42 protein-coding genes (1 of these 42 cut by a window edge) are annotated in these 57,671 nt (G+C 69.6%); 12 read left to right on the top strand and 30 right to left on the bottom strand.

Going from position 1 to position 57,671, the window contains the following annotated elements:
* From BLU09_RS13115 to BLU09_RS13085, 7 genes are all read right to left on the bottom strand, one after another.
* Positions 1-1,727, bottom strand: partial view of a methylmalonyl-CoA mutase family protein gene (locus BLU09_RS13115; RefSeq protein WP_090489786.1) — the 5' end (the start) only. It extends 1,741 nt beyond the left edge of the window; only the first 1,727 of its 3,468 coding nucleotides appear in the window; it begins with the start codon at positions 1,725-1,727; the stop codon falls past the left edge of the window.
* 76 nt (positions 1,728-1,803) lie between these two features.
* Positions 1,804-2,787, bottom strand: coding sequence for a methylmalonyl Co-A mutase-associated GTPase MeaB (gene meaB / locus BLU09_RS13110; protein ID WP_090489784.1), 984 nt, complete (start codon positions 2,785-2,787; stop codon positions 1,804-1,806).
* Entirely contained in the window at positions 2,784-4,976 is a 2,193-nt protein-coding gene (gene scpA / locus BLU09_RS13105) for a methylmalonyl-CoA mutase (RefSeq protein WP_090489782.1), read from the bottom strand. Before scpA ends, meaB begins: the two co-directional genes overlap by 4 nt.
* On the bottom strand, positions 4,976-6,865 hold the full coding sequence (locus tag BLU09_RS13100; protein WP_090489780.1) for a methylmalonyl-CoA mutase family protein: 1,890 nt from the start codon (positions 6,863-6,865) through the stop codon (positions 4,976-4,978). Before BLU09_RS13100 ends, scpA begins: the two co-directional genes overlap by 1 nt.
* A gap of 80 nt (positions 6,866-6,945) precedes the next feature.
* Positions 6,946-7,713, bottom strand: coding sequence for an RNase H family protein (locus BLU09_RS13095; RefSeq protein WP_090489778.1), 768 nt, complete (start codon positions 7,711-7,713; stop codon positions 6,946-6,948).
* A 55-nt stretch (positions 7,714-7,768) separates the two neighbouring features.
* Complete coding sequence (locus tag BLU09_RS13090; protein ID WP_090489776.1) at positions 7,769-8,410, bottom strand: DsbA family oxidoreductase; 642 nt, start codon at positions 8,408-8,410, stop codon at positions 7,769-7,771.
* Positions 8,411-8,569: 159 nt separating this feature from the next.
* A complete protein-coding gene (locus BLU09_RS13085) occupies positions 8,570-9,643 on the bottom strand; it encodes an NAD(P)H-dependent flavin oxidoreductase (protein ID WP_090489774.1) in 1,074 nt (357 codons plus the stop codon).
* Between the two features lie 193 nt (positions 9,644-9,836).
* Here BLU09_RS13085 and BLU09_RS13080 point away from each other — a divergent pair, with 193 nt between their 5' ends.
* Together BLU09_RS13080 and BLU09_RS13075 are read left to right on the top strand one after the other, a co-directional pair.
* The gene (locus BLU09_RS13080) at positions 9,837-12,272 is read left to right on the top strand and encodes an ABC transporter permease (protein WP_244171674.1); all 2,436 of its coding nucleotides are present in this window, start codon (positions 9,837-9,839) and stop codon (positions 12,270-12,272) included.
* 186 nt (positions 12,273-12,458) lie between these two features.
* Complete coding sequence (locus BLU09_RS13075; RefSeq protein WP_090489770.1) at positions 12,459-12,893, top strand: hypothetical protein; 435 nt, start codon at positions 12,459-12,461, stop codon at positions 12,891-12,893.
* A 202-nt stretch (positions 12,894-13,095) separates the two neighbouring features.
* Here the strand turns inward: BLU09_RS13075 and BLU09_RS13070 are convergent, their stop codons facing one another.
* The 3 genes from BLU09_RS13070 to BLU09_RS13060 all read right to left on the bottom strand — a co-directional run bounded on the left by BLU09_RS13070 (position 13,096) and on the right by BLU09_RS13060 (position 16,876).
* Positions 13,096-13,476, bottom strand: a complete 381-nt coding sequence (locus tag BLU09_RS13070; RefSeq protein WP_090489768.1) for a DUF488 domain-containing protein — start codon at positions 13,474-13,476, stop codon at positions 13,096-13,098.
* Positions 13,477-14,045: 569 nt separating this feature from the next.
* Entirely contained in the window at positions 14,046-16,349 is a 2,304-nt protein-coding gene (locus BLU09_RS13065) for a hypothetical protein (protein WP_186817848.1), read from the bottom strand.
* Positions 16,350-16,405: 56 nt separating this feature from the next.
* Complete coding sequence (locus BLU09_RS13060) at positions 16,406-16,876, bottom strand: FBP domain-containing protein (protein ID WP_090489764.1); 471 nt, start codon at positions 16,874-16,876, stop codon at positions 16,406-16,408.
* A 405-nt stretch (positions 16,877-17,281) separates the two neighbouring features.
* Between BLU09_RS13060 and rsgA the strand changes: the two genes are divergently transcribed.
* Positions 17,282-18,367, top strand: a complete 1,086-nt coding sequence (gene rsgA, locus BLU09_RS13050; protein ID WP_090489760.1) for a ribosome small subunit-dependent GTPase A — start codon at positions 17,282-17,284, stop codon at positions 18,365-18,367.
* Between the two features lie 113 nt (positions 18,368-18,480).
* Positions 18,481-19,848 carry a TAXI family TRAP transporter solute-binding subunit gene (locus BLU09_RS13045; protein ID WP_090489758.1) on the top strand — a complete coding sequence of 456 codons (1,368 nt, stop codon included), beginning with the start codon at positions 18,481-18,483 and terminating at the stop codon, positions 19,846-19,848.
* A 57-nt stretch (positions 19,849-19,905) separates the two neighbouring features.
* On the opposite strand, the gene BLU09_RS13040 is transcribed toward BLU09_RS13045, so the two are convergent.
* The 8 genes from BLU09_RS13040 to BLU09_RS13010 all read right to left on the bottom strand — a co-directional run bounded on the left by BLU09_RS13040 (position 19,906) and on the right by BLU09_RS13010 (position 30,364).
* Entirely contained in the window at positions 19,906-22,005 is a 2,100-nt protein-coding gene (locus tag BLU09_RS13040) for a spermidine synthase (protein WP_090489756.1), read from the bottom strand.
* 381 nt (positions 22,006-22,386) lie between these two features.
* Positions 22,387-22,887 carry a hypothetical protein gene (locus BLU09_RS13035; protein WP_090489754.1) on the bottom strand — a complete coding sequence of 167 codons (501 nt, stop codon included), beginning with the start codon at positions 22,885-22,887 and terminating at the stop codon, positions 22,387-22,389.
* A gap of 13 nt (positions 22,888-22,900) precedes the next feature.
* Positions 22,901-24,514: a hypothetical protein gene (locus BLU09_RS13030; RefSeq protein ID WP_244171673.1), complete on the bottom strand. Its 1,614-nt coding sequence runs from the start codon at positions 24,512-24,514 to the stop codon at positions 22,901-22,903.
* 115 nt (positions 24,515-24,629) lie between these two features.
* The gene (gene thrA, locus BLU09_RS13025; RefSeq protein ID WP_090489750.1) at positions 24,630-27,089 is read right to left on the bottom strand and encodes a bifunctional aspartate kinase/homoserine dehydrogenase I; all 2,460 of its coding nucleotides are present in this window, start codon (positions 27,087-27,089) and stop codon (positions 24,630-24,632) included.
* 159 nt (positions 27,090-27,248) lie between these two features.
* Positions 27,249-27,377: a hypothetical protein gene (locus BLU09_RS39880; protein ID WP_261770716.1), complete on the bottom strand. Its 129-nt coding sequence runs from the start codon at positions 27,375-27,377 to the stop codon at positions 27,249-27,251.
* 108 nt (positions 27,378-27,485) lie between these two features.
* Positions 27,486-28,511 carry an inorganic phosphate transporter gene (locus tag BLU09_RS13020; protein ID WP_090489748.1) on the bottom strand — a complete coding sequence of 342 codons (1,026 nt, stop codon included), beginning with the start codon at positions 28,509-28,511 and terminating at the stop codon, positions 27,486-27,488.
* A complete protein-coding gene (locus tag BLU09_RS13015) occupies positions 28,512-29,138 on the bottom strand; it encodes a DUF47 domain-containing protein (protein ID WP_090489746.1) in 627 nt (208 codons plus the stop codon).
* Between the two features lie 215 nt (positions 29,139-29,353).
* Positions 29,354-30,364 (bottom strand): zinc-dependent alcohol dehydrogenase family protein, encoded by a 1,011-nt coding sequence (locus BLU09_RS13010; RefSeq protein WP_090489744.1) that lies wholly within the window; start codon positions 30,362-30,364, stop codon positions 29,354-29,356.
* A 230-nt stretch (positions 30,365-30,594) separates the two neighbouring features.
* On the opposite strand from BLU09_RS13010, the gene dusA reads away from it, so the two are divergent.
* A complete protein-coding gene (dusA, locus tag BLU09_RS13005) occupies positions 30,595-31,593 on the top strand; it encodes a tRNA dihydrouridine(20/20a) synthase DusA (protein ID WP_090489743.1) in 999 nt (332 codons plus the stop codon).
* 317 nt (positions 31,594-31,910) lie between these two features.
* On the opposite strand, the gene BLU09_RS13000 is transcribed toward dusA, so the two are convergent.
* Together BLU09_RS13000 and BLU09_RS12995 are read right to left on the bottom strand one after the other, a co-directional pair.
* The gene (locus BLU09_RS13000; protein ID WP_090489741.1) at positions 31,911-32,627 is read right to left on the bottom strand and encodes a tetratricopeptide repeat protein; all 717 of its coding nucleotides are present in this window, start codon (positions 32,625-32,627) and stop codon (positions 31,911-31,913) included.
* Positions 32,628-32,637: 10 nt separating this feature from the next.
* The gene (locus BLU09_RS12995) at positions 32,638-34,167 is read right to left on the bottom strand and encodes an acetyl-CoA hydrolase/transferase C-terminal domain-containing protein (RefSeq protein WP_090489739.1); all 1,530 of its coding nucleotides are present in this window, start codon (positions 34,165-34,167) and stop codon (positions 32,638-32,640) included.
* A 195-nt stretch (positions 34,168-34,362) separates the two neighbouring features.
* Here BLU09_RS12995 and BLU09_RS12990 point away from each other — a divergent pair, with 195 nt between their 5' ends.
* Positions 34,363-36,576, top strand: a complete 2,214-nt coding sequence (locus tag BLU09_RS12990) for a M3 family metallopeptidase (protein WP_090489737.1) — start codon at positions 34,363-34,365, stop codon at positions 36,574-36,576.
* A 21-nt stretch (positions 36,577-36,597) separates the two neighbouring features.
* Here the strand turns inward: BLU09_RS12990 and thiD are convergent, their stop codons facing one another.
* On the bottom strand, positions 36,598-37,416 hold the full coding sequence (gene thiD, locus BLU09_RS12985; protein ID WP_090489735.1) for a bifunctional hydroxymethylpyrimidine kinase/phosphomethylpyrimidine kinase: 819 nt from the start codon (positions 37,414-37,416) through the stop codon (positions 36,598-36,600).
* 40 nt (positions 37,417-37,456) lie between these two features.
* Positions 37,457-37,798 carry a hypothetical protein gene (locus tag BLU09_RS39355; protein WP_244171672.1) on the bottom strand — a complete coding sequence of 114 codons (342 nt, stop codon included), beginning with the start codon at positions 37,796-37,798 and terminating at the stop codon, positions 37,457-37,459.
* Between the two features lie 161 nt (positions 37,799-37,959).
* On the opposite strand from BLU09_RS39355, the gene BLU09_RS12975 reads away from it, so the two are divergent.
* From BLU09_RS12975 to BLU09_RS12965, 3 genes are all read left to right on the top strand, one after another.
* The gene (locus BLU09_RS12975; protein WP_186817849.1) at positions 37,960-39,420 is read left to right on the top strand and encodes a M20 family peptidase; all 1,461 of its coding nucleotides are present in this window, start codon (positions 37,960-37,962) and stop codon (positions 39,418-39,420) included.
* 244 nt (positions 39,421-39,664) lie between these two features.
* On the top strand, positions 39,665-41,416 hold the full coding sequence (locus BLU09_RS12970; protein WP_090489731.1) for a DUF4215 domain-containing protein: 1,752 nt from the start codon (positions 39,665-39,667) through the stop codon (positions 41,414-41,416).
* A 146-nt stretch (positions 41,417-41,562) separates the two neighbouring features.
* Entirely contained in the window at positions 41,563-43,017 is a 1,455-nt protein-coding gene (locus BLU09_RS12965) for a tetratricopeptide repeat protein (RefSeq protein WP_244171671.1), read from the top strand.
* 55 nt (positions 43,018-43,072) lie between these two features.
* On the opposite strand, the gene BLU09_RS12960 is transcribed toward BLU09_RS12965, so the two are convergent.
* Positions 43,073-43,747 (bottom strand): hypothetical protein, encoded by a 675-nt coding sequence (locus BLU09_RS12960; protein ID WP_244171670.1) that lies wholly within the window; start codon positions 43,745-43,747, stop codon positions 43,073-43,075.
* Between the two features lie 193 nt (positions 43,748-43,940).
* On the bottom strand, positions 43,941-44,750 hold the full coding sequence (locus BLU09_RS12955; protein WP_090489725.1) for an SAM-dependent methyltransferase: 810 nt from the start codon (positions 44,748-44,750) through the stop codon (positions 43,941-43,943).
* Between the two features lie 195 nt (positions 44,751-44,945).
* On the opposite strand from BLU09_RS12955, the gene BLU09_RS12950 reads away from it, so the two are divergent.
* On the top strand, positions 44,946-47,171 hold the full coding sequence (locus BLU09_RS12950) for a fused MFS/spermidine synthase (protein WP_186817850.1): 2,226 nt from the start codon (positions 44,946-44,948) through the stop codon (positions 47,169-47,171).
* A gap of 1 nt (position 47,172) precedes the next feature.
* Here BLU09_RS12950 and BLU09_RS12945 read toward each other — a convergent pair whose 3' ends face one another.
* Together BLU09_RS12945 and BLU09_RS12940 are read right to left on the bottom strand one after the other, a co-directional pair.
* Complete coding sequence (locus BLU09_RS12945) at positions 47,173-48,198, bottom strand: methyltransferase (protein WP_090489723.1); 1,026 nt, start codon at positions 48,196-48,198, stop codon at positions 47,173-47,175.
* Positions 48,199-48,319: 121 nt separating this feature from the next.
* The gene (locus tag BLU09_RS12940) at positions 48,320-49,348 is read right to left on the bottom strand and encodes a coiled-coil domain-containing protein (protein WP_090489721.1); all 1,029 of its coding nucleotides are present in this window, start codon (positions 49,346-49,348) and stop codon (positions 48,320-48,322) included.
* 283 nt (positions 49,349-49,631) lie between these two features.
* Between BLU09_RS12940 and asnS the strand changes: the two genes are divergently transcribed.
* On the top strand, positions 49,632-51,032 hold the full coding sequence (gene asnS, locus BLU09_RS12935) for an asparagine--tRNA ligase (protein WP_090489719.1): 1,401 nt from the start codon (positions 49,632-49,634) through the stop codon (positions 51,030-51,032).
* Between the two features lie 48 nt (positions 51,033-51,080).
* Here asnS and BLU09_RS12930 read toward each other — a convergent pair whose 3' ends face one another.
* Both BLU09_RS12930 and BLU09_RS12925 read right to left on the bottom strand, forming a co-directional pair.
* Positions 51,081-52,820, bottom strand: coding sequence for a CotH kinase family protein (locus tag BLU09_RS12930; RefSeq protein WP_090489717.1), 1,740 nt, complete (start codon positions 52,818-52,820; stop codon positions 51,081-51,083).
* Between the two features lie 191 nt (positions 52,821-53,011).
* Positions 53,012-53,683, bottom strand: a complete 672-nt coding sequence (locus BLU09_RS12925) for an abortive infection system antitoxin AbiGi family protein (RefSeq protein ID WP_228558405.1) — start codon at positions 53,681-53,683, stop codon at positions 53,012-53,014.
* 726 nt (positions 53,684-54,409) lie between these two features.
* Here BLU09_RS12925 and BLU09_RS12920 point away from each other — a divergent pair.
* Positions 54,410-55,003, top strand: coding sequence for a hypothetical protein (locus BLU09_RS12920; RefSeq protein ID WP_244171669.1), 594 nt, complete (start codon positions 54,410-54,412; stop codon positions 55,001-55,003).
* Positions 55,004-55,189: 186 nt separating this feature from the next.
* Here BLU09_RS12920 and BLU09_RS12915 read toward each other — a convergent pair whose 3' ends face one another.
* Positions 55,190-56,101 (bottom strand): hypothetical protein, encoded by a 912-nt coding sequence (locus tag BLU09_RS12915; protein ID WP_090489711.1) that lies wholly within the window; start codon positions 56,099-56,101, stop codon positions 55,190-55,192.
* Between the two features lie 140 nt (positions 56,102-56,241).
* Positions 56,242-57,618: a cytochrome P450 gene (locus tag BLU09_RS12910; protein WP_090489707.1), complete on the bottom strand. Its 1,377-nt coding sequence runs from the start codon at positions 57,616-57,618 to the stop codon at positions 56,242-56,244.
* Positions 57,619-57,671 lie beyond the last annotated feature (53 nt).

The following is a 57,671-nucleotide window of genomic DNA, read 5'->3' as shown; positions in this document are numbered from 1 at the left end:
CGGGGGAGGGCAATCTTGGGGATGCGCAGGTGGGAGAGCGTCTCCGCGTACAGGTCCAGCTCGATGACCTTGTCGCGGACCTGGAACTGGTACTTGGACGCGGCGTAGCGGCGCTTCGTCGCGGGCCACTCGGCCAGCAGCCGGCGGCAGTCGGCGTGGAGCCGCGACTCCAAATCCTTGTACAGCTCCACCAGCTCGCTCAGGTAGGCGGGCTCGCCCTCGACGCGCTCGGTGACCTGCACCGTGTCCGAGGGGTCCTTGGGCTCGACGATTTCCAGGCGCTTCCTGCCCACGTTGGTGCGCAGCGCCTCGATGGTGCCGTGGAGCTGGTACATGCGCCGGGCGATGGCGGCCTGGGCCTTCACGAAGCCGTCATAGGACTCACAGGCCTCGACGATTTCCGCCAGGTAGCGCGTGCGCTCGGGCGGGATGATCCACTTCTTCTCGCTCATCCCCGGCGTGAGCTCGAAGCCGGACTTCAGCGGCGCGCCCGTCTTCGTGGAGATGGTGTCCATGAGCGCCCGGTAGAGCTGGTTCATCCCCGGGTCGTTGAACTGCGAGGCGATGGTGCCGTACACGGGCACCGCGTCATCGGCGGTGGTGAAGGCGTTGTGGTTGCGCTTCCACTGCTTGCGCACGTCGCGCAGCGCGTCCAGCGAACCGCGCTTGTCGAACTTGTTGATGGCGATGACGTCCGCGAAGTCGAGCATGTCGATCTTCTCGAGCTGCGTCGCCGCGCCGTACTCCGCCGTCATCACGTAGAGCGCCACGTCGGAGTGCTCGGTGATTTCAGTGTCGGACTGGCCGATGCCGGAGGTCTCCACCACGATGAGGTCGAAGCCGGCGGCCTTGCAGATTTCGATGGAGTCGCCCACGTGCTTGGACAGGGCGAGGTTGCTCTGGCGGGTGGCCATCGAGCGCATGTACACGCGCGGATTGTCGATGGCGTTCATCCGGATGCGGTCGCCCAGGAGCGCGCCGCCGGACTTGCGCTTGGACGGGTCCACGGACAGCACGGCGAGCGTCTTGTCCGGGAAGTCGGCGAGGAAGCGGCGCACCAGCTCATCCACGAGGCTGGACTTGCCCGCTCCGCCGGTGCCGGTGATGCCCAGGATGGGCACGCGCGGGCCCTTGGCCTGGATATGCGACATGGCCTCGCGCAGGGCCGCGCCCTGGGACGCGAAGTTCTCCGCGATGGTGATGAGCGGGGCAATCCGGGACGGCTCGCGCATCGAGGGCGCGTCGAGCAGGGGCGCGAAGTCCGCCGGCCGCTTCTCGAAGTCACACTGGGAGATGAGGTCGTCAATCATCCCCTGAAGGCCCATGGCCCGTCCGTCGTCCGGCGAGTAGATGCGCGTGACGCCGTAGCGGTGGAGCTCTTCAATCTCCGACGGGAGGATGGTGCCGCCACCGCCGCCGAAGACCTTGATGTTGGCCTTCCGCTCGCGCAGCAGGTCAATCATGTACTTGAAGAACTCGACGTGACCGCCCTGGTAGGACGTGATGGCGATGCCCTGCACGTCCTCCTGGATGGCGCAGTCGACAATCTCAGCCACCGAGCGGTTGTGCCCCAGGTGGATGATTTCCGCGCCCGAGGACTGCATGAGGCGGCGCATCACGTTGATGGCGGCGTCATGCCCGTCGAACAGGGAGGCGGCCGTCACGATGCGGACGTGGAAACGAGGCTTGTAGGGCTGGGGAACGGGTGTCTGCTGGACGTTTCGCACGGCGCGTACAGTAAGAGCGCCGTTTGTGTCGAGGCAAGGGATTGGAGCGTGACTGACCGCTCCTCGACGCGGGCTGTCAGGCCCTCGTTTCAGGGAGGAACGCGCCCAGCACCCGCAGTGCGGCCGACGTCGGTGTCGCACGCCCTTCGCGCACGTCCGCCTCCAGCGTGGGCACCAGTGTGGACACCTCGGGGTGCGCACGGAGGGCCGCTCGGAGGCCGTCCTGCACCATGGACCACATCCACTGCACCTGCTGCGCCTTGCGGCGGCGCTCCGTCGCACCCGAGGCCGCGCTCCGCCCGAGCTGCGTCTCGACGGATGTCCACAGCTTCTCGATGCCGGTGCCCTCCAGGGCACTGCAGGTGGTGATTTCCGGCTCGGCGCCCGGCCGCATCAGGTGCAACGCGGCGCGTAGCTCGGAGCGGGCCCTTTCGGCGCGCGGCTTGTTGTCGCCGTCCGCCTTGTTGATGGCGAGCATGTCCGCCACCTCGAGGATGCCGCGCTTGATGCCCTGCAGCTCGTCCCCGGCGCCCGCCAGCATGAGCACCAGATAGAAGTCCACCAGGTCGGCCACCACCGTCTCCGACTGGCCCACGCCCACCGTCTCCACCAGCACCACGTCGAAGCCCGCCGCCTCGCACAGGAGCAGCGTCTCGCGCGTCTTGCGCGCCACGCCGCCCAGGGTGCCGCTGGAGGGGCTGGGGCGGATGTACGCGGCCTCCTCGCGCGACAGCCGCGCCATGCGCGTCTTGTCACCCAGGATGCTGCCGCCGGACACGGTGCTGGATGGGTCGATGGCCAGCACCGCCACGCGCTTGCCGGCCTTCACCAGGTGCATGCCCAGCGCGTCGATGAAGGTGCTCTTGCCCACGCCGGGCACGCCGCTGATGCCCACGCGCCGGCTGCCGCCCGTGGCGGGGAGCAGCCGCGTGAGGACTTCCTGGGCGAGCACGGCGTGGCGCGGCAGCTCGCTCTCCACCAGGGTGATGGTGCGCGCGAGCATGGCGCGGTCGCCCGCGCGCACGCCGTCCACATACGCGTCCGCGGACAGCAGCTTCACGCCTCTTCCTCCAGCGACGCGGCCAGCTTGTCGAGCAGCTCGATGGCCGCCTTGGAGATGACCGTGCCGGGGCCGAAGATGGCCGCGGCGCCCGCGGCGCGAAGCGCGTCGTAGTCCTGCGCGGGGATGACGCCGCCCACGACGACCATGATGTCCTCGCGGCCCAGCGCCTTGAGGGCCTGCTTGAGCTGCGGCACCAGCGTCAGGTGGCCGGCGGCGAGCGAGCTGGCGCCCACGACGTGCACGTCGTTCTCCACCGCCTGCCGCGCGGACTCCTCGGGCGTCTGGAACAGGGGACCGATGTCCACGTCGAAGCCCAGGTCCGCGAACGCGGTGGCGATGACCTTCTGGCCGCGGTCATGCCCGTCCTGCCCCATCTTCGCGATGAGGATGCGCGGCCGGCGGCCGAAGCGCGCGAGGAACGCGTCCGCCTTCTCGCGCGCGTCGATGATTCCCTGGGCGTCCTTGCCCGCTTCGCTGGAATACACACCCGTCACGCTGCGCACCGTGGCCTCGTAGCGCCCGAACACCTTCTCGAGCGCGTCGCTGATTTCGCCCACCGTCGCCTTGGCGCGGGCCGCGTCGATGGCCAGCGCCAGCAGGTTGCCCTCGCCGCGCCGTCCCGCCTCGGTGAGCGCGTCCAGCTTGCGGCGGACGTCCTCCGCGTTGCGCTCGGCGCGCAGCTCGCGCAGCCGGGCAATCTGCGCCTCGCGCACCGCCGAGTTGTCCACCTTGAGAATCTCGATGGAGTCCTCGCGCTCGGGCGGGTACTTGTTCACGCCGATGATGGCCTGGCGGCCGGAGTCGATGCGCGCCTGGGTGCGCGCCGCCGCCTCCTCGATGCGCAGCTTGGGCAGGCCGGCCTCGATGGCCTTCGTCATGCCGCCCAGCGCCTCGACCTCCTGGATGTGGGCCCACGCCTTGTGCGCCAGTTCGTGCGTGAGGCGCTCCACGTAGTAGCTGCCACCCCAGGGGTCGATGACGCGCGTGGTGCCGCTCTCCAACTGGAGATAGAGCTGGGTGTTGCGGGCGATGCGCGCGCTGAAGTCGGTGGGCAGCGCGATGGCCTCGTCCAGTGAGTTGGTGTGCAGGCTCTGCGTGTGGCCCTGGGTGGCGGCCATGGCCTCCACGCAGGTGCGCACGACGTTGTTGAAGACGTCCTGCGCGGTGAGGCTCCAGCCAGACGTCTGGCTGTGGGTGCGCAGCGCCAGGCTCTTGTCCGTCTTCGGGGAGAAGCCCTTGATGAGCTTCGCCCAGAGCAGGCGGGCGGCGCGCATCTTGGCCACTTCCATGAAGAAGTTCATGCCAATGGCCCAGAAGAAGGACAGGCGCGGCGCGAAGGCGTCCACGCTCAGCCCCGCCGCGAGTCCGGCGCGCACGTACTCCACGCCATCCGCCAGCGTGTAGCCCAGCTCCAGGTTCTGCGTCGCCCCGGCTTCCTGCATGTGGTAGCCGCTGATGCTGATGCTGTTGAAGCGCGGCATCTTCTCCGCCGTGAAGCGGAAGATGTCGCCGATGATGCGCATCGACGGAGCCGGCGGGTAGATGTACGTGTTGCGGACCATGAACTCCTTGAGGATGTCGTTCTGGATGGTCCCGCTGAGCTGCTCGGGGCGCACGCCCTGCTCCTCGGCGGCGACCACGTAGAGCGCCAGCACCGGGAGCACGGCCCCGTTCATCGTCATGGACACGCTCATCTGGTCGAGCGGAATCCGGTCGAACAGGATGCGCATGTCCTTGATGGAGTCGATGGCCACGCCCGCCATGCCCACGTCACCCGCCACGCGGGGATGGTCGCTGTCGTAGCCCCGGTGCGTCGCGAGGTCGAAGGCGATGGACAGGCCCTTCTGCCCCGCCGCGAGGTTGCGGCGGTAGAAGGCGTTGGAGGCCTCGGCCGTGGAGAAGCCGGCGTACTGCCGCACCGTCCACGGCTGCTGCACGTACATGGTGGAGTAGGGGCCGCGCACGAAGGGCGGCAGGCCCGGCAGCGAGCCCAGGTGCTCCACGCCCTCCATGTCCTCGCGCGTGTACACCGGCTTGACGGGGATGCCCTCGGGCGTGTCCCAGCGCTCGGCGTTGCGCGTGGCGTCGCCGGCCTGACGCAGTTGCTGGTCGCGCGTGGGCGCGGCGGAGTGCGTTTCGGGGGCGTCGAAGTCGATGCCCGAGAAGTCCGGTACGTGGGGGCGCATCAGGCCACTCCGAGCTGCTGGTGCAGTGAGGACAGGAGCGCGAACAGGTCCGCTCCCGCGTAGAAGAAGACGTCCACGCCGGCCGCGCGGAAGGCGGCCTCATGGTCACCGGGCCGGCCTGCCACGGCCACCGCGCGCGCGCCCTTCGACTTCAGCGCCGCCGTCAACGCGGGCACCCATTCTGGATACAGCGCGTCTGGCCCGGAGATGACGGCGAGCGGCGCGCCTGATGCCTGGAAGCGGGCCACCGCGTCCGCGATGTCCGCGAAGCCATGCTGGTCCGCCGGCTCGATACCGCCCGCGGCCAGGACGTTGGCCGTCCACGTGGAGCGGGTGGTGTGCTCGGCCACGGTGCCCAGGCTGGCGAGGAAGGCCTTGGGGCGCGCACCGTGCGCGGCGAGGTAGCGGTCGCTCGCGTCGCGCAGCGCCTCGAAGGGTTCGGCCACTCGCGCCGGGCGCAGCGGCAGGGGGCCCGATGTCGCGGGCGCCGGGGACGCCTCGGCGCGGGGCTCCCGCTGAACGGGCGTTTCGCCCAGGTGGGGGAACTCACTCACGCCGACAATGGGCAGGCGGCGGGTGCGCACGGCCTTGTCGCGCGCCGCGCGCGTCTCCGCGAGCACGCGGGCCACGTCGCCGCTCGTGAGCGCTTGCTCCATGCCGCCCAGCGCCTCGATGCGCCGCAGCTCGGTCCACGCCGCGCGGGCGATGTCCTGCGTGAGCTGCTCCAGGTAGTAGCTGCCGCCCGCGGGGTCGGCGACGCGGTTGAGGCTCGACTCGTCGCGCAGGATGAGCTGCGTATTGCGCGCCAGCCGGCGGGCGGACGCGTCGGGCGTGCCCAGGGCTTCGTCGAACGGCGAGGTGCTGACGCTGTCCGCGCCACCGACGACGGCGGCGAAGGACTCCGCGGTGGCGCGGAGGATGTTCACCCACGGGTCCCGCTGCGTCTTCGTGGTGCTCGCGGTGCGCGCGTGCAGCACCATGGCCTGGGCCTCCGGCGAGCCGCCACAGGCCGCCACGGCCTTGGACCACAAGAGCCTCGCCGCGCGCAGGCGGGCAATCTCTGGGAAGAACTGTCCCCCCACGGAGATGGCGAACTGGACGGAGCGCGCCGCGACGTCGGGGGAGACGCCCGCGCGCTCCAGTCCGCGCAGGTACGCCACGCCCGTGGCGATGGCCCAGGCCAGCTCGTGCACCGATGTGGCGCCCGCGTCCGCGTAGGCGCGCGTGGACACGAGCAGCACCCGGAGGCCGGGCGCGGCTTCACGCAGCGAGGTGACCAGGGGCGCGGCCTGGGACAGCGTCGCATCCAGCCCCATGGGCAGCGAGCCCATGCGGGCCAGGATGCCGAGCGGATCCACGCCGAGGCTGCCCTTCAGCGCCGCGCGGGACACGCCCGTCTGCTCCGCGACGTGGAGCAGGTGCTGGGCGGCGGCCAGCGGGTCCGACTCGGGCTCCAGGTGGACGGGCGTCGTGTCCAGTGGCGCGTGGGCGAGCAGGCGCCGCAGCGCCTCGGCATCCGGTACGCGAATGCCGTGCGTGCCGCCCAGGTGGAGCCACACGCCCCAGCCGCCCCGGTCCAGGTCCGTGCGGATGGCCTCGGCGGCCTGCGTCACGTCCGGCTCGCTGTACTCCTGGCACACCACCCATCCACCCTCGGTCAGGCCCAGGGCCTGGGTGCCGCGCACGTAGGGGGCCACGCCGGGCGGCTCGGGCGGCGCGACGGCGGCGTCCTGCTGCGTGTAGAGCGGCTGGAGCGACAGGCCGCCTTCCAGCTGCGACTGGAGCGCGGTGAAGGGCTTGCCCTTCAGGTCCTTGTCCACGAGCCGGCGCCAGTCTTCCACCGACGGGGCCGGGAACTCCGAGGCGATATGGAGAGGCTCTTGAGCCATGCTGCGTCCTCGCGGGATGGGAGTGGCACCGACCCATAGGCGCAATGGACCGGCGGGGCAATGGGCTTGGAGGGGCTGCCTCAGTCTTCCGACGGGACGTCCTGGCCCTTGAAGCCCCAGTCCTCCAGCACTTTGGCTTCATCCAACGCGTTCTTTGTCTTCTTGAAACGGGCGCCGGACACACCTTTTACCCGGCGCTCACACGCGGCCCAGGAGGCGTGGCGCTTCACGGAGCTGCCCACCTGACTCAGGTAGGAGTACGCCTTGGCCGCGGCCTCCCGCTGTTCCTTGGGCTTCTCTGGAGGCAGTGACATGTCCTCCGGCAGGTCGTGCACCGCCACGCCGTAGCCGTGGAGCGGGCCGGTGTAGAGCCTCGCGTCACGCCCCTTGGAATAGGCCACGGCGATGGCGTCCACGCGCTCGTTGCCGGGAACGCCCACGTGGCCCCGGATGTAGAACCACGCCACGGCGGCGGCCTCTGTGGCATGGTTCTCCTTGCGCTGCGCCAGGAGCGCCATCAGCCGTTTCCAATAGATGGCGTTGGCGACCTCGCCGCCCTCGGCCGTCTTCCACCCGCGCCGGCTCCAGCCGAACGCCCACTTGGTGGCGCCCTGAATCACATACGTGGAGTCCGTGTGGATGTGGATGGGGCCCGGCGCGCGCTCCAGGTGGCGCAGGGCCTTGCCCACGGCCGTCAGCTCCATCCGGTTGTTGGTGGTCTCCGGCTCGTGGCCGCCCAGCTCCGTCACCAGCCCGTCGGGCGTGACGATGATGCTCCCCCAGCCACCCGGGCCAGGGTTTCCTGAACAGGCGCCATCAGCGAAGACAAGGGTCGGGCGGTGCTCCATGTCGGCACCCTATTCGGCGCGAAGTGCTCCCGCCAGGACGGCGGTGGCCGCGCGCTCAGTGGACGGCACTCAGGGAGGGGCCCGGCCGGACGCGCATGAAGGCGGCGCGAACGGTTTCTTCTGGCTGAGCGCCGTTCAGCAGGAGCACGGGCCCATTGCCCGCGAGCCGCATGGCCGGGACGCCGCGGATGCCCAGCCGTTGGGCCTCCTCCTCGTCGGCGAGCACGCGCGCGGTGTACCGGCCGGCCTCCAGTGCGCGTGTCAGGGACTCGCGGTCCATGCCCACGTCCTCCGCTAGCGCCCCCAGCACGCGCAGGTCCCCGATGTCCCGGCCGTCCGCGAAGAAGGCGCGGAAGAGGGCCTCATGGAACGGGGAGAAGGCGCCGGCGTCCTTGGCGAACTCGGCGGCTTCGAGCGCCAGCCGGCTCTTCGGTTGGACCGGCGGGGGCTTCATCGTCAGGCCCCGCTGCTCGGCCAACGGGTAGACGGTGCGGGCCCAGGCCGACCGCGGGGGCTCAGTCACCGGGGCGAGCGGCCGCGCGGGCACCGGACGCAGCTCGAACGCGCGCCAGTGGATGTCGAGCGCCGAGCCCAGCCGGGCATGTAACTGCTCGAGGACGGGGAGCTCGAGGTAGCAGAAGGGGCAGACGTAATCGCTCCAGACGTCGAGGCGGACCGGCGTGTCCGATTGGGCCATGGGCGAGGCTCCTTGAAGTCCCCCGCAGGGGACATCTCCTCACGGTGGCCATCCCCGTGCGGGCACGGGATGCAGTGGCGCCGGTCCTCCTGGACTCCAGCCGGGCGTGCGGGCCGTTGCCGTGCGCTCTGCGCTCGTATGGCTGGGGGGCGCGCCGCTTCACGAAGCCGAGAGTTCCTTGATGAGGGATTCCATCAGGGCGGGCACGGTCCGGTGCCGCAGGTTGGGCGTGGCCTGTCCTGCCCAGAGCGACACGAGGTCCGTGCGGCCCGCCTTGACGGCCGCGGGCTTGAGCTTCGACAGGAACCAGCCCTGGATGGGGAAGGGCGCGAGCGCTGACAGCTGATGGGCCACCTCCTCTGTCCAGCGATTGCGCATGCCTCGCGCCAGCCGGCCCGTGAAGGACCTCGTCAAGGTGGTGTGCTTCGCGCGGTCGCTGAAGAGCAGCTCGCGGTGGGCGTCCGTCGTCCCCGATTCCTCGCAGGCAAGGAACGCCGTTCCCAGTTGCGCGGCCTGGGCGCCCAGTGTGAGCGCGGCGCGAATGCCTCGGCCATCCGCGATGCCGCCCGCCGAGATGACGGGTGCCTTCACGCGGTCGGCGACGAGCGGCGTGAGGGCCAGCGTCCCCATCAGCGAGTCCTCGGCGCGCGCGAGGAAGGACGGACGGTGTCCGCCCGCCTCGAAGCCCGTGGCCACGATGAGGTCGACGCCCGCCGCGTCCAGGGCCTCAGCTTCGGCCAGCGTGGTGGCCGCGCCGGAGGTGAGGATGCCCTTGCGCCGGCACTCCGCCAGGACCGAGGCGGGGGGCACGCCGAACACGAAGCTGAAGATGGGGGGACGGGCTTCGAGCAGCGCCTCTACCTGGTCCTCGAAGCGGTGGTGGAAGCGCTCGGGCATGGCGGGCTTCTCCACGCCGAGCTCGCGGTAGTACGGCTCGAAGAGGCGGTAGATGCGGTCGAAATCCTCATGGCTGAGCGCGTCTCCTCCCGCGTCATGGTCGGAGACCCAGAGGTTCAGCGCGAAGGGCTTGTCCGTCAGCGCCCGAATCCGGTCCGCCACGCGGCCAATCTCTTCGGGCGGGAGCTGATACGCCCCATACGAGCCCAGCCCTCCGAGGTTCGACACCGCCGCCGCGAGCCGTTCGGTGGAGAGCCCGCCTCCGAAGGGGCCCTGGATGATGGGGTGTTGAATGCCCAGCTTCTGGAGGGCTTCGTTCGTTCGGTGCGGGCTCATCGCGGCTCCTTCGGTCGGGAATGGTGGAGGGATAACGCGGACGCTGGACGGGGTGGGAGAAACGACACGCGGATGCGCGCGGGATGTCCGGATGCGGGACTCCGATTCCCATTCCCGTGCAACCGGGCTTCTCGCTTCGTCCAGATGGCCTGTACGCCGGGGGTGGCACGCGGCATGCTCGGGCGTCCTGGACATGACGATGACCCTTGGCCAGGACCTCCGCTTCGCGTTGCGCCGGCTTCGTGGCAGTCCCACCTTCACGCTGGTCGCGGTGGCCACGCTCGCGCTTGGGATTGGCGCCAACGTCTCCATCTTCAGCGTGGTGAATGCCGTGTTGCTGCGGCCGCTGCCCATGCACGACGACGCCCGTCTGGTGCGCGTGTACAGCCTGAGGACGCAGGGGCCGGGGCCCACCTCCGTGCTGGACTTCATGGACCTGCGTGAGCAGAGCCGCACGCTGAAGGGCCTGTCCGCGGTGGCGCCCGTGGCGGTGACGCTGGCTGCGGATAGCGCGGACACCTCGCCGGAGAAGGTGCAGGCGGGGATGGTGACGGGCGACTTCTTCCCGATGCTGGGCGCTCGCGTGCAGTTGGGGCGCGCGCTTCACCCCGATGACGTCCGGCCCGGCGCTCCGAAGGTGGCGGTGATTTCCCATGCGCTGTGGCAGCGGCGCTTCGGCGGGAGCGCCGCCGTGCTGGGGCGCTCGGTGGACCTGGGCGCTCCGGAGCCGTGGACGGTGGTGGGGGTGATGGCGCCGGGCTTCGACTTCCCCGCACGCTCGGAGCTGTGGAGCCCGCTGCTCTGGGAAGAGGGCATGACGAAGCCCGAGGGGCGCGGGGCGCACTGGCTGGAGGTGTACGGCCGCCTGGGCCCGGACGTGGCGCTGGAGTCCGCGCGCACCGAGCTCTCCGCCATCGCCCACCGTCTCGCGGAGCAGTACCCCCAGACGAACGAGGGCAAGGATGCGCGCGTGGAGCCGCTGCGCGACGTGCTGGTGGGCAACGTCCGGCCGTCGCTCCTGTTGATGCTGGGCGCGGTGGGCTTGGTGTTGCTCATTGCGTGCGCGAACCTCACGCACCTGCTCCTGGCGCGGGCAGCCTCGCGTGAGGGCGAAGTCTCCGTGCGCATCGCCCTGGGCGCGAGCCGTGGCCGCATCGCACGTGAGCTGTTGGTGGAGTGCGGCGTGCTCGCGGGGCTGGGCGCGGCCGTGGGGCTGCTGGTGGCGATGTGGGCGCTGGATGCGCTGGCCACGTGGGGGCCTCAGGACATTCCCCGCATCGAAGAGGTATCGCTGGATGGCCCGGTGCTGGCCTTCACCGCGGGACTGGCCGTGCTGACGACACTGCTGTTCGGGCTGGTGCCCGCGCTCCAGGCGGGGCGGCTGGACCTGATTCGTGGGTTGAAGCGGGTGGTGGGCGGCGGGGGTGGCGGCGCGCAGGGGCATCGCACGCGCTCCGTGCTCGTCGTGGCGGAGACGGCGCTGGCGGTGCTGCTGCTGGTGTGCGCGGGGTTGTTGCTGCGCAGCTTCGTGCACCTGCAACGGGCCCAGCCCGGCTTCGACCCCGAGGGCGTGCTGACGGTGAAGGTGGACCTGCCGCCGCTTCACTATGGCTTTGGCACCGCCGCGCCCGCGGCCTTCTATGACACGTTGCTCGAGCGGCTGCGGGCGCTGCCCGGCGTGGAGCAGGTTGGTGCCGTGAATGGGCTTCCACTGGATGGGGCCCGGTGGACCGTTCCCGTGAAGGACCCGATGCGGCCCGTTCCGGAGGGGACGGAGCCCTGGCAGGCCAGCGTGCGCATCGTGACGCCCGGGGCGCTGGAGGCCCTGCGCGTGAAGGTGCTTCAGGGCCGGGGAATCTCGGCGGCGGACCAGGGCGCGGGTGGGCGCGCGGTGCTGGTCAACGCTGCGGCGGCGCGCCGCTTCTGGCCTGGCGAAGAGCCCCTGGGGCGTACGTTGGACACCGGCATGGACTGGGGCAGCGGTGCCATGGGCGGACGCGTGGTGGGCGTGGTGGACGACATGGCGCTGGAAGGGCTTGGCGCGCCGTCCCTGCCGGAGGTGTACGTGCCCTACGTGCAGGCGCGGACCACGAGCTTGGTGGTGCTGCTGCGGACGAAGGGGGCGCCGCTCGACCTGGCTCCCGCGGCTCGCGCGGAGATTCGCGCGTTGGATGCGAGTCTGGCGCCCGGCAGTGTCCGCACGCTGGCCTCGGTGGTTGACCGCACGGTGGCGCCGCTGCGCTTCTACCTGTTGCTGGCGGGGGCCTTCGCGGCGCTGGCGATGGTGCTGTCGGCGGTGGGCCTCTATGGCGTCGTGGCCTACGCGGTGCTGCAGCGCACCCGCGAGCTGGGCATCCGCATGGCGCTGGGCGCGCGTCAGGCGCAGGTGCTGGGGCTGGTGCTCGGCCGCTACCTGGGGCTGACGGCGTGTGGGCTCCTCATTGGATTGGGGCTGGCGGCGGCCACCAGCCGCGGCCTCACGCACCTGCTGAGCGGCGTGCGGCCCACGGACCCACTGACGTACGTGGCCGTGGCGGCGGTGCTGTTGGCGGTGGCCGTCCTGGCGGTGCTGCTGCCCGCGCGCCGGGCCGCACGCGTCTCCCCCGCGGTGGCGCTCCGGGCGGACTGAGCAGGCGTCCGGGGCCGCTGCGTTTCAACGGGGCGCGGCGGTCCTCGTTCCGCGAGGAGGGACGGACGAGCTTGGAGGCGCGTTCCAGGGGCGGGTCGCACCGTGGCACCGGATGGCAATGCCGCCGGGCATGGTCACGGTTGGCTTCGGAGGCGAGGTGCGCCCTCCAGGACGAAAGGGGTCGTCATGAAGCTCAAGGTGATGGGGATGATCGCGGGTCTGGCGTGGGGTGGCGCGGCTCTGGCGCAGGGCTCGCAAGAGCCGTCGATGCCGCAGGATCCATCGATGCCGCAGGACCCATCGATGCAGCAGCCACCCAGCAGCGGCTCGCAGACGTCCGGCGGCATGCAAGGCAGCCAGATGCAGGGCCAGCAGGAGCTGAGCGGCTCCGTGGTGGCCCTGCGGAAGGACAAGGTCTTCATCAAGGATGAGAACGGCGCGGTGGTGGCGATGGGCGTGAATCACTCCACGCAAATCGATGGGAAGCCCATCGAGAAGCACCGGGACATCCACAGCCACCTCCGGCGTGAAATCAAGGAGGGGGACCAGGTCCGGACCAAGTTCAACGTGGAGAAGACGACCGAGAACATGGCGTCTTCCATCGAGAAGATGAACAAGTAGTCCACGCCGCACGGAACGGCCGCGGTCTGGAGCGTGACGGTGTAGGTTCACCGCCGCTCCGGCCGCGGCTTCCGCCGTTCCCGGAGGCCTGAAGGGACTCGGCTGGCGCCGGACTTCCGTGAGGCGTTGAAGCTGCATCGCCTGCTCGACCGATTGAGAAGGCGTCGGCGATGGGGCGGCGCCAGACGAGGACGGGGCCGCTCTAGTGCGTCCGGGCCGCTTCCGCTTCGATGAGCCCGGCCAGAATCGTTCGGTGGCAGACCTGTTCGAGGATGCAATCCTTTGAACAGAGGAGGGTCACCGTCTCACCCTGCCGCACTCGCTTGGCGAGCGCGGTGATGGCTTCGTGCTGCGACGCCATTTCCTGGAGGTACCGCTCGCGGTAGGCATCCAGGGTGATGGGTGTGCGCCCCTTTCCATAGAAGGCGTCGAAGAGCTCCGGGCTGGGCGCCAGGTTGCTCTGCCACGCGTCCCACGTCTCCTTTGCCTTGGGCAGACCTCGGGGCCGGTAACGGCAGATGAGGACGCGGAAGCCGTCATCTGGCTCCGATGGCACACACCAACGTTTGGTTTTGAGCGGCATCGCCGGGCAACCCTGAACCGGAGGGGCGGTATTCCATCCGCGGTGGACCGGATTTCTTACCGGGATGGAAAGGGTTCTGGCCCCGTTGGCCCGGGGAGATGTCCCCAAGTGCTTGGAAATGCTGGCCTCGGGGCTTGGATCGGCGGCGGCACGCGCCCTGCTATGGGGTGATGCAGCAGCGTGACGGGGCAGTACGGGCGGCGGGTAGGACGGGGCGGTACGGGCGGCGGGTAGGACGGGGCAGTGCGGGCGGCGGGTAGGACGGGGCAGTGCGGGGCGGTACGGGCGGCGGGTAGGACGGGGCGGTACGCAGCACGGGCGGCGGGTAGGACGGGGCGGTACGCAGCACGGGCAGCAGGTAGGACGGGGCAGTACGCAGCACGGGCGGCGGGTAGGACGGGGCAGCACGGCGGTATGCAGCACGGGCGGCGGGAGGGGCGAGCGTGGCGTAGCAGAACGGGGCATTGCAGCCCGTTTCAGTCGGACGGCTCGGGTGTGTGGGATGGGCGAGTGGGAGCCGGTCCTCAGCGAAGAGGACATTCGCGAGGACCGGTTCGACTCAACATCGCTCAGAGATTGAAGCCCACGTTACCGACAGAGATGCTCGGTCCGAAGATGAAGGACCATTTGCTCGACGGAACGACCGGGTCCAGCGTGGGGTCTCCTCCCGTGCGACGTCGGATGTCTCCGCGGAACTCGTAGGCCAGCCACGCCTGCGCACCGACGGCAGCGCCAGGTCCAATCGGAACGCGCAGCCCCAGGCCCAAAACAACCGCGAGCGTCGGCGGGAATTGGATGTCACCCGACTGAGGCACGAGCCCCAGTCCCATCAAGCCCGCTTCGATTCCCAGCAGCCGCTCCTGGCCTTCGTTGTTCAGCAACGCCAGTCGCGACACGACACCGAAGTTGATGGCGAGCTGCCCGGTGGGCTCGGTGGCGCGGTAGAGGCCCGCGGGAATGGCGGCCGTCGTGTAGAGCCGGAAGAGGCCACCGGTGACGATGGCCGTCCACTGCGCGGAAGGCAGGCCGGTGCGGTCCGTCGTGCTCAAGGCGTAGCGGGACTCGTCCGCCACGTGGGAGACCTGGACGGTGATGCGGTCGTACTGCCCCAGGTTGCCCGGGACGGGGATGTCGCGCTGCTCTCCCTGCGGACGCAGGAACATCCGCTGCTCGACGCCGCTCTCCCCGCGCACCGAGCCATCCGGCTTCGTGACGCTGATGCGGAGCAGGACCTCCTGGTTCCCATCCTCCGGCTTCAGGCGCTGACGGTGCACGATGACGCGACAGGTGTTGCGCATCTCGTAGGGAATCCGGTGGGGGCGGCTGGGCTCCAGCTTCTGGTCCTTGCCGTCCTTGTCCGCGCAGACGAACTCCACCAGGTTCTCGATGCGGGCGGGCACGCTGGCTTCGCGCACCACGCGTTGGAATCGCTCATCCACCATCGCCAGGTCGGTGGTGGCCAGCTCCGCGGGCAGCGTGGGGAGCCGGTAGCCGAAGCGCAGCGCCACGAAGGCGCCTGGCGCCGCCTCGCCCTGGATGAGGGTGACGGACTCCCGCGTCGTGACGCTGTAGGCGCCAGGCAAGGGCTCCAGCACGAAGCGTCCCAAGCCGGCGTTGGACGCCATGCTCACCTCGGCGGGCCGGTTGGTCGGGATGAAATCGATGGAGCCATGCCCAGGCAGCTCCAGGCTGGCCCGGGGCGCGGGCAGGGGCAGCGTCTTCGCCGTCTCCGAGGCCACCACCGTTCCATCCTGCCGCGACGTCAGCGCGGTGATGGTCACCTGCTGGTCAGACGTGCCGCCCGTGCGCAGCATTACATAGGTGCCCTCCGCCAGCTTCACCACGCGCTCCACGCGGACGCGCAGGCCGTTGACGGTCCACACCAGGGTGCGCGGGTCATGGGCGCAGACGGGATCCAACCGGACCACGAGCGCGGAGTTCTCCGCGCCACGCAGCACCGAGCCCTCCACCGCCGTGAGTGGACACGCCAGCACGGACAGCGTGGTGGTGATGACCTGGTCGAGCGCGTCACCCCGCGAGAAGTAGACGCGAGGCACCAGCCGCGCGCGCAGCGTCACCGTGGCATCCACGCCCGGGACGTTGCGCACGGAGATGAAGCCTTCGGCGGGTTCGCAGCGGGCGGTGCCGCAGTCGGCGGTGGCAATCGCCTCGGAGTGGCTGACGGGGACGCTTCCCGGCCCCTTCGACACGTCGATGCCGTTGGAGAGCACCAGGGGCTCGGTGAGGATGGTGCGGCCGGGGCGGATGCGGAGCGATTCGGGGTCCACCAGGTTCCCGAGGGCGTCGTAGGTCTTCACGTCTGGCCCGATGCGGCCGTAGGGCGGAATCCAGTACAGCGACGTGTCCGTGGGCAGGCCCTGCGGCACGGGCACCGCGCAGTCCGCGAGCCCCCGGGGCTTGGAGGGGGACAGACAGACGTCCTGCCCCTCCATGGTGGGGCGCTCCGGCTCGCCGCGCGGCTTGCCCGACCACGCGACGCCCACGTTCAGCAGCCCCACGCCGCGCAGCTCCAGGCGGCCTTCGTCCGGATAGAAGGAAGTCCCCGAGAAGTCGATGCGCGGCAGCGGCCCGGTGGCAATCACCGTGACGATTCGTTCACTGGTCGCGCACTGCGCCGGGGTGTCGGCGACCTTGAGGTCCTGCGTGCGCGTGTTGTCGTCCGGCCTGGCGGGCGGATGCACGGAGCGGCCATCCGGGCCCAGGCTCCAGCCGTTGCGGACCGGCCCGCAGACGACACCCTGGGCCAGCACTTCCACGGGGCGGCCACCCTCCGGCACTTGCACGACGGGAGCGGCGGCGGCGAGCCCCGCAGCCAGCAGCGAGGCGAGAACGACGAGGCGGACAGGGGGCATCACTTCGCTAAAGAGCGAAGGATGCCGCCACGGTCAAGCCCGATTGCCCGGCGATATCAAGCGGCGGGCTGCGCCTCGATGCCCAACGCCTCATGCGCGAAACGAAACATTCGTTCATTGAGCTTTCCGAGAAATTCAAGCGGATGCCGGCCAGAGCGGTCCGCCGCGTCCTCCATCTTCTCCCTGCACCGGAGATCGGCGCAGAGGTTCACTCCCACGCGACGCTTGTTGTCCACCGCTGTGGTGAGCAGGCACACCTCGTGAGCCGAGCCGTAGCTGTGGCACCACTCGCACATGCGAGTGACGGGCTCGCCGCCCAGGGAGTCCCGGCGGAAGATGATGCCAATGGGCTTGCGGCTGCCCGGCGCGGAGAAGATGAGGTACACGCGCGCGCCGGACGTCTCCGTCCAGGCCAGGTAGTCACGCACGAAGAGCGGGAAGGTGATGCCCGAAGGCATCTCGATGACTCGGCGGTCTCTGGGGCGGAAGGATTCGATGAGCGCCCGGTCGTTTTCGAATCGGAACACGGCTGCTCCTTGGAGAACATCTGCCCCTAACAATGGGGTGTGTCCGTTTCCACCGGAACCCACCAGCAGGGCGGGCGCTCGCCCGGTGCGGCAGGTGCTCGGCGCGCTGCGCTACCTGGACGGCCGGGCGCTGGCGGCGGTTCTGCACACGTGGCCATTCCCTGCCGCCACGCGCCGGGATAGACATGCCATGCCGGGCGGTGGTGGCCACCGCCCCTTGAAACCCTCTGGAGGCATCGTGAACTCGCCCCTTGTGATCGACGCGGTGGAAGTCCTGTTCGCCTCGAGGGCGCAGGCCGCCTAGCCGGCAGCGAAGGTCTGACACAGCGCGGCCGTGCGCTCCTCGGGGAGCCCTGAAGAACCAGGTGCGCCATTGGCACCGCTCTGTCCGGAGTCCTTCCAACCATGTCGCTTGAAACCCTCGGCTGGGGTCCAGCCTTCGAACACGCATTCTCCACGCTCGTCTCGCAGTCCCCGCTGTCCCTCGTCCCTGGCCGCGTCGTGCGCCAGCATCGAGGGCTGCTCACGGTCCAGACCGCCACGCGCACCCTGTTGGCGCGCACCGCGGGCCGGCTTCTCCATCAAGCCCCCGGCGTCGAATCCCTGCCCACCATCGGCGACTGGGTGGCGCTCCAGCTCCCCGATGGGGACGGCGAGGCGCTGCTCCACACGGTGCTGCCTCGCGTCAGTGTGCTCGCCCGGCGAGAGGCGGGCAGTGAGCGCGACGGGCAGCTCATCGCCGCCAACCTGGACGTCGTGGTCCTCGTCGCGGGACTGGACGGCAACTTCAATCCCCGCCGCATCGAACGGGCATTGGCGCTGGCGTGGACCAGCGGCGCCGCGCCCGTGGTGGTGCTCACCAAGGCGGACCTGTGCTCGGACGCGGACTCACTCGTGGCCGAGGTGGAGGCGCTGGCGCCAGGCGTCCCCGTGCTCGCGCTGAGTTCCTGGACGGGGGAGGGCGTCGAGGCCCTTCGCGCGCAGCTTCCGGCCGGGAAGACGGGGGCGCTGCTCGGCTCCTCCGGTGTCGGCAAGTCCACGCTGGTCAACCGGCTCCTGGGCGAGGCGCGGCTGGTCACCCAGGCGGTCCGCGCCGAGGACGACAAGGGCCGTCACACCACCACGCACCGCGAGCTGTTCGTGCTCCCGGGCGGCGGACTGCTCATCGACGGACCCGGCATGCGCGAGCTGGGGCTGTGGGGCGAGGATGACGGCATCGGCCAGACGTTCACCGACATCCTCGAGCTGGCCGCCGACTGCCGCTTCACGGACTGCCAGCACCAGCGCGAGCCCGGGTGCGCGGTGCGCGCGGCCGTGTCATCGGGGGCCCTGCCCGAGGCGCGGCTCGCCAGCTACGAGCGGCTGCGGCGCGAGCAGGCCTACCAGGTCCGTCAGCGCAGTGCGTCCGCGGAGCGCGACCACCGGCGCCACGAGCGCAGCAAGACGTTGATGGGCTGGGAGGCAACGCGCTCCAAGCGCCGGCGGGACTGAGACGTCCTTCCCTCGGGAGGCGGGTAGAGTGACCGCCTTCTGACTGCCCGGCCGCCCCACCGGCGGCCGGGCCCCGTGGCTGACGCGCGCCGTGTCTATACTCCGCGCCCATCATGAAGAAGGACTCGCTCAAGGCCCGCCTGCGTCGCACGTTGCGGTGGGACCTCTGGATGACGCTGGGCCCCGCGCTCGTCATCGTCAGCATCGCGTTCGCCGTCACGTTCTACTTCGTCAAGCCCGCGCCGCCGAAGAAGCTCGTCATCGCCGCGGCTGGAGACGAGGGCGGCTTCCGGTACTTCGCGCGCAAGTATCAGGAGATTCTCGCGAAGCACGGCGTCACGGTGGAGATTCGTCCCACGGACGGCTCGCTCACCAGCATCAAGTTGCTGGAGGACGAGCGCTCGGGCGTGGACGTGGCCTTCGTCCAGAGCGGGACGTCCGACGCCACCAAGGCGCCGCACGTCGTGTCCCTGGGGAGCCTCTCCTACGTGCCGTTGTGGGTCTTCTACCGCGGGCCCACCATCGACGACCTGAACGCCCTGCAGGGCAAGCGCATCGTCGTGGGCCCCGAGGAGAGTGGCACGCGCGCCCTGTCCATGAAGTTGCTGGAGGCCAACGGCGTGGGCGCCGCGCCCACGGAGCTCTTGAACCTGGGGCGCGACGAGGCCATCGAGCAGCTCAAGCAGGGCAAGGTCGATGCTGTCTTCATCGTGTCCCCAGCGGAGTCACCGCCCGTCCAGCGGCTCGCGCGGGTGCCGGACATCAATCTCCTCAGCTTCTCGCGGGGCGAGGCCTACGTGCGCCGCTACCCCTATCTGTCCCGGCACGTGCTGCCGCGAGGCGTGCTCGACCTGGCCGCGGACGTGCCAGGCCGTGACGTGGTGATGTTGGCGCCCACCGCGAACCTGGTCGCCACCGATGCGCTCCACCCGGCGCTGGCCTACCTCTTGATGCGCGCGGCCAGCGAGGTCCACGGCAAGGCCGGCATCCTGGACCGCACGGGCGAATTCCCGGCGGCGCTCGAGGCGGGCTTTCCGTTCAGCAGCGAGGCGCGCCGCTACTACGAGTCCGGCGTTCCGCTCCTGCACCGCTATCTGCCGTTCTGGGCCGCCAACCTGGTGGACCGCCTCTGGGTGATGCTGGTGCCCTTCATCGCCGTCCTGGTGCCCCTGGGCCGGGTGGCGCCAGCGCTGTACCAGTGGCGCGTGCGCTCGCGCATCTTCCGCTGGTACGCGCGGCTGAAGGAAATCGAGCTCCAGCTCGAGGAGGGCCCGGGCCGGGAGATGCTGGAGGAGATGCTGCGGCGGCTCGATGAGGCCGAGCGCGAGGTGAACCGCATCCCCATGCCCCTGGCCTACGCGGAGAACCTCTACTTCTTCCGGGAGCACGTCGACGTCGTGCGTCGCCGCCTCACCCGGCGCATCGCCGAATCCGGCGAGCCCTCGTCCGAGGTGCTCACGGCCCGGGAGAAGACCGCGTAGTCGCCGCTGCCACAGGGCGCTTCCGGGGCGTGCTCGGAAGCGCCACGAGACCGTGGCTCAGTGCGCGAGCGCGTGCAGCAGGTTGACGTAGCTGTCGGACCAGACGCGCCTGTCCTTCAGCTCGGGCGGCGTGTCCACCGGCTGGAAGGGCAGCTCCTGGGTGAGGCGGGCCGCGACGTCGCTGTTGGCGCTCATGGCGAACCAGACGCTGGGTGAGCGGCCCGACGCCAGCTCCTCGGCGGTGAGGCGCTCCGTCTGGTTCACGAGCCCCTGGACCCGCAGCTCCGTGCTCAAGCGGGTGAGCACGGGGACCAGGTCGAAGAGCCGGCTGGAGACATGGAACAGCAGGAGCCCCTCCGGCGCGAGCTTCCGGAGATAGAGGCTCAGCGCCTCCCGGGTCAGCAGGTGCGTGGGGACGAAGTCGCTGGAGAACGCATCGAGGACGATGACGTCGTACCCGCCGTCCTTGGCTTCCTCCATGCGAAGGCGCGCATCCCCCGCAAGGACGCGGAGCTCCGCCTGGCTGGAGCCGAGCATGCTGAAGTGCTGGCGCGCGAGCCGCTCCACCTCCGGGTCCAACTCGTAGAAGTCCCAATGCTCGCCGGGGCGGCCATACGCGGCGAGGCTGCCGATGCCGAGCCCCACGACGGCCACGCGCTCACGCGGAATCCGTTCCGAGGCCAGCACCCGGCCCACCGCGGAGCCCCGGTGGTAGTAGGAGAGGGGCTCTCCTCGCTCGTCCGGGTGGAGGTTCTCCACGCCGTGCACGGTGCTGCCGTGCTGGAACAGCCGCAGGCCCTCCGCGTCCTTGACCGTGTAGAGGCCGTAGAAGGTGCGCGAACCTTCGATGCGCCCGCGCGCGAGCATCCACCCGGAGAGCACCAGGACCGCGACGACGAACAGGGCGGCTCCGCTCGATACGTAGGGCGCCAGCTTCGGGACGGGCATCCCCTGGCCTCGGCGCATCATGTCCCGCGCCGCCAGTCCTCCCAGCAGGAGCAGTCCGGTGATGCCGTGGTCCAGGTACGGGAGCGCCAGCGAGCCCAGCGTCAGGGGAACGACCAGGGCCAGCAGCAAGGTGCCCACCAGACCGCCCAGCGAGACGTGCAGGTAGAACGAGCCCAGCAGGCGCGGGTCCGACGGGCGGCACCACACGAGGTTGCCATGCATCAGCAGGCAGCCCACCCAGAGCACCGCGCTGTGCAGCACCAGGGACGGGAGCGACGTCTGCGCGCGTGCCAGCGCGAAGAGGGCCGCGCCCGCCGCGACGGCGAGGCTCCCCAGCGCGAGCCGGTTCAACCCCGTGGGCGTGGGGGGCCGCTTCGAGAAGCAGACGATGAGCGTGAGCAGGTACAGCGAGAGGGGGAGGATCCACAGCAGCGGGATGGAGGCATCCAGCGTGAGGACGTTGGTGACCGCGAGCAGCAGCGCATTGGCGCTCGCGGACAGCAGCAGCCAGGTGATGCGTGAGGCGCGCGGGGCGCGGGGCGCCGGCTCGGTCCCGGCCGCTGGCGCGGACGTCGTGCTTCCCCCGGCAAGCGCCGGGCGAACACGCCGGATGCAGAGCAGCGCGAAGACGACGAACGCGCCGTAGCCCGCGTACCAGACGACCAGCTGTTCCTGGATGTCGAGCGCCGGCTCCACCAGGAAGGGGAAGGTGAGCAGCGCCGTGAGCGCGCCCGCGTTGGACGTTCCGTAGAGGAAGAACGGGTCACCCCGAGAGGGATGCTCCGTGCGGGTGAACCAGCCCTGGGCGACGACGCTCGTCGTCGACAAGGCGAGGAACGGCAGCCCCAGTGACAGCGTCAGCGTGAGCAGGATGGCCGCCACGGGGTGCAGCTCGAAGAGGTGCAGCCGGAACGGGAAGACGACCACCGCGACCAGCACGAAGCCCAGGTGGGCCCAGCGGTAGCGGCCCTGGTGCGCGGCCACCGCGACCCGGCTCGAGTAGAAGTAACCGAGCAGCAGCACCGCCTGGTAGAACACCAGGCACGTCGTCCAGATGGCCGCGCTGCTTCCGTAGGAGGGCAGCAGCAGCCGCGCGAGGATGAGCTCCACCTGGAAGAGCAGGAAGGAGCCGAGGAAGACCCAGAGGTGGAACAGCGTCCCTGTGAAGCCGTGGGTCGAGGGCTTCGGGGCGGGGAGGTCGGTCGTCATCCTGGGAGCCACTCGCGAAGGCCCATACGCAGCGTGTGTGTGTGGCCGTGTGGGCGGAGCATCGCTCCAGGCGGCCCGAAAAATAAACGCAGGGGGGCCTCAAGGTTTTCGGCGCCGTGCGTTTTGAATTTCGAAGTGGGGATGGGGAGGAAGCAAGCCCGGGGGGGCTGTTGCTTCCACAGGGGGAGGGCGCGCCGGAGTCGGGCCGCGCAGTCATTGGGAGCACGTCGAGGGGGCGTGCTCCCAATGTTTTTTTCTGGAGCTCTCGTCTGAGTGGCTCACGTGGCGGGGAGTGCGTCGGGGGGCGCGCTCCCCGCTATGTTTTTCAGGGGGCTGCCTCGGCCGGGCCCGGTCTCCCGGGCCTCGGCTGTGCCCGCCGGACTACTCGGCGTCGGACGAGGGCATGACCTTGATGGGCTGCCCGTCGTCGCCCGTCACCGTCGTGCCTTCGGTCTTCTGCTGCGCCGCCGTGGGCGTACCCACCGCGAAGCTGAATACCCGCGACAGGTGCGCGCCGCGGAAATCACCCGTGACGGTGACGACGAGGTGAGACTGCCCTTCACCCGGCGTGAAGCTCACGTCGAACTCGGACACGGCGTCCTGGGTGAAGCTGCCACCCGACACGGGGGTGGCGGAGCTCTTCACTTCGAGTCCGTCCACTCCGGAGAGGCTGACCTTGACGTCGGTCGCCGGCGCGTCGAAGCGCAGGGAGACGCGGGCCTGGTCCTCACCCAGCTTCGCGTCCACCTTCACCGGCGCGCCGACCTTCGTGGTGTTCGAGGTGTCGCTGGGCGTGGGGTTCGACTTCGACGGGGAGGTGCAGGCGACCTGCGCCGTGAGCGCGAGGAGACTGGACAGGGCTGCGATTGCCTTGAGGTTCATGTGCGCTCCGGAATCACTGGCTGGTGATGGAGAGGATGGGGAAGGGATCGTAGTTTTCGGCCTCCTCCTGGAAGCCGAACACGACCACGACATACTGCGTGTCCGCCTGGGTCGGGATGCTGACCGTCTCCGTACCGGTGTAGTCGATGTCGGACTGCGCCAGGCGCCGGCCCTGGCCGAAGACTTCGATGCCCACGTCCTGCTCCGCGTGGGACGCGCTGAGCGTCATGTTCCGGCCCGTGCCGGTGAAGACGTAGTACTGGTTCTGCTCGCGCTTGTTGTAGTCGCGCCCGCCCACCAGGGGGACTTCGGTGGTGTACGGGATGCCCGGCACGTGGGTGTAGATGGCGCGCAGTGGCGTGTCCCCATCACCGAAGTCCGAGGAGATGGACCCGATGTTGTAGTAGGCCAGCAGCCGGTCCACGTCCGCGATGCTGACGCCGGACTGGGCCTTGAGGCCGTTGATGAACGAGCCGATGGTGGTCAGCGCGGGCGTCGCCTTCTGCGGGCCGACGAGCACGTCGTAGAGGATGCCCAGGTCGTACGACACCCTGTCGTACGACTCGTTGGTGCCGGAGTCGTACAAGTCATAGAGCAGCCGGAAGACGCTCATCTCGGAGAAGGCGCCCTTGCGCGGGTCGTCGGTGCTGGGCGGCTCGCTCTCCGCGTCGAAGCCGAAGGCGACCAGCGTCGAGGTGTCCCAGAATGTGTCGGCGTAGATGGGCTCCGGCAGCAGGATGCTGGCGAGCGCGTTGCCATAGCCTTCGCCGAAGGCGAGGCGCGGGTCCAGGATGTCACCGCTGGAGTGCGGCCCGCCCGGACTGTCCGCGCGCGACAGGTTGGCCTCGAAGTAGTGCCCCCACTCGTGGACGATGACGTGGGCGTCGAACTCGTCGGTGTCGATGCCCTCCCGGCCGAGCACGTAGATTTCGTTCTCCCTGAAGGAGAAGTGCGAGGTGCCGATTCGGCCATCCCGGCGATCCGGCGCGGTGCCCGACTGGGGCATGTTGTTCGGGCTCCAGTTCACCTTCAGCAGCGGGAAGTTGACCGGGCGCACGTCCATGAAGGCCCGCGACGCGGTGTACATGCTGTCGAGGATGGCGAAGGGCGCCGCGATGCGCCGGCTGGCCGTGTATCGGGAGCCCGCCCATCCGTGGGTCGCGTGCAAGTCCTTGGTCGTCACCGTCGCGGTGATGTCGCCGCCCACCGCCCAGATGGCGTTGTTGTCGGTGTTGTCCTCAATCTGGATTTCCGGCTCGGTCGTCTTGGCGAGCGCGACCACCGACAGCGCCCCGCTGCCGGAAGGGGTGTATGTGAGCGTGTAGCGCCCCTGCTGGTCCGTCGTTCCATCGACGAGCACCCGCGTGCCCTGCCGCACCTGGACCACGGCGTTGCGCACGGGCCGCTTGGAGGACTGGGCGAAGTCCAGGGTCCCCCGCCGCGTGGAGGGAGAATAGACGGCCGGGACGAAGTCGTACGTCACCGTGCCGCTCAGGGTGACGGGTTCTCCGCTACCGCCACCGCCCTCATCATCGTCACCGGGACACGCAGTTGTCAGCGCCAGGGTGAATGCGAGCGCCAGCACCTTGCAGGTGAGGTCTCGGGTCGGCTTGCGAGTCACGTCCATTCCGTTCTCTCCCCCTTGCCTCTCGCGCATTCGAGGGCAGGCGGGGCATTGTCGACAAGTCCGCAGCCAACTTCAAACGGACATCGGCCGCGGACCTGTCGTACCGGGCGTCAACTCAGGGAAGTGGCCCGTCGACCAGGCGGAGCACGTCCGCCAGCACGCCAGCGGCTGTCACCGCCGCGCCCGCGCCATAGCCGCGAATCACCAGCGGTGTGGGGCTGTAGCGCTCCGAGGTGAAGCTGAGCGCGTTCTCTCCGCCCTTCACCGCCGCCAGCGGGTGCGTCAGGGGCACCGGCACGAGCCCGACAAAGCAGCCGTCCTCCGTGACGCTGCCCACGTAGCGTAGCACCTTGCCCTCCGCGCGGAGTGCCTCCACGCGGCGCTGGAAGGCGGCGTCCACCAGCGGGAGCCGGGCGAGGAAGTCATCCAGCGGCCCGGTGGCGTCGAAGTCCGACGGCAGCAGGGAGTCCAGCGTCACCTGCTCCAACTCCACCTGGCGGCCCAGCTCGCGGGCGAGGATGAGCACCTTGCGCGCCACGTCGGTGCCGTGGAGGTCGTCGCGCGGGTCGGGTTCGGTGAAGCGCTTCTCCATGGCGGTGCCCACCGCCTGCGACAAGGGGATGCCTTCCTCCGTCAGGCCCAGGATGAATGACAGCGAGCCGGAGAGGATGCCTTCCACGCGCAGCACCCGGTCTCCCGTGCGCAGCATGTTCTTCAGCGTGTCGATGACAGGCAGCGCCGCGCCCACGTTCGTCTCGTAGAGGAAGCGGCGTTGGTGACGGGAGGCCGTCTCGCGCAGCTTGCGGTAGTGGCTCCACTGGCCGGCGTTGGCCTTCTTGTTGGCGGTGACGACGTGGAGCCCCGCCTCCATCAGCGACGGGTAGGCGAGCGCGATGTCCTCGCTGCTGGTGCAGTCCACGAAGACGGGCCGGCCCGGCCGCTTCGCGCGGGCCCAGTCGCGGAAGGCGTCCAGGGGCGCGGCGTCGCTGCTGGCCGCCAGCCGCTGCTTCCAGTCCTCCAGGGGAATTCCCTCGCTCGCCGTCGCGACGCGCTGGCTGTTGGCGATGACGCAGACGCGCAGGTCCACGCCGTGGGCGCGCAGCTTGGGCGCCTGCTGGTGGACCTGCTTGAGCAGCTCGCCGCCCACGCTGCCCACTCCGGCCAGCAGCAGCTCCACGACTTCCGTGGTGCCGAAGCACCGACCGTGGACATGGGCCAGGGCGCGGGGACCGTCCGTCTCCGCGATGACCGCTGAGATGCTGCGCTCGCTGGAGCCCTGCGCGATGGCGGCGATGCTGCAACCCACGTCCGCCAGCGCGCTGAAGAAGGTGCCCGCCACGCCCACGCGGTGGCGCATGCCATCACCGACGATGCTGAGCACGGCGAGCCCGCGCTGCTGCTCGATGGTGTCCACCTTGCCCGCCGCGCGCTCCATCTCGAACGCGACTTCCAGGGCCTGCACGGCGCGCTCCGCGTCCGCCTGCTGGACGCAGAAGCTGATGGAGCATTCGCTGGAGCCCTGGGTGATGAGCACCACGGAGATGTTGGCGAGGGCCATGGACTCGAAGACGCGGGCGGCGGTGCCCGGAACGCCCTTGAGTCCCGCGCCGCCCAGGTTCACCAGGGCGATGCCGGGAAGGAAGGAGAGGCCGCGCACGGGGTGCTCGGGCGGCGCGGCGTCGTCGGTGACGCGGGTGCCCGGGTGGTCTGGGCGGAAGCTGTTGCAGACGCGCACGGGGATGCCGCGCTCGCGCGCGGGCGCAATCGTCTTGGGGTGGAGCACCTTGGCGCCGAAGTAGGCCAGCTCCATGGCCTCCTCGAAGCTCACCTCGGGCAGCGGGAAGGCTTCTGGCACCAGCCGCGGGTCGGCGCTGAAGATGCCGTCCACGTCCGTCCAGATCTCCAGCAGCTCCGCGTCCAGCGCCGCCGCCGCCAGCGCCGCCGAATAGTCCGAGCCACCCCGGCCCAGGCACATCGTCTTGCCCCGGGTGTCACCGCCGAAGAAGCCCGGCATCAGCATCAGCCCGGGGCCGCCGGCCTCGCGCAGCGGCGTGAAGCGCGCCCGGGTCTCCTCCTGGAGCGGCGTGGCCTGGAGCGGGTCCCCCGCGCAGAGGATGACGTCCCGTGGCTCCACGGCGTGCGGCTCCAGTCCGCGTGCGTGCATCAGCGCGCCCAGAATCAGGCACGAGGCGCGCTCGCCCAGTCCGGACAGGTGCGCGAGCACGGAGGGCGAACATTCCCGCAGCAGCCCCACGCCCTGCAGCAGCCCGCGCAGCTCCGAGGCCAGCGTGGAAAGCCCCTCTTCCAGCGAGCGCAGCCGCGCCTCCCCCAGCTCCGCCGCCAGCTCGCGGATGATGCCGCGGTGGACGTCCTCGAAGCGGCCGTGGAGCGACTCCACCGGCTGACCTTCCTGGGCCGCGCGGGCCGCGTCCACCAGGAGGTTGGTGATGCCGGACACGGCCGAGGCGACCATCATCACCCGCGTCTCCTTGCGCGCCGCCGCGGCCAGGTCCGCCACGCCGCGCATCCGCTCGGCGTTGCCCACGCTCGTCCCCCCGAATTTCATCACCCTCATGAGCGCACCTCCGCGTGGAAGGCGGCGAGGCGAGACGGCGGGGGCGGCGGCGTCGACTGCGGGGAGGGCTGCATGTCGGGGCTCCTGCGGCATGTGAAAACAAAAAAGCCCCGCGCCGGAGAGCGCGGGGCCGAGCTGGAAACCAAGGGGGTTCCGTCGCTAGACCACCCGCGCCCGGCGGGGAGTCGTCGTGGTCGTGGTGGTGGTCAGCACGGTCGTCAGGACACACACGCGGGCGAGGAACGTCGTTCCCTCGCGCTGCACGTGCTGGCTGTTGACGCCGTTCATGAAGGGAAGGCTGGCCGAACTTGCCGCGGCAAGTCAAGCAGGGGACCCGGCAGGTCCATGCATGACGGGGAAGGGCTCGCGGAGGTCCATGCGAGCCCTCCCCGGCGTTCAGCTTGCCAGGCGCATGACCACCTGGGTGAGGCCGTAGAAGACCACCGCGGTCAGCGCCGCGGCCGGGATGGTGACCACCCAGGCCCAGATGATGCGGCCGGCGACGCCCCACTTCACCGCGCGCCAGCCCCGGGTGGCGCCCACGCCGACGATGGCGCCGGTGATGGTGTGCGTGGTGGACACGGGGATGCCCAACTGGGCCAGCGCGATGATGGTGACGCCGCCGCCCGTCTCCGCGGCGAAGCCGCCGATGGGCGCCAGCTTGGTGAGGCTGTGGCCCATGGTGCGGACGATGCGCCACCCGCCGAAGAAGGTCCCCAGGGCGATGGCCGCGTGGCAGGAGATGATCATCCACCAGTCGATGTGGAACGGCCGGTCCTTCCAGATGGTGCCGAAGAGCACCACCGCGATGATGCCCATCACCTTCTGCGCATCATTGGTGCCGTGGCTGTAGGAGAAGATGGCGGACGACACGAGCTGCAGCCGGCGGAACCACGAGTCCACCTTCAGCGGTGTCTGGCGGTGCACCGCCCACGTGCTCAACACCATCAGACCGATGCCCAGCGTCATGCCGATGAGCGGCGACAGCACGATGAAGGCGGCGATCTTCGCGATGCCCGAGCCCACCAGGCCCGCAAAGCCGAGCACCGGCAGCGTGGCGCCAATCATGCCGCCGGCCAGCGCGTGCGACGACGAGGAGGGCAGGCCCCACCACCACGTCAACAGGTTCCAGACGATGGCGCCCATGAGGGCGGAGAAGATGACGGCGAGCACCGCGCTGGGGCCCTGAGCCCGGAGCATCTCGAAGTTGATGATGCCCTTGCCCATGGTGTTGGCCACGTGGACGTTCCCGCCAAAGGCCGCCACGAAGTTGAAGAACGCGGCCCAGGCCACGGCGAGGTTGGGGGACAGCACTCGGGTGGAGACCACGGTGGCGATGGAGTTCGCCGCGTCGTGGAATCCATTGATGAAATCGAAGATGAGTGCGACCGCGACAATGAGGATGACGGCGGCGAGTAGCATTTAGCTGTGCTCCAGCACCACGCCTTCGATGACGTTCGCCACCGACTGGCACTTGTCGGTGGCGGTCTCAATGAAGTCGTAAATCTCCTTCCACTTGATGATGAGCAGCGTGTCCGCGCCGCTCTTGAAGAGCCGGCCGACACCCGAGCGCAGGGCTTCATCCGCCTGCGCCTCCAGGCGCTTGATTTCCTTGCACCCGGCCAGAATCTGCTCCGGCTTCTTGATGAGCCGCAGCGCGGCCACCACTTCCTGCACCTTCTGCGTGGACAGCACCAGCAGGCGTGCCAGCTCCGTGGCGTCCGGCAGGCTGGCCGGGATTTCGTAGTAGTGCAGGCGGGCGGCGGCGGCGTTGGTCAAATCCAACACGTCGTCGATGCGGGAGAGCAGGGTGTGAATCTGCCCCCGGTCGAATGGGGTGATGAACTGCTTGTGCAGACGGTTGAAGGCGGTGTGGGTGACTTCGTCCCCACGGTGCTCCGCGTCCTTGAGCGCCTGGACCCGCGGGGCGACGTCGCGGTAGTCACTGAGCAACTCGTAGAGCATCTTCGCGCCTTCGACGGTGACGGCACATTGCGCATCGAAGTCGTCGAAGAACTCGTCCGACTTCGGCATCAGCTTCTCGAGCATCCGTCCCTCCAAGTCGCCTGAGGGCAGGCGACGCCGTTCTTGAGGGCGGTTGACATGTCTGTCACGCACCCTTGGCGCGCCCGTGACTACCCTAAGTGGAGAGAATCTCCAGCCTTCCTTTCTGCTTGCCTGTGGCTTTCACCCTCGCTAGGGCGCGCCCGCTGGTGGCAGAGGGTGGGAGCCAGGGCTGGCCACCTTGCTCGTGGCCCGGCCGCTCAGACGGCGATGACAATCTTCCCGAAGTGGGCGCCGGACTCCATGTAACGCAGGGCCTCGCGCGCCTGCTCAAAGGGGAAGCTCCGGTCGATGACGGGCTCGAGGCGGTGCTGGGTGAGGAGCCGGTTCATGTCCTCGAACATGGCGCGGCTGCCCACGTAAGTCCGCTGGACGTCGAGCTTCTTGGGCTCCACCAGGGCGGGGTCCGGCTTGGCGAAGCCGCCGCTGAGCATGCCGATGAGGGAGATGTGGCCCCCGGGCTTCGTGGCCCGGACGGAGCGGGGGAACGTCTGTTCGCCGGCCACCTCCAGGACGTGGTCCACGCCCTGGCCGCCGGTGAGCGCCAGCGCCTGCTCGTCCCAGTCCGGGTGCTTCTTGTAGTTGATGGTGCCATCCGCACCCAGCGCCCGGGCGTGCTCCAGCTTCGCGTCCTGGCTGGAGGTGATGAGGACGCGCGCCCCCAACGCCTTGGCCAGCTGGAGCGCGAAGACGGACACGCCGCCGGTGCCCTGCGCCAGCACTGTCTGGCCCGGCTGGAGCCGACCCTCGGCGACCAGGGCGTTCCAGGCGGTGACGGCGGCGCATGGGAGGGTGGCGCCTTCCTCGAAGGACAGGTGGTCCGGGAGGAGGACGAGCCCCTCCGCGTCCACGACGACGTACTCCGCGAGCACGCCATCCACGCTGCCACCCAGGGCGTTCCGCGTCTTCTCCGGCGAGGCCGGGCCGTCCGTCCAGGTCTGAAAGAAGGTGGGGGCCACGCGGTCACCCGGCGTCACGCGTGAGACGCCGGGGCCCACGGCCACCACTTCTCCCGCGCCGTCCGACACGGGGATGAGGGAGGCAGGGCGCGGTCCGGGATAGCGGCCCAGGGCGATGTAGAGGTCCCGGTAGTTGAGGGACACCGCGCGGATCCGGACCAGCGCCTGGCCGTGGCCCGGCGTGGGCTCCGGCCGCTCCACCTGCACCCATGCGTCGGCGCTTCCTGTCTGCTGCAGTTCGTAGGCTTTCATGCGGGCATGACTATCCACGGACCGTCAGGGCGGCCAGACAACCAGACGGGAAGGGCTCGCTGGCTGGGTGGATTTGCCCGGAGTGAAATGGTTCGCGGTGGGTGCCTGCCCGGTGGCCAGGGAAGAGGGGCGGCAAAGGGGTGGGCAGGGGCGGAAAACCCGGCTACATGCAGGCGGCAGGGGAGCGGCCCGCCGAACGGGACGCTCCGGCTGCTGCCCCGGGTTCTCGCATGATGCCGACTCATCCCATGCCGCTGTCTGTCGCGCCGATGATGGACTGGACGGACCGCAACTGCCGGTACTTCCATCGCCAGCTCAGCCGCCACACGCTGCTGTACACGGAGATGGTCACCACGGGCGCCATCCTGCATGGCGACCGGGAGCGGCTGCTGGGCTACGACGCCGCGGAGCACCCGGTGGCGCTTCAGCTCGGCGGTTCGGAGCCGGCGGCGCTCGCCGAGTCCGCCCGCATTGGCGAGCAGTGGGGATACGACGAAATCAACCTCAACGTGGGTTGCCCGAGCGACCGCGTCCAGTCGGGCCGCTTCGGTGCGTGCCTGATGGCGGAGCCGGACCTGGTGGCTCGGCTGGTGGGGGCGATGCGGGAGGCGGTGAGCATCCCGGTGACGGTGAAGTCGCGCATCGCCATCGACGAGTTGGAGGAATGGCCCACGCTGGAGGGCTTCATCCGGAAGGTGTCCGCCGCGGGCTGCACCCGCTTCATCGTGCACGCGCGCAAGGCCTGGCTCCAGGGGCTGAGCCCCAAGGAGAACCGCGACGTCCCGCCGCTGCGCTACGACCTGGTGCACCGGCTCAAGGCGGAGTTCCCGCACCTGGACATCAGCATCAACGGCGGCATCAAGACGCTGGACGCCGCCGCGGAGCAGCTGCGCCATGTGGACGGGGTGATGATGGGCCGCGCCCCGTATGAGAACCCGTACCTGCTGGCCGAGGCCGACCGCCGCTTCTTTGGCGCCACCACGCCGGTGCCCCAGCGGCACGAAGTCGTAGAGGCCATGCTGCCGTACATCGAGAAGGCCATGCTGCGCGGCGCGCCGCTGGGCGCCATCACCCGGCACATGTTGGGGCTCTTCCAGGGGCTTCCCGGGGCGCGGGCGTGGCGCAGGCACCTGAGTGAGAATGCCCACAAGCACGGCGCGGGGCCGGAGGTCGTCGTGGCGGCGCTGGCGAAGGTGCGTCGGGAGCCTGAAGCCGAAGTCGCGGCCTGACCGCAGGGCATCACCCCGACACCAGAGGGAACCGCAGGTTCGAGCCGCTTCCCTTCGGCCCGGCATGCGATTCCCTCTGGCCCACCGCCGCGCTCGGCATGGTCCGCGTCCGCACGCAGCTCCCCGCCACCAACGTGGTCCCCAAGCACCGCTCCAAGTCGGCGCTCTCACGGGGTGTCAGGCATTGCGTCGGAGCTCGGCCCCACTCGCGAGCCCCCCCGCCTCTCCGGGAGCATCCGGCCCGGAATCAGCACCCGCGGCCGGAGCCGCCGTGTGCATGGCCATTCTTGTCGCATGCCGTGGCCGCGAAGGGCCCGTCATGGTTTGCGCATGGTTCCTTCACGAAGCGCGTCCAGCAGGGCGGGTGGGTCGCCTTCACGAAAGGCGGAGAGTCCCGCCTCGAAGTCCGCGCGCGCACCGTCCACGTCACCTTGACGCTCACGCAACACGCCGCGCGCGTGCAGCAGCTCCGGGTCCACCTCGTCGCCCGTCTGGGACGCGAGCGCCTCGGTGAGGTCCTGCGCCGCGTCGTCCAGCCGGCCCAGGCGGGCCCGCGCGGCGGCGCGCTGCTGGAGCAGCCACGGGTTGCCCGGGGCCTCCTCAATCGCGAGCGTCCAGTCCCGCTCCGCCGCTTCATCCCGGCCCAGCGCCTCCAGTGCTTCGGCGCGCTTCATGTGCAGCACCAGGGCCTTGCGGTAGCCCGCCGCGACGAGCGCGTCGAAGTCCGCCACCGCGTCTTCATGGCGGCCCAGCCTCGACAGGCACAAGGCACGGTGCAGCCTGCTGGTGAGGTGGCCGGGGGCCAACGCCAGCACGCGCTCGTACCACTCCAGCGCTTCCGCGGGGACGCCGCCCCAGATGGCCAGCGTCTGCGCCACTTCCAGCAGCACGCGAGCCTGCCGGGGATGGGCCTCCGCCAGCGCCCGTGCGAGCGCGAGGGCGGACGCATACCGCCCGCTGCGTCGCAGGCGGTCCACCTCCCGCAACTGGGCGGCCAGCTCCGGGGGACAGGCTTCGCGGCCGTTGCGCTCCACCGCCGGTGTCTCAGCCGTTCTGGGGGAAGGCGCGCGTCGCCGCGTCGTAGTCCGCCCACCAGCCCTGGAGCACCTTCATGTCGGTGGCGCGCGGCTCGTCGCCGGGGCCCGCCATGTCGAGGTACGCGTGCAGCAGCGGCCGGAAGTAGGGGTGCGCGCAGCGGTCGATGATGTCCTGGGCGCGCCGCTTGGGCGAGCGGATGTCCATGTTGAGCGCGTAGCCCTGCTCGGTGACGACGCACTTGATGTCGTGCTCGGTGTGGTCGATGTGCCGCACGTACGGCATGACACAGCTCACCGTGCGGCCATCCCGCAGCTTCCGCGTGGACGGCGTGTGGACGATGCTCAGGTACGCGTTGCGGAAGAAGTCACCCGAGCCGCCCAGGCCGTTGACGATGCGCGAGCCGTCGATGTGCGTGGAGTTGACGTGTCCGTAGATGTCCACCTCGATGGGGGTGTTCATCGCGATGACGAAGAGGCGGGAGATGATTTCGGGGCTGTTGGACAGCCACATGGGCCGCAGCACCAGCCGGTCCTTGCTCCGCTCGAACATGTCGAGGAAGCGCTGGCGGCCCTCGGAGGAGAAGGACACCGCGGTGGCGGACGCGTATTCGAACTTCGCGTCGTCCTCCACGTAGCGCAGCATCCCGTCCTGGAAGACCTCGGTCCAGAAGCGGATTTTCTGGAAGGGAGAGTCGTAGAGCTGGCCGATGATGGCGTTGGCCACGTTGCCCACGCCGGACTGGATGGGCGGCAGGCGCTTGCCCCACTGGTACTGCTCACGGCAGCGCATCAGGAAGTCGATGACGTGCTCGGCGATGCGCCTGGCGGTGTCATCCGCCGCCTTGAAGGGCACCGGGTGGTCGGGCGTGCGGGACTCCACCACCGCCACCACCTTGCTCAGGTCGAGCTCCACGTAGGGGTTGCCGATGCGGTCCCTCACGTTCACCAGCGGCAGCGGCCAGCCCACGTGTGGATGGACGGCGGGCAGGACGATGTCGTGGAAGCCCGTGTAGTCCGGCCCGGAGGTGTTGACCTCGAGGACAATCTTCTTCGCGCGGGCCAGCGCCTCCGCGCTGATGCCCACCGACGACGTGAGGACGACGCTGCCATTCTTCCGGATGCGCGACACCTCGACGACGGCCACGTCGATGTCGCCGTAGAAGCCATACATCAGGTTGCGCGCGAAGGCGGACAGGTGGACGTCCGTGAAGTCCATCTCCCCGGCATGGATGCGGCGCCGCGAGGCAGGCGAGGACATGTACGGACCGCGCTTGGCGATGAAGGGCGCCATGGGGCCCTCCACGTCCTCGGACAGGGACGCGCCGGACAGCAGGGTGATGCGGGCGTCCGGCGCCGTCTGGGAGAAGTGCCAGGCCAGCGCCGGCAGGAAGGTCTTCGGCTCACCCGACTTGGTGAAGCCGCTGATGGCCACGGTGTTGCCGTGGACGACGTGCTTCACCGCCTCTTCGACGGGGACGACCTTCGCCAGCAAGTCGGCGTTCTCGATGCGGTCCTTCAGCGTGCTCGTCACGGTCATTCCTGGAGGGTGAATGCTGTGGGGGGGCTGGGTGTAACACACCGCGTCTTGCCCGTGGCCACGGTGTTGGCCGGGAACAGATGGGCAGGCAGGCATGTTGGTGTGCCCGCGATTCCGTCCCCCGGTTCGCGACGCGATGCCGCTAGGCTGCGTCCCTCTTCAGTTAGCCCCCTTTCGTCGGGAGACATCCTCTACATGCGTAAGCTCTTCTTCGCTGGCGCGGGCATGGCCGTACTCGTGTCCACCGGCTGTGCGACGACCTCGCAGGAGTCCCAGAACTTGGCCACCGCGCCTCAGACGACCGCCCCCGCCGCGCCGGCTGCTCCGGAGCAGACCAACCCGCTGCTCGCGAAGTGGACGGGCGCCCATGGCGGCGTGCCGCCGTTCGACCAGGTGAAGGTGGAGCTCTTCAAGCCAGCGCTCGAGGCCGCGATGGAGCGGACGCGCGGCGAGCTGGCGGCCATCGCCAACGACACCTCGGCGCCCACGTTCGAGAACACCATCGTCGCGCTGGAGGCCGCCGGCAAGACGCAGGGGGACGTGGAGACGCTCTACGGCATCTGGAGCTCGTCCATGAGCGGGCCGGAGTTCCAGGCGCTGGAGCGGGAGATGGCGCCGAAGCTGGCCGCCTTCGACGACGAAATCTTCCAGAACGAGGCGCTCTTCCGCCGCATCGAGGCGGTGTACCAGTCGCCCGACAAGGCGAAGCTGACGCCCGAGCAGCAGCGGCTCACCTGGCTGCACTACACGCGCTTCGTCCGCTCCGGCGCGAAGCTGGACGCGGCGGCCAAGCAGAAGCTGGCGGCCATCAACCAGCGGCTGGCGTCGCTCTACACGTCCTTCAGCCAGAACGTGCTCGCGGACGAAGAGGGCTACACCGTCGTCCTGGAGTCCGAGGCGGACCTGGCGGGCCTGCCGGACTCCGTGCGCGCGGGCGCCGCCGCCGCGGCCGAGTCGCGCGGTCAGAAGGGCAAGTGGATCATCACCAACACGCGCTCCTCCATGGAGCCGTTCCTGACGTACTCGTCGCGGCGCGACCTGCGCGAGAAGGTCTGGCGCAACTACGTCAACCGCGGTGACAACGGCGACGCGCGCGACAACAACGCCATCATCGCCGAAGTCCTGAAGCTGCGCGCCGAGCGCGCCACGCTGCTGGGCTACAAGACGCACGCGCACTGGCGGCTGGAGAACGCCATGGCCCGCACGCCCGAGCGCGCCATGGAGCTGATGGAGGCCGTCTGGAAGCCTGCGGTGGCCCGCGTCCACGAGGAGGTCGCGGACATGCAGCGCGTGGCCAACAAGGAGGGCGCGAAGCTCAAGATCGAGCCCTGGGACTACCGCTACTACGCGGAGAAGGTCCGCAAGGCGAAGTACGACCTGGACCAGAACGAGGTGAAGCCCTACCTCCAGTTGGAGAAGCTGCGCGAGGGCATGTTCTGGGTGGCCGGCGAGCTGTTCGGCTTCTCCTTCACGCAGGTGAACGACGTGCCCGTGTTCCACCCCGACGTGCGCGTCTGGGAGGTGAAGGATCAGGCCAGCGGGCGTCACGTGGGCTTGTGGTACTTCGACCCGTACGCGCGCAAGGGCAAGCGCTCCGGCGCGTGGATGAACGCGTACCGCAGCCAGGAGCGGTTCCGGGGTGAAGTCACCACCATCGTCTCCAACAACTCCAACTTCGTGAAGGGCCAGCCCGGTGAGCCCGTCCTCATCAGCTGGGAGGATGCCTCCACGCTGTTCCACGAGTTCGGCCACGCGCTGCACGGCCTCAGCTCCAACGTGACGTACCCGTCGCTGGCCGGCACCGCGGTGGCGCGCGACTACGTGGAGTTCCCCTCGCAGCTGCTGGAGCACTGGCTGTCCACGCCCGAGGTGCTGAACACCTACGCGCTGCACTACCAGACGGGGAAGCCCATTCCCCAGGCGCTGGTGGACCGCATCGAGAAGGCCGCCACCTTCAACCAGGGCTTCGGGACGGTGGAGTACCTGTCCAGCGCGCTGGTGGACATGAAGCTGCACCTGGCGGGGGCTACGCCCATCGACGCGGACGCCTTCGAGCGCGACACGCTCAACGCGCTGGGCATGCCGAAGGAAATCGTCATGCGGCACCGCACGCCGCAGTTCGGACACGTCTTCGCGGGTGACGGGTACTCGGCGGGCTACTACAGCTACCTGTGGTCGGACACGCTGACGGCGGACGCCTACGAGCGCTTCACCGAAGGCAAGGGCGCCTACGACAAGGACGTGGCCGCGCTCCTGCGCAAGCACGTCTTCTCCGTGGGCAACACGCTGGACCCGGCCGACGCGTACCGCGCCTTCCGGGGCCGTGAGGCGGGCATCCAGGCCCTGATGCGCAAGCGCGGCTTCCCCGTGCCGGCCGCGCAGGCCGCGCCGAAGAAGGCCGCGAAGTAGTCGCCCGGTGACGGGCCCGGGCTACCCCTCCAGCGGGAAGAAGTGGCTGAAGGGGCCCGGGCCCTTGCCCAGGGGCAGGGGGTGCTCCAGCGCGGCGGTGACGTAGTCCTTCGCGCGCCGGGTGGCCTCCAGCGGCGGCTGCCCCAGCGCCAGATGCGCGGCGATGGCCGCCGACAGCGTGCAGCCCGTGCCGTGGGTGTTGCGCGTGTCCACCGCGCGCAGGTGCAGCGTCTCCAGGCGCTCGCCGTCGAACCAGACGTCGGTGCCGCGCAGCGCGCCCGTCATGCCGCCGCCCTTCACCAGCACCGCCTGGGGGCCGAGCCGGTGGATGCGGCGCGCGGCCTCCCGCATGTCCTCCAGCGTCTCCAGCTTCATGCCGGCGAGCAGCTCCGCCTCGTGCCGGTTGGGCGTGGCCACCGTGGCCAGGGGCAGCAGCAGCTCCTTGAGCGCGCCCACGGCCGCGTCGTCGATGAGGCGCGCGCCGGCGCGGGACACCATGACGGGATCCACCACCAGTGGACCCAGGCCCAGCACGCGCAGGCGCTGGGCCACCGTGGTGATGATGGCCGGGTTGACGAGCATGCCCGTCTTCACCGCGCCCGCGCCGATGTCGGAGGCCACGGCGTCGATTTGCGCGGCGACGGCTTCGGGGGGCATCACGTCCACGCGGGTGACGCCCTGCGTGTTCTGCGCGGTGATGGCCGTCAGGGCGCTGGTGCCGTGAACGCGGTGGAAGGCGAAGGTGCTCAGGTCGGCCTGGATGCCGGCGCCGCCGCCGCTGTCGGAGCCGGCGATGGTGAGCGCGGTGGCTACGGACTTCGAAGTCTCCATGGCCGCCATGGTGCGGGACCGGGTGCTCCGCCGCCAGTGCTTCCCGCGCTCACGGGTCCAGGAAGGCGTGTTTCACCGCATCCATCAGCGGGTCCCTGTGGCCGTTCGTCGGCTGGAGGAAGTGCCCCTGGCTGTGGGGCCAGATGAGGGCGCCACCCAGGTTCTTCTCGCGCGCGTACTGGCCCTTGACGGCGATGGAGCGCGGGTCTTCGTAGGAGACGTCGTTGCAGAGCCTTGGACCGTGGCCGCGCCCGGGGCGCCCGGACGGCCCGGGTCCTCCGTACCTCCGCCGGTGCTGCCAGCCAGTGTCCCCAGCACCAGGCCAAGCCAGCGCTGTCTCCACAGCGTCGACGGCTTCTTCACTGCGCCCCCCTGCGACGAGCCGCGTCATCTACACGACTTGTGTTTCGCGGCGAAGGTGCAAAATAGTCGCAATACTGTAAATTCGTGATTCGTGGAGGCGAGGCCTGCCGTGGGGCTCTGCCCTGGAGATGCAGTGGGGTGGCGGGCCGCCTTTGCTAGCGTGAGACGTCCCCACCGCGAGCCTTGCCGATGAAACGCATTCTCTTGTCGTTGTTGGTTGTCGTCGTTGCCCTCGCGGGGGTTCTCCTCACGAAGGCTTTTCGCTTCACCTCGCGGCAGGTCCAGCCGGAGGCGCCCGCGGCGTTCACCGTGGACGCGGATGCCGCCGCGGTCCGGCTGGGCGGTGCGCTGCGGCTCAAGACGCTGGCGGCGGCGGAGGGGCTTCCCGCGGAGGACGCCGCCTTCGCCGCGCTCCACGACTACATGCGGGAGCAATACCCTCGGCTCCATCAGGCGCTGAAGCGCGAGCCCGTGGGGGCGCACTCGGTGCTGTACACCTGGACGGGGACGGACGCGTCGCTGCGCCCGGCGCTGCTGCTGGGGCACCTGGACGTGGTGCCCGTGGAGCCTGGTACGGAGGCGTCCTGGACTCACCCTCCCTATAGCGGGCTGGTGGCGGACGGCTATGTCTGGGGCCGGGGCGCGCTGGACGACAAGGGGAGCGTGTTCGGCATCCTGGAGTCGGTGGAGGCCCTGCTCGCGGCGGGCTTCCAGCCCAAGCGCACGGTGCTGCTCGCCTTCGGTGGGGATGAAGAGGTGGGGGGGCGCGAGGGCGCGGAGGCGATGGCGAAGCTGCTCCGCGAGCGGGGCGTGACGCTGGAGTCCGTGCTGGACGAGGGCGGGATGATTGTGTCCGGCACCGTGCCCGGCGTGGCCTCACCGGTGGCCCTGGTCGGCGTGTCGGAGAAGGGCTTCGCCAGCGCGGAGCTGGTGGCGGATGGCGAAGGTGGCCATTCGTCCATGCCGCCGCCCCAGACGGCCGTGGGCGTGCTGAGCCGCGCCATCTCCCGGCTGGAGGATGCGCCCATGCCCGCGAAGCTGCGCGGTGGCAGTCGGGCCCTGTTCGAGTTCGCGGGGCCGGAGATGGGCTTCGGGATGCGCACGCTCTTCGCCAACCTGTGGCTGTTCGAGCCGCTGGTGCTGCGCCAGCTCACCGCGAAGGCCACCACCAACGCGGCGGTGCGCACCACCGCCGCGGCCACCATGTTCGAGGGCAGCGAGCGCGACAACGTGCTGCCCGCCCGCGCCCGGGCGGTGGTGAACTTCCGCATCCTTCCGGGAGACTCCGTGGCGGGCGTGCTGGAGCACGTGCGGCGCGTGGTGGATGACCCGCGGGTGAAGGTGCGCACGCTGGGCTTCATCAGTGAACCGTCGCCCGTGTCGCGCATGGACTCCGAGGCCTGGTCGCAGCTCCAGCGCAGCGTGCGCCAGGTGTTCCCCGACGTCGTCGTGGCCCCGTACCTCATGCTGGGCGCGACGGATTCGCGCTACTTCACCGGGCTGAGTGAGAACGTCTACCGCTTCATGCCGCTGCGCCTGGACGGCGCCGACCTGTCACGCCTCCACGGCAAGGACGAGCGCGTGTCGGTGAAGGGCTACGCGGACGCGGTCCGCTTCTACGCTCAGTACGTCCGCAACGTGGCCCAGTGATGCGGGTGGGGATGGGCTGAATGGCCCGCACGAGACGTGTGCGCCCCGTGCTTCACGCCGCTTCCGGCTTTCTACGAAAGTGATGTTTCGGGCGTTGTTGTCATGAATGTGGATGTGCGCAGCAGACGGGAAGCTCATGGAAAGTCCGTTCTGCCTGCACATCTGTGCACCGTCTGCACCTCGCATCCGTTGACTTGCCGTGACGCGTTGACAGCCGTGCGAAGCACTTTCAGCATTTGCTCCCATGGTGAACCCCCATCACAGGTCTCGGTTGGCGAGCGCGTTGCTCGCATCTCTTCTCTTCACATTGGTGGCCTGTAACGGCGGGGGAGGTTCGGCGAAGCCCGATGCCGGCACCGGCCCGAACACCCCGGACGGGTCAACGCCGGATGCTGGCGACGACTGTGGTGATGGTCAGCGCCAGTCCGGCGAAGCCTGCGACGACGGCAACAGGGTGGACGGCGACGGCTGTAACGCGACGTGCACCACGGTGGAGGGTGGGTTCATCTGCGAGGTGCCGGGAGCGCCGTGCGTCCACCTGGTGAACTGCGGAAATGGCCGCGTCGAGGACGGCGAGGAGTGCGACGACCGGAACCTGGTCAGCGGTGATGGTTGCAACGGGAGCTGCCGGATCGAAAGTGGCTGGGCGTGCCCGGCCCAGGGTGGCCGCTGCCGCGCGAAGGAGTGCGGTGACAACATCATCGCCGGTGATGAGGAGTGCGAGGACGGCAACACCACTCCGGGCGATGGCTGCAGCGACGTCTGCAGGCTCGAGGACGGCTGGAAGTGCCCGCCGGGTCAGCCGTGCAGCCGCACCACCTGTGGTGACGGCATCACCGAGGGCACCGAGCAGTGCGACGACGGCAACACCGTGATGGGTGACGGCTGCTCGCCGCTGTGCACCCAGGAGCCCCGCTGCTCGGATGGCAACTGCGAGGAGACGTGCGGCGACGGTCTCATCCTCCCCAACAGCGCCGTTGAAGAGTGCGACGACGGCAACACGCGCGCCAATGACGGCTGCTCGCCGGACTGCAAGCTGGAGGATGGCTTCGCGTGTGTGCTCGTCACGCAGGAGCCGCCGGCGCAGGTGTCCATCCCCGTCGTCTACCGTGACTTCCGCGGCTGGGACCTGCCCGCCGATCCCGCGAATGGCCTGCCCCGTGGCCACGAGGACTTTGAGAACCGGAACGCGGGCCGTGAGGACGGCATCGTCGAGAACCGGCTCGATGCCAATGGCCGCCCCGTCTATGCGAAGGAAGGCCAGGCGTCGAACAACACCAGCAACCGGGCCAATTTCGACCAGTGGTACAAGGCGGTCGAGAACGTCAACAAGACCATCGTCAGCACCTTCGTGCTGAATCAGCAGCCTGATGGCTCGTACGTGTTCGATAACGATGCGTTCTTCCCGCTCGACGATGTCAGCGGCAGTTGGGTGGCCGAGGGCCACGAGCCGCGGCGCAGGGACCTGGCGGGACAGCAGCGCAACTTCCACTTCACCAGCGAGGCCCGCTACTGGTTCGAGTACAAGGGCTCCGAGGAGCTGACCTTCCGCGGTGACGACGACGTGTGGGTGTTCGTCAACGGGCGCCTGGCGCTGGACCTGGGCGGTGTGCACGGCCCGGCGTCGGGCACCATCTACATGTCGGGCCAGGCGAGCACGCTGGGGCTGCGGCGGGGCGGCATCTACGAGGTGGTGGTGTTCCAGGCCGAGCGCCACACCGAGGGCTCGTCGTACCGCCTCACGCTCAACAACTTCCTCACCGCCCGCACCGAGTGCACCGCCACCTGCGGCGACGGCGTGGTGGACGAGGATGCCGGCGAGGAGTGCGACGACGGCGTCAACGCCGGTGGCTATGGAGAGTGCGGCCGTGGCTGCCTCTGGGGCCCCCGATGTGGCGACGGCGACGTTCAGGAGGACCAGGGCGAGGAGTGCGACGACGGCAACAACGTCAGCCGCGACGGTTGCAGCTCAACGTGCCGGCTGGAGATTGGCTGAGCCCGTCGTCCTGAGGTGAAGGTCGAGGCGCCGCTCCGGAAGGTTCGTCCTTCCGGAGCGGGGCTTCCCTGAAATCACTGAGTTCGTGCTGCCAAGGGAGCAGGCAGCCTCTGCTGGGCGGGCGTCTGCTATCGTCCGCGCGCCTCATGGCCTCCCGTTCGTTCGCGCTTCCGCTGTGCCTCATGTTGCTCGTGCTTGCCGCGCCGGCACGGGGGGCGGTGGTGCGCCCGGGCTTGCCTCCTCCCGAAGAGGTCATGGCGACGCTGCGGCAACTGGAGACGGCCCGGGCACGCGGCCGTGCCAGCGCGATGGACAGCGAGCTGGAAGCGCAGTCACGGGCGCGGCCCGGGGATTTGATGCCGCGGATGTACCGGGCGTGGCTCACCTTTCCCTCGGACGCATGCTGGAACGAGCTGAAGGCGCTCTCCACCCTGGACCCGGAGAATCCGTGGCCCTTCGTGGGCATGGGGCTCATCTACGTGCGCTGGGGGCTGCTGGCGGAGGCGCGGCCGCCCATCGCCGCCGCCCTGAAGCAGGCCCCTGGCTTCGCACCAGCGCTGTGGGCGCAGGGCGTGTTGCTCCAGGCGGAGGGCAAGCCCGCGGAGGCGGAAGTCCGGCTGCGTGAGGCGCTCGCCCAGCTGGATGCGCCGCAGATTCGGACGTCCCTGGCCATGTTGCTGGCGGGGATTCCCGAGCGGGAAGCGGACGCGCGCGCGGAGCTGACGCGGACGGTGGAGGCGTGGCCCGAGCAGCCCGAGGCGCTGCGGAAGCTGGCGCAGTTGGCCCGCGCAGCCAACGACGTGCGTGCGGCGGCGACCGCGGGCGAGAAGCTCGTGGCCCTCAAGCTTCGGGACAAAGAAGCACACCGGCTCCAGGCGGACCTGTGGCTGGCCGCCTCGGAGAAAGAGAAGGCCGCCGGGTCGCTGGAGCGCTACGCGGAGCTGGGCGGCGTGGAGCCTGCGGCCCTGGGGTTGCTGTCGCGGTTGTACCGGGAGCTGGGCCGCGCCGACGCGGAGGACAAGGCCCTGGTCCGGCTCGTCGCCGCCGCGCCAGAAGACCCGGAGCCGCTGGTTCGCCTGGCCGAGCTGGCCGAAGCGCGCGGAGATTCCAAGGCGGCCGAAACCCACCTGGTGAAGGCCTCCGAGCGGGCGCCCGCCCGCGCCGACATCCACGTGCTGCGGGCCCGGTTGGTGTTGAAGCAGGCGCGTCACCAGGATGCGCTGGCCGCCTACCGCGCGGCGCTGGCGGCGCCCGAGCGCCGGGTCGCCGAGGCGGAGAGCGAAGCCGCCGCGCTGGTGCGCCACTTCCGGCTGCCGTCCCAGCCCGCTCGGGGGACCCAGGACCAGATATACAACCGGGTGTCATTGGGCCTGGTCGCGCTCTACATGAACCGGCTTCAGCAGACGCCGGGAATCAAGGGCAACCTCAAGGTTCAAGTCCAGGTAGACGCGTCCGGCCGGGCCACCGGTGTGACGGTGCTCTACGACAGCCTCAACGAGGCCGTCATCACCGGCCACGCCCACTTCGCCTTCATGGATGCGCAGTACCCGCCGGGGCCCGACACGCCCGTGTTCCAGTACGTCTTCCGTCCGCCGAAGTGAGCCCCGGCCCCGGCCGTGCCTGTTCTGGCTCGGTCGGGCCGGTGGTCGCGGTGACTTACGGATTGCGCTGCTTCTGGATGCCGCTGCCGCCGTAGCCCTGCACCTGGTTGCGCATCCGCTCCCAGGTGGCGCGAGCCTGCCGCTCCTGCTGCTGCTCCGACTGGAGCTTGCGCTGGGACTCCTCCACCTTGCGCTGGGCGTCCGCCGTGGCGGAGGCGAAGTCGGCCTCGGACAGATTCTGGGCGCGTACGTCCTGGTTCGCCTTCAAGGCCTCGTACTCGGCCTGGCGGAGCTTCGCGTCGGCCACCGCCAGCTCGCTCTCCCGCAGCTCCTTCTGGGCCTCCATCGTCTTGATGGCGTGCTCGCGGTACCTCACCTGGGCCTGGGCCGCGCTCATGCTCGAGTCCGCGTCTTTCAGCTCGGCCTGCGCCTGGGTGATGTTGCTGCTCTGTCCGGTGGCGTTGGCGGCCTTCAGCGCTTCGTTATGCGCTTCCCGGCGGGCCTTGGCCGCGTCCTCGTTGCGCTTGGCCACCTCCAGCTCCCGGCGCGCATCCTTGAGGGCCACGTCGGAGCGGGTCACCGCGTCCTGGGCCATGCGCCGCTGTGCCTGGGCCTCGTGGACGTCGCCCAACTGGTTCTCGGGGACCCGTGCCAGCCACGACTCGTCCACCTTCGCCGAGCGCGTCGAGCTGCACCCAACGCTCGCCACCGACAGGGCCGCTCCCATCATCACGCCCGCAAGAACCCGACGCCTTCTCGATTGAAACATGCTCCGTCTCCTCTCCGTGTGCGCGTGTTGCCTGCAAAGACGGTAGTCACGCGTCGCTGGGGAGGCAGACGGCAGGGAGGCGTGCCGTGGCGCTGCCCTGACGGGGATGGGCGCGAGCGCCTGCCCGCACGCTCGCTCCACCCGGTGGGGACGGTCAGCGCTTCTCCAGGACGACGGCGTAGAACTCGATGCCCACGCCCTCACGGTCCTCGTCGGTGATGTGCTCCGGGGGCAGCCCGAGGAACTCGCGCACGGGCAGCACGCCGGCGGCATCCCGGGCCCAGGGGCCACACAGGTCCAGGTACTCGGGCAGGGAGTAGAGCTGGAAGGACTCGCCCATCTGCCGGAACGTACCGACGAACTGCTCCCACTTCGGGGTGCTGAGGTCCGGTGACTTCGTCTCGAAAGTGGTGAACAGCTTCGAGCCTGGGGCCGCCCAGTCGTACAGGTCGCGGAAGAACTGGCGGTTCTCCTCGGCGGACAGGAACACGGTGATGCCATTGGCGCCGAAAGCGACGCGGCGCTCTCCCTCCAGGAAGGCATTCACGTCCGGCCGCCGCAGGAAGGCGCCCGCCTGGCGGATGTCGCACTCCATGTAGCGGACGCGAGGCGTGTCCCCCAGCAGATGGTGGGCGGTGGTGATGGTGAGCGGATTGACGTCGCTGTAGAGCACGCGAGCGTCTGGCAGCACGGCGTGGACGTGGTCCCCGGTGGGCAGTCCCGACGCGAAGTCCACCCAGTGGTGGAAGCCGTCGGCCGCCAGGCGCTGCGCGGCGGTGCGCAGGCAGGCGCGCAGCATGCGCACCCACTTCCGGGTGGAGGGCACCAGCGAGAACATGTACTCCGCCGCCTGCCGGTCGGCTTCGAAGTGGTGCGTGCCTCCCAGCGTGTAGTCGTAGATGCGGGCGGCATTGGGGACGTTCGGGTTGACGCCCGGGATTCGGGCGAGCGCTTCGGTATCCATGCGGTCAGGGCCTCCAACGGATCGACGGGGTCTGCGAAATTGCTTCGGGGCCGGTGCGGATGAGGCCCACCAGGAGGAAGTCGCCGTCCTCCAGGGCGCCATCGTATGTGCCGGGCGCGACTTCCCGCACCTCGGGTGATTCCCGCCAGCACGGATGGTCGCCTCGGATGGGGGTGGTACAGTCGCCGCCACCGCATGGCTCTTCTCCCCGCGTCTCGTCTGGATGTGCTTCGCGCTGCCCTCCTCGTGTTGGTGACGAGCTGCGCCACCCTGGTGTTGGAGCTGGCCGCCGCCAGGTTGCTGGCGCCCTTCATCGGGGCTTCGCTCCACACGTGGACGAGCATCATCGGCGTGGTGCTCGCGGGCATCAGTCTGGGCAGCTACGCCGGGGGCCGGCTGTCGGAGCGGGGCGCGTCGTTCCGGTGGCTTGCGGGCCTCACCGCGCTGGGGGCGGTGCTCGCGCTCCTGCCGCTGGGATGGGTGGCCGTGCTGGGGGATGGCGCCGCGCTGCGGCCCATCCCCGTGCTGCCGCGCACCTTCCTGCTCACCTTCCTGGGCTTCTTCCCCGTCAGCTTCGTGCTGGCCATGGTGACGCCGCTGGCGCTCCGGCTGCTGCTGCCGGACCTGGGGCGCGCCGGGCGCATCGTGGGCCTGCTGTACGCGCTGGGCACGTTGGGGAGCCTCGCGGGCAACTTCCTCACGGGCTTCGTGCTGGTGGCGTGGTTCCCCGTGCCCACCATCGTCCTCACCGTGTCGGGCGCGCTGTTGTTGTGCTCGCTGCTGGCGCTGCCCAAGGCCTCCGTGTCCGCGCCGCCCGTGGAACCGGCGGCCCCCGCGACAGCCGGCGCCGTGGGGGCAGCGGATGCCGCGCCGTCCTCGACGGGCGTGGACCTGCGCACCCGGCCCGTGTTGGCGTGCTTCCTGGTGGCCAGCGCGAGCTTCTGCACGCTCGCCATCGAACTGGCGGCCAGCCGCATCCTGGCGCCCACCGTGGGCGTTTCCCTGCTGAGCTGGACAGGCATCATCGGCGTGGTGCTGACGGGCATGGCGCTGGGCAACTTCGTGGGCGGCCACCTGGCGGACCGGTGGCCCCGGCAGGACGTGCTCGCCGGCTCCATGCTGCTGGCGGCGGCCAGCTGCCTGCTGATTCCGCCCATCCACCAGTGGCTGGTGCTGAAGGGCCACTTCGACGGCCTGGGCCTTCAGTCGCGCATCGTCGCGTACACGGCCGCGGTGTTCCTGCTGCCGGTGACGGCCCTGGGCACGCTGTCACCCCAGGTGCTCCGGCTGGCGCTGGCGGACGTGGAGCGGGCGGGGCGCACCGTGGGCCGGCTGTACGCGTGGAGCACCGCGGGCGCGCTGCTGGGCTCGTTCCTCACCGGCTGGTGGCTCATCGCGAAGGTGGGCGTCTACCCGCTGGTGATGGGGGCCAGCCTGGGCCTGGTGGCGCTGGCGGCCTTCGTGGGGCAGGTGTGGCGGCGGCCCCTCTTCGTCGGCGCCACCGCGGGCACGCTCGCGCTGGCGGGCATGTTCGGCGCGCTGGGCCTGTTCGCGTCGCCGTGCACGGAGGAGACGGACTACTTCTGCATCAAGGTCAACCAGGTGGAGCATGACGGCCGGCGGCTGCTGGCCATGCAACTGGACCACCTGACGCACACCATGGTGGACCTGGAGGACCCGTCGTACCTGGGCTACCCGCACGGGTACATCCACTCGGAGGTGGTGCGCCACGTGGCCGCGCGCACCGCGGAGCCCCGGGTGCTGGTGATTGGCGGCGGCGGGTACGTGGTGCCGCGCTGGGTGGAGACCTACGTCCCGCAGGTGCGGATGGAGGTGGTGGAGATAGACCCGGCCGTGACGCGCATCGCGCTGGAGCGCTTCGGCGTGAAGCCGGACACGCGCATCGCCTCCTTCAGCCTGGATGGGCGGCAGTACCTCCAGGAGATGGCGGAGCGCGGCGCGTACGACTTGATTGTCCAGGACGCGGTGAACGACCTGTCGGTGCCCTACCACCTGATGACGCGCGAGTACGACATGCTGGTGCGCTCGCTGCTCAAGCCGGACGGCCTCTACCTGCTGACCGTCATCGACGAGATTCCTCGGGGCTCCTTCCTGCGCTCGGCCCTCCGGACGATGCAGGAAGTCTTTCCCCACGTGGAGCTGCTCCACGACGCCCGCAGTGGCTCCAAGGGGCAGGGGGTCTACATCGTCGCGGGCTCGGCGCAACCCATGGAACTGGAGCGCCTCCCGGAGTTGCTGCGCGGCCTGGGCATCGAGCAGCCGCGCACGGGCCGGGTGCCTCGCGCGGAGATTGACGCCTATCTGGCCGCGGGCCCCGCGTTGCTGCTCACGGATGACTTCGCCCCGGTGGACAACCTGCTCGCGGAGCTCTTCCTCCTCCGCGAACAGGTCGCGCCGTAGCTCAGCGCTTCACGGCTTCGATGATGCTCGTGCCGGCCTGGGTGGGGCGGATGCCCACCAGCTCCCAGGCGGTCCGGGTCAGCAGTGCCTGGAATTCGTTGGCCGTGCGCTCCCGTCCGTCCACCAGCACCATCATGTTGAGGTCCATCAGGGGCACGGGAGAGGGCGTCTGGTTGTCGGGCATCACCAGCTCCAGCACGAAGAGCCGGGCTCCCGCGGGCGCCGCGGCGTGGATGTTCCGCAGGATGGCGGCGGCGGAGTCCTCGTCCCAGTCGTGAAGGATGTGCTTGAGCAGGTAGGCCTCGGCGGAGGGGAGGCCCGGCTCGAAGAAGCTGCCGCCCACCAGCTCCACCCGTCCATGGAGGCCCTGGGCTTCCATCGGGGCCTTCGCGCCTTCGAGCACGTGCGGCAGGTCGAAAAGAATGCCCCGGCAGGAGGGGTTGGCGCGCAGCACCCGCGCCAGCAGCGCTCCCTGGCTGCCGCCGATGTCCGCCACATGGGCGAAGGGGGAGAAGTCGACCTGTTGCGTCAGCTCGTGGGCCACCAGGGCCGACAGGTTGCCCATGGCCCGGGCGAAGTGCGCCGCCTCTTCGGGGTGCTTGGCGAAGTGCTCCCAGATGTCCGTCCCCAGTGCCTCGCGGACGGTGGACTTCCCGGTGCGAACGGCCTCGGTGAGCTGGCCCCAGGGCAGCCAGTGGGCGCGGTCACTCTGCGCGATGGCCACGTCCCGCAGCGAGCCGGGGATGTCCGAGCGGAGCCCTTCGCCCATGGGCGTCAGGGCAAAGGTCCGCTCACCAACCTCCTGGAAGATGCCCGCGGAGATGCCGCCTCGCAGCAGCCGGTACAGGCCGTCCGCGCTGATGCCGAGCTCGTCCGCCAGCGCGCCACTGCTCCGCGGGCCCTTGGAGAGCAGGTCCGCGATTCCCAGACGGGCCGCCGTGCCGATGACCTGGGTGAGCCAATAGCCGCCGATTCGCTCATAGAGGAGCTGCGTGGGAAACGGAGTCCCGCCGGGAGTCTTGTCCATGCTGGGACTCTAGCAGCGCTCAAATCCTGTCATCACCAGGGATGACGCTAATAAGCCGTGAGCCGAGACTCCCCGGCGGCGCCACGACAGGGCGCGGCGCCAGGGAGTCCACCGCGCCGGGCTACTTGCCCTTGCTGTAGTCGCGGCTGGCGATGACGCCCTGGACCTCGGCCAGCGCGCGGGCGCCGGACGCGGACTCGAGCGCCTTCTCGGCGATGGCCTGGACCTGACGCTTGGCCTCGGCCAGCTCCGTCTGAAGCGTCTGGAGCGCCTGGGCCTGCTTGGTGGCGGTCTCCTTGAGCGAGGAAATCTCCATGGCGGCGACGCGCTGCGCCGTCTCCGCGTCCTTGGTGGCGAGCGTGAGCTTCAGCTCCCACTCGGACTTCACCCGGTTGCCGGTGATGGCCGCGGCGGTGTCCGTCTCCTTCTTGAGCACCAGCGGGAAGTCCGCCACCTGCTTGCGCAGGTCCTCCAGCTCCTTCTCACGCTGCTTCAGGGCGTCCTCGCGGGTGGCCCAATCCTTCTCCAGCTTCTCCTTGCGGTCGCGCTCGGTGGCGGCCTGCTGGCGCAGCGACTCGGCGAAGGCATCCTGCTCCTTCTTGCGCTGGAGCTGGGTGTCATAGGCGTACTCCTCCTCGGCGCGCTTGCGGGCAACCTCGGTGGCCTGCCGCTCGGCGGACTGGTCCGCGGCGGCCTTCGCCCGGGTGTCCTCGATGTCCTTCTGGAGCCGCTCCATCTCCGCTTCCAGCTCGGCCTTCTTCTTGTCGTACTCGGCCACGAGCACGTCGATGGCGCTGGCGGCCACGTCCTTGCCGTGCAGCCCGTTCAGCTCCTCCGTCTTGAGCTGGATGGCCTCGTCGAGCTGCTTCAGCTCCTCCACCAGCGAGATGACCTGCTCGTTGATGCCGGCCAGCGTCTTGTTGATGGTGAGGCCCGCCTCCGTGACTTTCTTCACGGCGGATTCGGCGGTGAGGCTGGACACGTCCGCGAGGACGTTCTTCGCGTGGGCCTCCTGCGCGTCCTGCTCCTTGGTGGAGACGATGGGCTTGTTGCGCGCCTTGCGAGCGAGCTCCTCGAAGGCGGCCTTGGTGGCCTCGGTGGAGCGGTTGCGGGCGACAACGTTGCGCTTGGACGTCTTGCGAGTAGCCATGTGACTCTCCAGGTAGGGCACGGCCAGGGCAGGCCGTGAAGCCCGCGAGGGACGTGAGGGTTTCGTGGAATCGCTGGTCCCCTTTTCGGGCGACCATGGGAGAAAGATACCTGGGGGGTCTGACACGGTTGGCCGGGTTTCAGGCGGTCTGGCGGGGTGCTTGGAGCCCCCAGAAGCGCCGCCGGGCGGCCCGGGTTGCGAGGCTTGGGGCACAGCGCCCTTGTCCTCGGGGCCGGGGCCCGGCTAACTCGCAGTCCCCGAAACGGCTCAAGGGAGAGCGTCAATGCAGGTCGTCAGTGTGAAGAAGGCCCTCGCGGGAGGGGTGGAGGAGGGGACGAAGGTGGAGGTCCGCGGCTGGGTGCGCACGCGCCGCGACTCCAAGGCGGGCATCAGCTTCGTCAACGTCAGCGATGGGTCGACGTTCGACCCCATCCAGGTCGTCGCTCCGAATTCGCTGCCCAACTACGAGAAGGAAATCCTGCACCTCACCGCGGGCTGCTCGGTCATCAGCCGGGGCACGCTGGTGAAGTCCCAGGGCAAGGGGCAGGCCTATGAAGTCCAGGCGGACGAAGTCCAGGTGCTGGGCTTCGTGGACGACCCGGACACGTACCCCATCCAGCCCAAGCAGCACACGCTGGAGTTCCTGCGCGACGTGGCCCACCTGCGCGTGCGCACCAACACGTTCAGCGCCGTCACGCGCGTGCGGCACCGCGCCGCCCAGGCCGTCCACCGCTTCTTCGACGAGGAGGGCTTCTTCTGGGTCAACACGCCCATCATCACCGCGAGCGACGCGGAGGGCGCCGGGCAGATGTTCCGCGTCTCCACGCTGGACGCGGTGAATCCGCCGCGCACGCCGGACGGGAAGATTGACTGGCACAAGGACTTCTTCGGCAAGGAGGCGTACCTGACCGTCTCTGGCCAGCTCAACGCGGAGGCCTACGCCCTGGCCATGTCCAAGGTGTACACGTTCGGCCCCACGTTCCGGGCGGAGAACTCCAACACCACGCGGCACCTGGCCGAGTTCTGGATGATCGAGCCGGAGGTTGCCTTCGCGGACCTCAACGAGGACGCGAACCTGGCCGAGCGCTTCCTCAAGTATGTCTTCAAGGCGGTGCTCAATGACTGTGCGCCGGACCTGAAGTTCTTCGAGGAGCGGGTGCAGAAGGGCGTCACCGAGCGCATGGAGAAGTTCATCAACTCCAGCTTCGAGCGCATCGACTACACCGAGGCCGTCGAAATCCTGAAGAAGGCCAAGAAGAAGTTCGAGTTCGCGCCCGAGTGGGGCAAGGACCTCCAGACGGAGCACGAGCGCTATCTCACCGAGGAGCACGTGGGCCGGCCGGTGGTGGTGATGAACTACCCGGAGGCCATCAAGTCCTTCTACATGCGCCTGAACGATGACGGGAAGACGGTCGCCGCCATGGACGTGCTCGCCCCGGGCATTGGCGAAATCATCGGCGGCAGCCAGCGCGAGGAGCGCCTGGACGTGCTGGACCAGCGCATCCAGAAGTTCGGCCTGAAGCCGGAGAGCTACCAGTGGTACCGCGACCTGCGGCGCTACGGCTCCGTGCCACACGCGGGCTTCGGGCTCGGCTTCGAGCGGCTCATCGTCTACATGTGCGGTCTGCAGAACATCCGGGACGCGATTCCCTACCCGCGCGTGCCGGGCTCCGCGGCGTTCTAGGCCGCCGTCCGAGTGTCCCCTCCACCGAGGGAGGGGACACCCGCCTGCTCAGGGCAGTTGGCTCTCCAGCGCGCCCCAGCGGGTCAGAATCCACTGGCGCACGTACTCGACTTCCTCCTCGTAGGAGTTGAAGTCCTGGCGCGTGTGCCAGTGGGGGAAGTTGCCATGGCCGCCCCACGGGTCGTTCGGGTCGCCGAAGGCGAGGTGTTTGGCGCCCCACTTCGCCCAGTCACGCCGCGCGGAAGGCGCCGTCTCCTGGACGTAGCCGTCGATGAGGGCCTGCATGACCTCCACGTTCAGCGTGTCGCGCAGCAGCGCCCGGTAGCGCTCGCGCATGGGCCCGGCGATGGTGGGGTCGGCCAGCATGCGCTGGAAGAGCAGGTTGTCCTCGCGGAACGTGGGGCGCGCCGTGGGTGAGGTCCGGGTGGTGTCGTAGGACTGCCCGAAGCTCGCGTCCAAGTCCCAGGGGATGAAGCGCCAGGGGCCGCCGGTGGCCGGGTCGTAGGCGTGGTAGGCATTCTTCGCCTGCGAGTCCACGCCCAGGATGAGCGTGTTGAAGATCCACCAGTCCTCGTAGTCCCGCGCATTCATCCGCTGCGGGAAGCCGGCGCGGAAGGCGTCCGCGTTCGAGTCTGCGATGAATGCGGTGAGCGCCTCCAGGGGGGCGAACGCGCCAGGCTCGCCTTCCTCCGGGGAGCCCTCCGATTTCTCGAAGCCTTCGTGGAGGCTGCTCTTGGGCGTGCCGTCCTTGCGCAGGCGCGAGAAGTTGGCGCGGTGGTCCACGGCCTTGAAGGCGTCCGCGTCCTTGTCGATGCCGTGCGCGGCCATCAGGCGCTTGTTGACGTGGTCCGCAGCCGTGTAGAGGCCGACGTATTTGTTGTTGGCGTAGAGCACCGCGCTGTAGGTGCGCAGGTGGATATGGCCCGGGCTCATCCGGCTCCACACGTCGAAGGCGAGCCGCGAGCGCATGTAGGAGTTGTCATTGAACGTGGTGATGAGCACCACGCGCTTGCGGTCCTCGAAGCCGTTTCCGAAGACGGGCTCGGTGAACAGGTTTTCGTCCGGGAATTTCAGCGTGAGGCTGCGCTTGGGGAACACGCTGGAGGTGGCGCCCCGGTACTTTGCCTCCAGGTCGAAGCGCTGGCCCCGGTAGACGAGCTGCACCGGCCGGTAGCCGCCCGCCGTCAAACCGCCTTCGTAGGAGAGGTGGAACACCGGCAGGCCGAACTCCTCCGTGTAGGCCGCCGGGTCGACGATGGGGACGTTGCCGGGCGCGGACTCGTTCTCCGCCACGCCGACCTTGAGCGTGCCCGTCTCGCCGGTGCTCTCTTCCCGGAGCGTGAGGTGCCACACGGCGGCCTGGTCCTTGCCGGGCGTCCAGCTCAGGGTGCCCGTGGCCGCATCGAACCGGGCGCCGGGCGGCAGGTTGTCCACGATGAAGCGCGTGTCGGGCGCGGCATGGCCGGTGGTGCAGGTCACGGTGGCGGAGATGGGCTCGCCTTCGAGCACCCAGCGAGGCTCGCCCGCGGTGGGCGCGCAGAGGTTGGTCTGCGGCGGTGGGCCGCCATCGGGCTCGCCGCCGTCAGGGGTACCCGGGCCGGTTCCCGCGTCGGGTGTCGCCCCTCCGTCCGTGCTGTTGGAGGGCAGGCCCGCGTCGGGAAGCGTCCCGTTGTCAGGGGGCTCGCTGGTGGGGTCCGGAATGCCACGGCTTCCGGAGTCGCCACCACACGCCACCACCAGCCCCGCGACTCCCGCCAGAAACAGCCTTGGAAAGCGTTTCCCGCCCACCTGGTCCCTCCCCCCTCGAACGCCACGTCAGGCTCGCAGGATTAACCATTCCGTGACGCGCCTGGCACCCCCCGCGGTGCCGGCCGTTGTCGGCTCGTGGACGCCGCCGGAGGGAGGGCGCCCAGCGGGGCCAGGACGAGACACGCGGTGTCCAGTGGACAACCTCCCTGGGCCCGCTCGCTTCCCGGGGGCTATCCGGCCTTGAGGCGCACGGAATCAGAGGCGTGCTTCGCGAGCGCCTCGGCGATCTGGTCCGACTTCCACAGCGGGTCCAGGCAGGGGCAGAAGTAGCCGGGGCCCGCCTTCTCGCGCACGGCCCAGGTGAAGAACTCGCGGGCGGTGTCGTGGAGCTCCTCGGGCAGGAAGAGGGCGGCGACGTCGTACTCGGTGAAGCGGAGCAAGCCCGGCACGCGCCACTCGCGCTCCCAGTCGAAGCGGTAGCTGTAGGGCGCGTTGTGGTGGTCGCCTTGGATGTCCACGAAGGGCGTCATGGACCAGATGGGCTCTTGCTGGGGCGAAGGCGCCGCGAGCGCGCGCTCCACCTGATGCTTCAGGGCGAGGTGCGCGGGGGAGGCGTACTGGACGTACCAGACGGGGCCGCCGCCCTGGGAGAGGATGTAGCTCTTGCTGAAGCCAATGCCATACAGGCTGCGGCGCTGGACGAGCCGGGCGAGCTGGTCCAGGGGAATCTCGCTGAAGCACACGGAGCGGTGGCGCTCGGCGACGGCGGGCTCTCGACGGGCGATGCCGAAGCCCTCGGCGCCGGGGATGAGCGTCCGGGCGCCGAGGATGCTCATCATGTTCTGGTAGGCGTCGAGATAGGGCGGTCCCGGCTTCGTGAAGTGAACCACGAAGTCAGACATGTCTCGCCACTGTGGATTCGTCTGGTAGCCGAGCATCATCCCTACTCCGCAGGCAATGTCTCGGACAGAGCGGGGGGATGCAACTCGAACGACGCGTGGCACGCCGCGCCTGCCTGTCTTGTATTCGGGGGGGCGAGGGCTGTCGGCGCAACGCGTTGCTTCTGATGACCAGGGAGGGAAGCCTCCTGGGGGGCAGGAGCAGTTTGAGGCGGCGGCCCGGTTGACGGCGCTGAGGACGAAGCGCCGCCGAGCGCGGTGGGGGGGGCGACGGGCTGGTGCTCGGGACGTTGCGGCTCCTCGAGGCCCTTGTGCAGCGCCTGCGTGGTGCGGGCCTCAGCCCTCAGCCCTCAGCCCTCAGCCCTCAGCCCCCAGCCTTCGGCGCCGCGCTCTCCCGGTCCGCGCACGGCAGCCCCCGACAGGACGACAACGTTGGGGGGCGGCAACTTCGGCGCCGCGCTCTCCCGGTCCGCGCACGGCAGCGGTGTGTCCGTTCACGTGCCGAAGGGGTCCCACCCCCTCTGGACGGAGGCGCGCATTACCCGCTGATTTTTCTCACCTCGCCTGCGAGAGTGAAAGTTGCGCCATTTCAGGTTGTCGAACTTCAGGATTTTGCGGCCATGGCCCGCAAGCGGGGACGTCAAAGGCGCGGCTCACGACGCGCCCGGCGAACCCATGGCCTTGCCTTGCCACAATGCTTGACACGCGATGGGACGGATGAGGTCGAACATGTCTGGAAGGTCGGTGCTGGCAGTGTCGTTTGTCGTCTTGGCCTGCGCGCCGGCGATCGCGCAGACGGGGCAGTGGTCGCAGCCGACAAAGACCGAGCAATGGTCGCAACCGCCGCAGGCGCAATCGCCCGCCCCGACGCCGCCCGCGCCGGGCAAGGGCGGGCCCGGCCAGTCCCAGCCGGGCCTCGGGTCCAGCCCCACCACCACCCAGCAGGTCGCTCCCCGGGCGATGGACAATCCGGAGGTCGTCCAGCCGCAGGGCAAGGTCCCGGCCGGCATGGTGGGGCGCTGGAATCTGTGGGTGCCCGGCGGCATCTGGTACAGCACCGACGGCAGCCGCATCTATCGCAACTATGCGCAAGGCGCCGCCATGAACAGCCTGACCATCCGCGCCAACGGCACCTATAGCTGGGGCGGGACGACGGGCCGGCTGACGGAGATCCGCCCCTGGTTTGCGCAACCCGGCGAGCGCTATTTCGCCGTCCAGCTCGATGCCGACCTCAAGTACATGGCGCGCCACGATGCGGGGAAGGGCAAGGTCGACCTGTTCTTCTGGGGTGTGGGCGGCCACGCGGCGACCGGCACGCGCTGAGGCGTGCGCGGCGCCTGCGGCCTCCGCGCCCGACCCGCGCGCTGCGATGCCGCAGTGGCTGTGGGGCCGCGTCATCGCCCCCCGCTTCGCGGTAGCCGGGGCGCTCCAGGCCACGGACCGGCGGCGTGGAGCCCCCTCCATCGCCCAGGGGGCGGGGGCCTCCGAGCCGTGCCTCCACGCGCGGCGCTACGGGGACGACGCAATCCTGTTCTCGAGCCCGCGCTCCTCGTAGTCGGGCCAGCCGAAGTGGCCTTCGTACTCCTCGACCCCCAACTCCGCGGTGGCCGAGGCACGCAGGGCCTCGAACTGGCCTCTGTCCCGCATCTCGAGCAGCGTCGCGACGAGCATCTTCCCCAAGTGCTCCTCGAGTTTCGCGTGCGCCTCGGGCGTGCCCCAGGTCCCATCCTCGCGGGCCGCGAGCTTCGCGCCATCGAGGCCCACCAGGGACGGCCTGTGCTCCTTCACGTCGGCCCAGCGCGGGACGAGGAGCTCCGCGAAGCCGAAATGAGTCATCGCGTCGCCACGCCCCGGCTCGGCCGCCGGGTCGAGGTCGAAGCACACGTTCAGCGTCCCGTTGTCGGTGGAGTACTGGAGCTCCAGTCGCTGGAGCGGCCGTGCGTCCTGGACCCGGGCGAAGTCCTTCACCGCCTTGGCGAGGAACTTCGCGACGCGCTGGCGCTCCTTGCCCAAGTCCAACGGGGCGACCTTCTTCTTCGGGGGAATCGCGACGTAGTACGAGGCGCGGAAGGCACCCTCGGTCCCCTCCCACGGAGCCAGGGCGATGAAGGCCTCGGTCTCGTGGCCCTTCGCGTCCTTCAACACCAGGTCACACCAGTAGGTCGGTTGTGGGTGCAGGCGCTGCGTGCGGAAGACGGACCACCGGGGCTGCACGAAGGGCTTCAGCGTCGCGCTCGTGACTCGGAAGCCGCTCTTGCCGAGTCCGCGGATGAAGCTGTCGTTCTGGCGGGGAGGGCCGGACTCGGGAAAGTCGGGATGTTCGTGCGCCCGCAGGCCGGACCAGTCACACGCGTCGAACAACTCGCGCCAGCGGTCCACGAAGGCGACCGCGCCCGGGGGCGTGGGAGGAGAGGACGTCATGCGGCCGCTATACCTCAACGGCCGCGCAGCTTGGGCTCCACCAATCCGGGCGTGCCCCCGCCTCCTGGGGCGCGGGGATTACGGTGATTTCCGTGCCGCCCTATCTGGGCTCCTACCGCGACTGCGGCAACCCAGAGTCCTCAGGGCCGCGAGGCCGTGACCCAGACGCCGGGCCTGGGGCGCAGGGTGATGGCGGGCGTGGGGTGGATGACCTGGCCCGGCGTGAGGTTCAGCCGGACGCGTTGGAGCAGGGTGGCCAGCACCAAGACCAACTCCATCAGCGCGAACTGGTTGCCGATGCACTGACGTGGCCCACCGCCGAAAGGGAACCAGGCGAAGCGTGGACGCGCCTGCTCCCGTTCGGGAAGGAAGCGATCCGGGTCGAAGCCTTCGGGATTGTCCCAGATGCTCGGGTGCCGATGCGTCACCCAGGGGGCGATCAACAGATGGGCGCCTTTGGGAATCCGGAATCCGCCCACGAGGTCCTCCTCGGTGGCGATTCGAGAGAGGGCCCATGCCGGTGGATAGAGCCGCAAGGATTCGTCCACCACGCGGTGGGTGAGTTCCAACTGGGGCAGGTCCTCGTACGTGGGGTTGCGGCCACCCAGCTCACGCGCCAGCTCCGACTCCATGTCCCTGCGTACGCCCGGGTGCTGGGACAACAGCATGAGGGTCCATGCCAGCGCGCTCGCCGTCGTTTCATGGCCGGCGATCAGCAGGGTCAGGACCTCGTCGCGGAGCTGCGTGTCGCTCATCCGCTCGCCCGTGTCATCGTCGTGTGCCTCCATCATCATCTGCAGCAGGTCGTGGTGCTCGCCGCTCTCGCGTCGTCGCTTCGCGATGATGCCGTGCACCACGCGGTTGAGGCTGCCGACGTCTCGCTCGAACTGCCGATGGGCGGGAAGCGGAAGGCGCAAGGAAAGCGGCACGGGTTGTGTGAGCCGCTTGTAGACGAACACTTGCAGCCGGCTCATCGCCGTCGCGATGTCATGCGCGGCGCTGCTGACGTCGGCGCCGAACAGCGTCGTGCTGGCGATGCGAAGCGTCAGGCGGGTGAAGTCCTCGGCCACATTGAACGCGGCGCCCGTGTCGGCGCGGGCCTCCAGCGTGGCGGCGAGGTCCGCTGCCGCGTCCACCATGGTCCTCGCGAAGCCCGCGACCCGTTGGCGATGGAAAGCGGGTTGCGCGAGCCGGCGCTGCCGCAGCCAATGGCCACCCTCGCTGGTGAGCAGGCCGTGGCCCAGCAGTTCTTGAAGCACCCTGAATCCGCGAGACTGTTTGCTGTAGTTGCGCGCATGGTCTTGAAGGACGTGGCGCACGCCATCCGGGTGCGCCACCAGGACGAGGTCGGTGGGCCCCATGGGGAGGCGCACCACGTCGCCGTATTCCCGCACCTGGGCTTGCAGGAAGTGGAGCGGGTCCTTTCTCAGGGCACGGAGATGTCCGATCAGCGGGGCTCCTGGTGACAAGGGCGGAAGCGGCGCGGCGGTGGACGCACCCGCTGGATGGATAGACATGGCCGCGAGCTCCCTTCCTGGCAACGAAGCCTCGTGCTGGGCATGGGGTGTTC

Source organism: Myxococcus virescens (assembly GCF_900101905.1).
Taxonomy (GTDB): Bacteria; Myxococcota; Myxococcia; order Myxococcales; family Myxococcaceae; genus Myxococcus; species Myxococcus virescens.
The sequence above is the reverse complement of the archived record's forward strand: the minus strand, read 5'-3'. Positions and strand labels throughout refer to the sequence as shown.

Coding starts and splice junctions, on each gene's coding strand:
- scpA (WP_090489782.1), bottom strand. CDS start 4,976: ATGCGCCCCCACGTACCGGACTTCTCGGGCATCGACTTCGACGCCCCC.
- BLU09_RS13100 (WP_090489780.1), bottom strand. CDS start 6,865: ATGGCTCAAGAGCCTCTCCATATCGCCTCGGAGTTCCCGGCCCCGTCG.
- BLU09_RS13095 (WP_090489778.1), bottom strand. CDS start 7,713: ATGGAGCACCGCCCGACCCTTGTCTTCGCTGATGGCGCCTGTTCAGGA.
- BLU09_RS13090 (WP_090489776.1), bottom strand. CDS start 8,410: ATGGCCCAATCGGACACGCCGGTCCGCCTCGACGTCTGGAGCGATTAC.
- BLU09_RS13085 (WP_090489774.1), bottom strand. CDS start 9,643: ATGAGCCCGCACCGAACGAACGAAGCCCTCCAGAAGCTGGGCATTCAA.
- BLU09_RS13080 (WP_244171674.1), top strand. CDS start 9,837: ATGACGATGACCCTTGGCCAGGACCTCCGCTTCGCGTTGCGCCGGCTT.
- BLU09_RS13075 (WP_090489770.1), top strand. CDS start 12,459: ATGAAGCTCAAGGTGATGGGGATGATCGCGGGTCTGGCGTGGGGTGGC.
- BLU09_RS13070 (WP_090489768.1), bottom strand. CDS start 13,476: ATGCCGCTCAAAACCAAACGTTGGTGTGTGCCATCGGAGCCAGATGAC.
- BLU09_RS13065 (WP_186817848.1), bottom strand. CDS start 16,349: ATGCCCCCTGTCCGCCTCGTCGTTCTCGCCTCGCTGCTGGCTGCGGGG.
- rsgA (WP_090489760.1), top strand. CDS start 17,282: ATGTCGCTTGAAACCCTCGGCTGGGGTCCAGCCTTCGAACACGCATTC.
- BLU09_RS13045 (WP_090489758.1), top strand. CDS start 18,481: ATGAAGAAGGACTCGCTCAAGGCCCGCCTGCGTCGCACGTTGCGGTGG.
- BLU09_RS13040 (WP_090489756.1), bottom strand. CDS start 22,005: ATGACGACCGACCTCCCCGCCCCGAAGCCCTCGACCCACGGCTTCACA.
- BLU09_RS13035 (WP_090489754.1), bottom strand. CDS start 22,887: ATGAACCTCAAGGCAATCGCAGCCCTGTCCAGTCTCCTCGCGCTCACG.
- BLU09_RS13030 (WP_244171673.1), bottom strand. CDS start 24,514: ATGGACGTGACTCGCAAGCCGACCCGAGACCTCACCTGCAAGGTGCTG.
- thrA (WP_090489750.1), bottom strand. CDS start 27,089: ATGAGGGTGATGAAATTCGGGGGGACGAGCGTGGGCAACGCCGAGCGG.
- BLU09_RS39880 (WP_261770716.1), bottom strand. CDS start 27,377: ATGAACGGCGTCAACAGCCAGCACGTGCAGCGCGAGGGAACGACGTTC.
- BLU09_RS13020 (WP_090489748.1), bottom strand. CDS start 28,511: ATGCTACTCGCCGCCGTCATCCTCATTGTCGCGGTCGCACTCATCTTC.
- BLU09_RS13015 (WP_090489746.1), bottom strand. CDS start 29,138: ATGCTCGAGAAGCTGATGCCGAAGTCGGACGAGTTCTTCGACGACTTC.
- BLU09_RS13010 (WP_090489744.1), bottom strand. CDS start 30,364: ATGAAAGCCTACGAACTGCAGCAGACAGGAAGCGCCGACGCATGGGTG.
- dusA (WP_090489743.1), top strand. CDS start 30,595: ATGATGCCGACTCATCCCATGCCGCTGTCTGTCGCGCCGATGATGGAC.
- BLU09_RS12995 (WP_090489739.1), bottom strand. CDS start 34,167: ATGACCGTGACGAGCACGCTGAAGGACCGCATCGAGAACGCCGACTTG.
- BLU09_RS12990 (WP_090489737.1), top strand. CDS start 34,363: ATGCGTAAGCTCTTCTTCGCTGGCGCGGGCATGGCCGTACTCGTGTCC.
- thiD (WP_090489735.1), bottom strand. CDS start 37,416: ATGGCGGCCATGGAGACTTCGAAGTCCGTAGCCACCGCGCTCACCATC.
- BLU09_RS39355 (WP_244171672.1), bottom strand. CDS start 37,798: ATGACGCGGCTCGTCGCAGGGGGGCGCAGTGAAGAAGCCGTCGACGCT.
- BLU09_RS12975 (WP_186817849.1), top strand. CDS start 37,960: ATGAAACGCATTCTCTTGTCGTTGTTGGTTGTCGTCGTTGCCCTCGCG.
- BLU09_RS12970 (WP_090489731.1), top strand. CDS start 39,665: ATGGTGAACCCCCATCACAGGTCTCGGTTGGCGAGCGCGTTGCTCGCA.
- BLU09_RS12965 (WP_244171671.1), top strand. CDS start 41,563: ATGGCCTCCCGTTCGTTCGCGCTTCCGCTGTGCCTCATGTTGCTCGTG.
- BLU09_RS12960 (WP_244171670.1), bottom strand. CDS start 43,747: ATGATGGGAGCGGCCCTGTCGGTGGCGAGCGTTGGGTGCAGCTCGACG.
- BLU09_RS12955 (WP_090489725.1), bottom strand. CDS start 44,750: ATGGATACCGAAGCGCTCGCCCGAATCCCGGGCGTCAACCCGAACGTC.
- BLU09_RS12950 (WP_186817850.1), top strand. CDS start 44,946: ATGGCTCTTCTCCCCGCGTCTCGTCTGGATGTGCTTCGCGCTGCCCTC.
- BLU09_RS12945 (WP_090489723.1), bottom strand. CDS start 48,198: ATGGACAAGACTCCCGGCGGGACTCCGTTTCCCACGCAGCTCCTCTAT.
- BLU09_RS12940 (WP_090489721.1), bottom strand. CDS start 49,348: ATGGCTACTCGCAAGACGTCCAAGCGCAACGTTGTCGCCCGCAACCGC.
- asnS (WP_090489719.1), top strand. CDS start 49,632: ATGCAGGTCGTCAGTGTGAAGAAGGCCCTCGCGGGAGGGGTGGAGGAG.
- BLU09_RS12925 (WP_228558405.1), bottom strand. CDS start 53,683: ATGTCTGACTTCGTGGTTCACTTCACGAAGCCGGGACCGCCCTATCTC.
- BLU09_RS12920 (WP_244171669.1), top strand. CDS start 54,410: ATGTCTGGAAGGTCGGTGCTGGCAGTGTCGTTTGTCGTCTTGGCCTGC.
- BLU09_RS12915 (WP_090489711.1), bottom strand. CDS start 56,101: ATGACGTCCTCTCCTCCCACGCCCCCGGGCGCGGTCGCCTTCGTGGAC.
- BLU09_RS12910 (WP_090489707.1), bottom strand. CDS start 57,618: ATGTCTATCCATCCAGCGGGTGCGTCCACCGCCGCGCCGCTTCCGCCC.